The organism is Geobacillus sp. CX412 (assembly GCF_027942335.1).
Classification (GTDB): Bacteria; Bacillota; Bacilli; order Bacillales; family Anoxybacillaceae; genus Parageobacillus_B; species Parageobacillus_B toebii.
In genome coordinates this window covers 1,211,100-1,268,770 of the sequence record NZ_CP103461.1, presented here as the reverse complement: position 1 = coordinate 1,268,770, position 57,671 = coordinate 1,211,100, and the positions used below count along the sequence as shown (strand labels likewise).

Here is a 57,671-nt window from a genome sequence, read left to right as displayed (position 1 = left end):
ATAACGTTATAAATATTTCAATCATAAAATTACTAATTTTCTTATAATAATGCTTTTTCCTTACGGTAATCTACGATACGAATCGCTTTCCCTTCTGAACGTGGAATGGATTTTGGTGGATGGACGTTGACGTCGATAGACACAAGACAGTGGGTTTTCAACAAATACTGTATTCGCTTCACCAAATCGCGGACGCGTTCATCGTGAAGATCACTTCCGATTTCTTGATAGAATCGCTCGCTTACCTCGACTTGCAATTCAACGACATCAAGCGTTCCTTTTCGTAAAATATGAACTTGATAATGTGGCGCAAGCTCTGGGACTGTCAATAAATAATGTTCTATTTCTGATGGGAAAACGTTAACACCGCGTATAATGAGCATATCATCAACACGCCCTTTAATTCTCGACATTCTTGTTGTTGTTCGTCCACAGATACACGGTTCTTTCGTAATTGAAGCGATATCACCTGTGCGATAGCGAATGACTGGAAACGCCTCTTTTGTCAAGCTGGTAAAGACAAGTTCTCCTTCCTCACCTTCTCCCACTGGCTCGAGCGTATCTGGATTAATGACTTCTACAAAAAAATGGTCCTCGGCTACATGCAATCCGTTCTGCGCTTCATGACACTCCATGGCAACCCCAGGTCCGATGACTTCACTCAATCCGTAAATATCACACGCTTTAATTCCAAACTCCTGTTCTAACGTTCTCCGCATTTCCTCCGACCAAGGCTCTGCTCCGAAAATCCCGTATTTTAGCGACGTTTGTCGCGGGTCTTTGCCAAGCTCTTTCATCCGTTCAGCAATGTTCAATACATAGGAAGGTGTACCACAAATAATATCTGGCTTAAAATCTTCAATAATCATAATTTGTCGATCCGTATTCCCTCCTGATACCGGAACAGTCACTGCACCTAACCGCTCGCTTCCATAATGGAGACCTAATCCTCCAGTAAACAATCCATATCCATAGGCATTATGCACAATATTTCCCGGGACTCCACCCGCAATTGCAATAGCGCGTGCTACAATGTCTGCCCAATGGTTGATATCGTTTTTTGTATACGCTACCACTGTTGGTTTTCCGCTCGTTCCGCTTGATGCATGGACTCGGACACAATCTTGTATGCTTACCGCAAGCAGTCCAAATGGATAATTATCCCGCAAATCTTTTTTTGTCGTAAAGGGCAACTTTTTAAGATCATCTAACGTGCGGATATGATCCGGTTTTACACCAATTTCGTCAAACTTTTTGCGATAAAATGGTACATGCTCGTATACCCGCTTAACTGTCTGTTGCAACCGCTCTAATTGCAACACTCCCATTTCCTTTCTCGAAGCCGTTTCAATACGATGTAAAATCATTCTCCCATCTCCTTTTTAAAGCGTTTTTATCAATATTTTAAAAAATAAATATACATAACGTTTATTTAATGTAGTATATATTTATCATCATATATAAGTTGAAAATATTGGAATAGTGGTCGGTTTTTGTGGACATCTAATCCACATAAATGCTCATAGAGTACTTGCATCGAGAAAACCTCCTTGAGATCGATGCGGGGATGAGCGGCTGAAGCAGTAACTTCTCATTGGAACTTTAATCCTGCGCGCTCCCCAAACGAAGTGACATTCGCAAGTGTACCAGGCTGCTTGGGCCTGTCTGTTCATCGTACTCAAGATACCAAATTTGAAACGACCTCTGTTCGCTTCCCTAGAATTTCCTATAATCATTTGGACAACTTTTTCTGCTCTATGCAAAACCTTGGTTGCTTTTTGAACACTCCCACGAAACTGAACTTTATTTTCACTTCTTTGATATTTACGGAACAAGTTTGTCTTTCTTGCGATATACCATTCCTTCGGCTAAAGCAATTAACACTTCTTTGTCATTTAAAACCTCGATTCGATATACCCCAAGACGGTTTGGTTTCGTTTCTTCGCGTGCGATTGCCACTAACCTATCGCCTATTCCGCTAGCTTGCATATAATACATTGTCATCGCGATACCAACCGCTGTTTGATTATGAGAGTTGCTAGCACAGGCAAAAGCCACATCAGCCAAAGAAAAAATAGCTCCTCCATTGGTACTACCATGAAAGTTCAGCAAATTTTCCTTTACTTCCATTGATACTTTTGCATATCCTTCCCCGACATCTTCTATAGTGATGCCTAAATAATTAGCAAAGGGATCTTCCTTCATTTTCCCAATAAAGCCACCCATCTTCCTCACCCCCTTAATTGCTTTTTATCAATAGTTCTATATTTGGTAAAATTAATTTTTATGGATGATGTACTGTGCCACTTCTCCTATTCCTGAAACAATTCGAAGGGATAAGACAACTACTTCGACATCTGCTTTTCTTCTGATAAGTGCTAAAACAATGCCATCACAAAATATTTCATCCTCATTTTAAGTTATATGATATAACGTTTATATAACGTAATGAATATTATTATTATATTTATATTAAAAATATCTAGAATATTATAAATTGTCAATCGTTATTTTATTGCTTTTACGCGAAAAAGAAGAATTTCAAAAATAATGGTCTTTCCTGAGAAGAACATGGAAAGACCTTAAACGAGTAATGGTTATTTTATAAGCCATACCAATTAAATTTCTCTTGACTTAAATCAACCCACACATGTTTTGTTTGTGTATACATGTTCATTGCTTCTATACCAAGCTCACGTCCAAATCCGCTTTGTTTCATTCCGCCAAACGGGGCGGCGCTGTCTAGCATACTAAACGTATTAACATACACTGTTCCAGCTTTCAATCCGCGTGCCATTCGATGGGCGCGGGCCAAATTTGTTGTCCATACACCTGATGCTAATCCGTAAATACTTTCGTTTGCCTTTTTTAATGCATCTTCTTCGTCTTTAAAACGAATAATGGATACGACAGGACCAAAGATTTCTTCCCTTGCTATCGTCATATTGTTGTCAACGTCCGCAAATACGGTCGGAGTATAATAGAATCCATTTCCACACTCTTCATTTCGTTTACCTCCTGTTACAAGTGTGGCACCTTCTTGCTTACCAATTTGAACATACCTTTCAATGATATTTAACTGCTCTTCGGATACTTGCGGACCCATCTGTGTATTCGGGTCAAGCGGATGGCCGACGCGGATTGACTCTGCTTTGCGGGCAAACTCTTCGACGAAACGGTCGTAAATAGTTTCTTGTACAAACAGCCTTGAACCTGCCGCACACACTTGCCCTTGCGCAAAGTAAATGCCAAATAATGACCCACTAATTGCCGCATCAATATCAGCATCGTCAAACACGATATTTGGGGATTTTCCTCCTAATTCCAGAGAAATCGGCTTTAAATGTTTACTTGCTGCCTGCATAATAAGCCTTCCTGTTGCCGTTGAACCGGTAAATGCGATTTTGTCCACATCTGGATGAGAAGCAAGTGCAGCTCCAGCTGTAGAACCATATCCATTCACTACATTGATAACTCCATCTGGAATACCGGCTTCCTGCAACAGTCTTGCAAGTTCCAATACACTAATCGGTGTTTGTTCCGCTGGTTTGATCACAATCGTATTCCCGGCTGCCAGAGCCGGCGCTAATTTCCACATTGTCAGCATGATCGGGAAATTCCATGGAACAATTGCGCCGACTACTCCAACTGGCTCACGAAGCGTATAATTAAAACGATTTGCTGGAGACGCAAGCGTATCCCCTTGAATTTTGTTTGCCATTCCCGCGTAAAATTCAAGTACATCAATGGCCGCTGGAATGGCGATCAGCTTTGTTTCATTAATCGTAAGTCCGTTGTCATTTGATTCAACTTCTGCTAAATAATCAACATTCTCCCATAGTTTTTGGGCAGCTCGATATAATAATCGGCCGCGTTCACTTGGAGACATCGAAGCCCATGGACCCGATTCAAATGCTTTGCGGGCCGCTTTTACCGCCAAATCAATATCAGCTGCATCCCCTTCTGCGATAATTCCGTTAATTTCTTTCGTTGCCGGATTAATCGACGTAAACGTTTTTCCAGAAACAGAATCTACCCATTTTCCGTCAATGAATAGTTGATACTTTTTCATCATCTTCCCCCTTTACCCATAGCTTTAGTAAGCGATTTCAAGGATACGTAAAACATCTTCCTTTGTTGCCTCTCTCGGATTAAATAAAATCGCAATCTCTTTTAAAGTATCTTCTGCAAGTCTGTCAAATTGTTCTTTTCTAACACCTAACTCCCGTAAAGTAGGAATATCGATTCTTTTAGATAGTTTTTTAACTGCATCAATTGCACATTGAGCAGATTCTTTAATAGATAAACCTTGTACATTAAGCCCCATAGCAATAGCAATGTCTTTGTATTTTTTCGCAACATTTTCGCATTCCGCATTAAATTCCATTACATAAGGTAAACAGCAAGCGTTCGCCACACCGTGAGCTAACCCGCAATGAACGCTAAGTGGGTGGGCAATCGCATGAACCAATCCAAGCACTGCAGAATTAAAAGCGTATCCAGCCAACATGCTTCCGAGAAGCATATTTGTTCGAGCTTCTTTATTTGTTCCATTTTTATAAGCTTCTTCAAGATTATTGAAAATGAGTTCAATCGCTTTTAGCGCATTAATATCACTTGGGATGGAGGCAGCTTTTGAAACGTACGCTTCAATAGCATGCGTCAAAGCATCCATTCCAGTGGCCGCTGTAACCGCAGGCGGAAGACCAATAGTTAGTTCAGGATCTAGCAAAGCGATCGTTGCTCCACAATGTTGCCCGCCAATAACCATCTTTTTTAGACCCATCGTATCGGTAATCACAGTAAATGCCGTCACTTCACTGCCCGTGCCTGCTGTAGTTGGAACGGCAATGAGAGGTTTTGTCGGGCTTTTTACAAGGTTTAATCCATCATATTGATGAATAGGCCCTGGATTTGTTAGCAAAATATTGATAGCTTTCGCGCAATCAATTGTGCTTCCGCCACCAACTGCAATGATTGCATCCACCTGTTCATTTTTCGCTAATTCCGCCCCTTCTTCCACGATTGTATCTGGTGGATTTGGAAGTACTTTATCAAAAACAACAACATCCACTTCCACATTACTTAATAGATTATGAACATTATCTATAATACCTGCTGCTTCCACACCGCTATCATACACTAATAGGATCTTTTTCGCATCAAATTGTGCTAAAACTTCTGGAAGTTTTTGAATACTTCCCTCCCCAAATATTGCTTGGCTTGGAATTCCAAATTGAAATTCCATGCAAAACCCTCCTTCAATATTTCTTATCCTGCCATTTGCAAATACTATTTCACCATTAAGATTAAAATTACATAATTTTAAAAAATCCCACCTTCTTTTATAAAAAATTAAGAAAATTAAATATATTTAGATTATATATGATATAATATATTATATCAACATTAACTACAACATTTTGTAATTGATAAACTTAACAAATAGCGTTTAATCTAATCTCTTCAGCTCAGTACCTTCATTTCTTGAAGATACATCAATTTATGTAAAATCATTTTTCTTCTCCTTGTTTCTATATAAATTTTCAAAATACATAAATACATCCCCGCTTTGCCAGTCTTGATGCTCCTGTAAAAGGCGGGCCACTGAGGCAGAAAAATGCGCAGCGGCAAAACTGTGCCCGTGAATGTTATATAATTGCAGGTTAATAGGTAGTTCACGGGGATAGCCACAAGCACGGAAAAACTTTTTCGTTACAAACCGCCATTCATGGCGAGGAACTTCCCCAGCACATACCCCTAAAACCGTTTCGTACTTCGCAGGCCAGTAAAGCTGATTCCCTTCATCATAAGCGGATACCATCACAATTCCTGCCTCGTACGCTGCTTGGCAAGCTTCCCTCACTTTCTTGTCATCCCTCGCAATTCCAAGACTCAAATTAACAATATTCATCTTTTCATTAATACACCAATAGATGGCTTCTGCTAAAACAGAAGGATAGGTCGCCAATTTTTCATCGAAAATTTTCACAGCAAAAATGCGGACGTCCGAGAGTAGATATTTGAGCACCGCTGTAACAGCAGTTCCATGTCCCAGTCGGTCTCGAAGGTCGTCGTGGTATTCGATCCACCCCTCCCTGTTCACACGCAAGGCGATGCCGCCGTCAATCCCGTTTATATGTGAATGATAAGGATTCACACCGCTATCTATGACATCAATTTTCACTTCATTTGCTGAGAATTACAAGCTTGGCTGATAGACGCTTCCACTTCGCTCCTCTCCTTTCTCCCCTGCACGTTCAGCCACCTCGATTTTATTTATCATTTCCTCATAGCTAGTTGTCTCTACAATTTTTCCATTCTCAATTACCAAGCAGCGATCTAACCAATCAAGCGATGCAATTCGGTGCGAAATAATGATTAAAGTACGGTTAGGGCGAGCTTTGCGCCATTCATCGATCCTGGTAAAAATTCCCCTTTCCGCTAGAAAATCCAGTCCGCTTGTCGCCTCATCCAAAACAAGAAGAACTTCGGGATTTCGCAGCAACCCACGGGCAATGGCGAGACGCTGTTTTTGCCCCCCAGAAAATAATTTGCCCTTTTCGCCAATGACCGTTTCATACTGATGAGGAAGACTCTGAATTTCATCGTGTAGGCCTACTTGCCTGCAAACATGGAAAAGCTCGTTTTCTGTTATTTGTTTTCGCTTTTCCTCAGAAAAGCCAAGCAATAAGTGATGATGTATAAAAGTTTGTGTAAAGCATTTTGCTAGAACAAAAGAAAAAGGTAGGGTATTCTCTGATTTGGACCAACACATTCCAGAGAAAGGAGAACCCTACCTATGTCTAAAAGTATACCGAATGTCGACTGGACAAATCAACTGGAAAGCGTCATTCGTCAGTTTGTAAAGGAAAAATTAGAACTGATCATGCGGGAAGAAATCAAGAATTTCCTCGAAATAGAACAAGCCGGAACATCGAATATGAGAAACGGCTACTATCAACGAAATCTAGATACGCAATATGGCCGGATGGAAGGTCTTTTGGTCCCTAGAGACCGAAACGGAGAATTTCAAACGCAGCTGTTTGCCCCTTACCAACGCCACACGGGCTGGCTGGAGGAAGCCATCATCAGGATGTATCAAAGTGGCATGAGCACACGTGAAATTGGCAAGTTTATCGAACGAATTCTAGGAAATGCTTATTCTCCAGCGACGATCAGCCGTATTACCGATGTAGTGAAGGAAGACATCGAGAAATGGCACACTCGTCCACTGCACAAGCGTTATTCTGTCTTATATTTGGATGGTTTATACGTAAAACTTCGTCGCGAAACCGTGGAGAAAGAAGCCATTTATGTGGTGTTAGGGGTGAATGAAGAAGGATATCGCGAAATTCTTGATTTCTTTGTGGGAGGACAGGAAAGCGCCTATGTATGGCAGGAGATTCTTCAACAACTCTACAACAGGGGCGTAAAGGAAGTGCTTCTGGGCGTATTCGATGGACTACCGGGGTTGGAGGAAGCCTTTAAGGCGGTTTGTCGGAAAGCCGATGTGCAGCGTTGTGTCGTGCACAAAGTCCGCAACACGCTCCATCGTGTTCGGAAAAAAGACCAATTCGAAGTGGCCGAGGATCTCAAGCTGATTTATCGCGCGCCGAATAAGGAGATGGTGTTACAAATGTTTCAACAGTTTGAGTCGAAATGGTCCAGCAAATATCCAAGAGAAGTTCAATCTTGGGCCAATGAGTTGGATGTCCTCCTTACATTTATGGATGATCCAAGCAGTATTCGAAGTGTGATTTACACGACCAATGCCATCGAACGAACGATCAAGGAGATTCGGAAACGCCTAAAACCGATGAACAGTTTGAATAGTTTAGAAGCCGCTGAAAAAATCGTGTATTTGACCATTCAAGATTTTAATGAGAAATGGGCAGGGCGAAAGTTGCGAGGATTTGCCGAAGCGCATGAAGCCCTCGAGCGAATGTTTGAAGAACGTTATCATTAACCAAATACTGTAAATAAACAAAATAGGGGGATTCTCCCTTTCCACACAGGAGACTGAATATTCAGTCTCCTGTGTGGAGAAAATCAGTCCCCTATCAATTCAAATCCATTTCAGAGAAACCCTACCCCATTTACATTACACAAAATTCTTGACGGTACCGATCAAACAAATCACCTTACAAAAATTAATAGATTATAAAAAATCGTTTTCCTTTCAGTTTATCAGTTTATTATGTTTCGTTGCTATTATTTTAATTATCAGCTCCATCGCGATTTGGAAACATTTTACTAATCCAATCAAGGAACTTCTCGAGGGAATTAGCTCAATAAGTGCAGGAAATTTTCGTACCAAGATGACAAAGCCGTCGTTACACGAATTTAATGTACTTCACTCTTCGTTTAACAACATGGCAAAAAAGTTGGATGATCTAATCAGCAATTACGAAGCACTGCATTTACAACTAGAAGAAAAAGTAGCAGAACGGACCGCTCAACTGACAAAGGTTAATGAATCTTTAAAACAAACTAATGAAAGACTAAAATAGCTCGAACAAACTCGCCGTGAAATATTTGAAAATATCGCACATGACTTAAAGACCCCAATTATAAACCTGGAAATGGCTTAGGACTAACAATCGTTAAAGAAATTGTTCATGCTCATGGTGGAAAAATCGACGTTGTAAGCAAACTTGGTGAGGGAACAACATTCACCATTTATCTCCCAATTTGTTAAGAATATATTTTCGAGATACAAACATGTTGACAGTTCTATGCCTCCACTTTTTCTCTTACTACATTAAATAAATGCAACTTGCTGTTTCATCTTTATGAATTTTTTATTCTAAACTTATATACATGTATAGCCCGTGTCCTGGCAAGTTAGGCAACACGGGCAATCCAATCACCTTAGTCCAATTACACTTCTCCAAACATTCGCCTTGTTATCTCGCTAATAAACAAAGCGCCTTCTCCAAATCATCCCAAATATCTTCCCACGCCTCTAAACCAACGGACAAACGGATCAATTGGTCGCTGATTCCCATCTTTATTCTTTCCTCTTCCGGCACCACAGAATGGGTCATCGTTGCCGGATGTTGAATTAACGTTTCCGTATCGCCAAGGCTGACAGCGATTTGAATGAGCTGAAGATGATTGAGAAAGCGCTGGGCGTCTCGTTTTGTGCCTTTAATTTCAAACGAAATCAAGCCGCCACCGCGTTTCATTTGTTTTTGATAAATCGGATAATCGCGATTGTCTGGATCAGCAGGATAGCAAACGCGTTCAACGAGGGGATGTGTTTTTAACCGTTCCACAATTTTCTCTGCATTATCGCAATGCCGGTCCATCCGCACCGGAAGTGTTTTTAATCCTCTTAGCAATAGCCAAGCGTCAAACGGGGAAAGAACGCCGCCGATATCTTTTTGCGTTGTTTTCGCGATTTCCTCCATCAATTCTTTTTTCCCGACCGCGATGCCGGCAATGACATCGCCATGGCCGCCGATATATTTCGTGGCACTATGAACGACGACATCGCAGCCAAACTCAAGCGGCCGCTGCAAATATGGCGAACAAAACGTATTGTCCACCACAACCGTAATTCCGTACTCTTTTGCCACGTTCACAACCATTTGCAAATCAATGAGTTTCATCGTTGGATTAATCGGTGTTTCCACATAAATGCAAACCGTTTCCGGGCGGATAAGGCGGCGGATCTCCTCTTCCGTTTCCATCGCGCAAAAATCGTGGGAAACGCGATATTTCTTTTTCAACAGCTGCAGCAAACCAAACGTACATCCGTATACTCCTTGCGAACAAATAATATGGTCGTTTGCTTTCGTTAACGCAAGCAATACCGCCGACACGGCCGCCATCCCGGAGCTAAACGCGAGCGCCGCTTCCCCACCTTCCAAACACGCCATTTTTTCTTCCAGCATCCGCACCGTCGGATTGGCAAGGCGCGAATAAATATAGCCGTCTTCTTGCCCAGCAAACCGCGCTTCTCCTTGTTCCGCCGTGTCAAACGTAAACGTCGATGTTTGAAAAATCGGCGCCGCCAAACTGCCAAGATGCTGTTTCGCGTCATATCCGTGATGAATGATGATCGTTTCCATTCGTTTATTCATATTGTTCATTCCCCCCTATATTTCTATCATATACACCTTTACCTAAACTGTAATCGTTTTCATATAGATTTTTTGCAAAAATAAAACCTGTTCGCTCTGGTCATGGGGCCGGCGAACAGGTTTTTTGATAGGCTGTTAAATTTTCATAATCCCGCCCGTGCTCGCGGAAGTAACGAGCTTCGAGTAGCGTGCGAGATAGCCGGTTTTTACTTTCGGTTCAAACCCTTTCCAGTTCGCTTTCCGTTTTTCCCATTCTTCGTCAGAAAGCTTTGCGTTAATCGTTCTGTTCGTAATATCGATTTCAATAATGTCTCCGTCTTCAATAAAGGCAATCGGACCGCCTTCCGCCGCTTCTGGGGAAACGTGTCCAACCGATAAACCGCGGGATGCCCCTGAGAAACGTCCGTCGGTGATAAGCGCGACTTTTGTTCCAAGCCCCATGCCGACGATTTGCGAAGTTGGCGCGAGCATTTCCGGCATTCCCGGTCCTCCTTTTGGCCCTTCATAGCGGATGACGACAACATGGCCTGGTTTTACTTTCCCGCTCGCAATGCCTTCGAGCGCCTCTTCTTGCGAATCAAATACGATCGCTGGCCCTTCATGGCGCGTAATGCCGGCTTGCACGCCTCCTGTTTTAATGATCGCGCCATCTGGAGCGAGATTTCCAAACAATACGGCAAGTCCGCCTGTTTCGGAATACGGGTTATCAATTGGGCGGATGACATTATAGTCTTTGACTTCACAGCCGGCGATGTTTTCCCCAAGCGTTTTTCCGGTTACGGTCAACGTATCGAGATGCAGCGTTCCTTCTTTTTTCGCTAATTCATTTAATACGGCTGATACGCCGCCCGCTTCGTGCAAGTCTTCAATATGGACATCGGAAGCTGGCGCCAGTTTGGCAAGATGCGGAACGCGCGCGGCGATTTCATTAATTCGTTCGAGTGAGTAATCGATCCCTGCCTCGTTTGCAATTGCAAGCGTATGTAATACGGTATTTGTCGAGCCGCCAAGCGCCATATCAAGCGCAAACGCGTTATCAATCGCTTTTTCTGTGACAATATCGCGCGGTTTAATGTCATGCTCGATCAAATACATTAATTGTTTCGCCGATTGGCGAACCAATTCTTTCCGGGCCGGGTCGACCGCTAAAATCGTGCCGTTTCCTGGCAGCGCAAGCCCTAACGCTTCCGCCAAACAGTTCATCGAGTTGGCTGTAAACATTCCCGAACAGGAGCCGCACGTCGGACAGCCGTATTTTTCTAATTCCTGCAATCCTTGTTCATCAATTTTCCCTGCTTGATAAGCACCGACCCCTTCAAATACGGAAGAAAGCGAAATTTTTCGCCCGTCGCTCGTCACGCCAGCCTTCATCGGTCCGCCGCTGACAAAAATCGTCGGAATGTTTAGCCGCATCGCCGCCATCATCATGCCCGGCGTAATTTTATCACAGTTTGGAATGCATACCATTCCATCAAACCAATGCGCGGAAATCACCGTTTCGATCGAATCCGCGATAATTTCGCGGCTTGGAAGCGAATAGCGCATGCCGATATGCCCCATCGCAATCCCATCGTCGACGCCGATTGTATTCATTTCAAACGGGACTCCGCCCGCTTCGCGAATCGCTTCTTTGACAATTTTTCCGAACTCCTGCAAATGCACGTGTCCCGGAATAATGTCAATATACGAGTTCACCACGGCGATAAACGGCTTGTCAAAATCTTCTTCCTTTACGCCTGCCGCGCGCAGCAAACTGCGGTGCGGCGCCCGGTCAAATCCTTTTTTAATCATATCGCTGCGAAGCTTTCTCAATCTAAATCCCTCCGTTAGTAGTTTTGTAGTCTCGATGTTTTTAGTATTGTACCATTTTTTAAAATAAAATGACAATTATATTTATTTCGATAACGGCGATTATCCCTTTAAATCTATCACTTTGTCAAAATTGGAAACTGCTTGAATTCGTACGTGGTTATATATTACAATTCTAAAAAAAGGAGAGTTTATGATGTTTGATTTTAAGGTGCCATTGATTGGTTTTGTCGTCATTTGGACATTATTTCGCGGTATTGTGTACATACGGAAGCGAACCTTTTCTGTCAAACACGAAACCATCCATGGATTATTCGCTTTTTCCCTTGCATTTATATATAGTGTGACGATTTTCCCATTTCCGTTTTATATATACCCGCACTTACAAGAGGAAATGTATGCCGGCATCAATCTCATTCCACTTGCGAGCATCCGGCAGTCGCTTCACCATTTTTACTGGCTCGTTCCCTTGCGAAACATTGGCGGCAATATCACGTTGTTTATACCATTTGGGTTTTTTGCTTCTTGTTATTCTTCTATCCTTCGTCCGAAAACAATCGTTATCGTCGGATTTCTTCTTTCCTTATGCATCGAAATCGTCCAATTGTTTTTCATTCCGTTTCGGGCTTTTGATGTCGATGACATTCTTTTAAACACATTCGGAACAGCAATCGGAGTATTATTGTTCCGTCTATTAGACCGGCTGATGGTTAAGACATCTCGCGCTAAGCAAAGCAATTACTCTAGTTAATCATCGTTGTCGAAGAAAAACCCCTTGACAATTTTCTGATTTGTATGGATAATTTCTAACAAATCGTTGATACGGAAAACGGTACGGGACTAGTAAATCGATGGAACGTGCAAGAGAGTGGAACCCGTAGGCTGGAAGGTTCCTCACGGGAAGTCGATTGAACCTGCCCTAGAAAGGCCGCTTATGCAAACATAAGCCGTCCGCCCTCGTTACGGGCAAGAGGTGGGCGCATGATGCGCCAAAAAAGGTGGTACCGCGGAACGCTTTTTCCGTCCTTTTGCAAGGAAGGGAAAAAGCGTTTTTTATTGGCAAATAGAAAGGAGGAAAAACGTGAAAAAGCAGCGAGTCGTCGTGAAAATCGGAAGCAGCTCATTAACGGATACAAAAGGCGCTCTTTGCCATGAAAAACTTTTCGATCATGTCGAAGCGATCGCCTATATCAAACAATTAGGCCACGAGGTCATTTTAATCACATCGGGTGCGGTCGCCGCTGGATTCGGACCGCTCGGCTATCCGTCTAGGCCGACTACCACCGCGGGAAAACAAGCAGCGGCAGCCGTCGGGCAAGGGCTGCTCATGCAAGGCTATATTTCCGCATTCAAACAGTTCGGTATTACGACAGGACAAATTTTATTAACAAGAGAAGACTTTTACAGCCGTGAACGGTTTCATAATTTATTTTCCACAATCACTACATTGCTGGCATGCGGAGTTTTGCCGATCATCAACGAAAACGACTCCGTGTCCGTCGAGGAATTGACGTTTGGCGACAACGATATGCTTTCCGCGCTTGTCAGCGGCTTTTTGCACGCGGATGCGCTCATTATTTTAACGGATATTAACGGACTATATGATGATAATCCGAAAACGAATCCGAAGGCGAAAAAATATGCATTTCTTCCTAATATTACCGATGAAATGATTGAAGCGGCGGGCGGCAGCGGCTCCGCGGTTGGAACAGGCGGGATGAAATCAAAGCTTCTCGCCGCGCAAAAAGCGCTCTCATTTGGAGTAAGCGTCTTTGTCGGAACGGGTGCGGGGAAAGAAAAACTTTGCGATATTTTGGAAGGAAAAGGAGACGGGACATATATCGGCGCGCCGTTTCATGGACATATGCAAATGCGCAAACAATGGATTGCATACCATGCACCGGTCGCCGGAAAAATCGAAATTGACGAAGGCGCCGAAACCGCCCTGTTGCAGCGTGGAAAAAGTCTGCTTCCCGCTGGCGTTACCGCGGTATATGGAAATTTTTCCGCCATGGATGTCGTCGAGGTCGTCAACCGAAAAGGAGCCGTCATCGGCCGCGGTCAAGTATATTACTCCGCTAGCGACTTAGAACAAATCAAAGGCCTTTCTAGCAATGAAGCGAGAAAATATTCGATTAACCATCGACCAGAAGTAATCCACCGCGACAACTGGGTATCATTACGAAAGGAGAGTGTCGTAAAATGAACGAATTGCTTATAAAAGCAGAACAGCTTCAACAAGCAGCGAAAACGTTAGCCCTTCTGTCAACAGAAGAAAAAACGAAGCATTAACGCGCATCGCCGAAGCGCTGATCAAACAAAAAGAATGGATTTTGCAAGAAAACGAAAAAGACGTTGCGCTTGGAAAAGAACAAGGTCTTTCTCCTGCTTTAATCGACCGATTGCAGCTAACAAACGAACGAATCGAGCAAATTGTCGACGGCGTCCGTCAAGTTGCGGATCTTCCTGACCCAATCGGCGAAATCGTCGAAGAATGGACGCGGCCGAATGGGCTTCGCATTCAAACAATTCGCGTGCCTCTCGGTGTCATCGGAATGGTGTATGAGGCGCGCCCGAACGTCACCGTCGATGCCGCAAGCCTTTGCCTAAAAACAGGAAACGCCGTCTTATTGCGCGGCAGCTCATCGGCGCTTCATTCAAACAAAGCGCTCGTCCATGTCATGAAGGAGGCGCTTCGCGATTCCGCCATCCCTGCCGATGCCATCCAGCTTCTCGAAGACACGAGCCGGGAAGCGGCCCAGCAAATGTTTCGTTTAAACGGCTACTTAGATGTATTAATTCCACGCGGCGGCGCAGGACTGATTCGCTCCGTCATCGAAAACGCCACCGTTCCCGTGCTGGAGACTGGCGTTGGCAACTGCCATATTTTCATCGATGAATCGGCGCAAAAACAAATGGCCATCGATATCGTCCTAAACGCGAAATTGCAACGCCCATCCGTCTGCAATGCGGTGGAAACGGTATTAATTCATCAAAACTGGCCATATATCAGCGAACTCGTCGAAACATTGCACGCGCGCGGAGTAGAGCTGCGCGGCGATTCGCAGCTTGCTTCATCGTATTCCTTTATCCAGCAGGCTGCCGAAACCGACTGGAGCACCGAATATTTGGCGCCGATTTTAGCGGTTAAACTCGTACAAGACGTCAAAGAAGCGGCCGACCATATTAACCGCTACGGCACGAAACATTCCGAGGCAATTATTTCCGAACAAAACGACAACGTCCGCTTCTTTTTCCAAGCGATTGACGCCGCCGTGCTTTATCATAACGCCTCGACCCGCTTTACCGACGGCGAACAGTTTGGCTACGGGGCGGAAATCGGCATCAGCACGCAAAAACTGCACGCCCGCGGTCCAATGGGATTGCGCGCGATCACCACGACGAAATCGCTCGTATACGGCACGGGGCAAATTCGCTCCTAAAGGAAAAAGCCGAATCCAGCTTGTCGGATTCGGCTTTTACTCTACCATTTTGACGTTCGCATAAGCCGCAAGCGCCACATGGCCAATAACGGCAATCGGAAAAATCACGATCATATCAGGATGGTCAATCATGCTTCCAGCCGCTGCGGCAATGCCAACGATCATATTATATTTCCCTACGATTCTCGCCAATTTTTCTTGATCACGAATGCGCCGCTGATTATATCCGGACAGCAGCCACGTATATTTTTTCGCCCCGATAAAATACGCCAGCAAAAACGAAACGACTGCTAAAAACAGCAGTTCGAAAGAGTAAATCACTTAGTCACCTGCTCCCATCCGTTTATCCTATTTCTTATTATTTATTATTGTATCATTATTTTTATGGAAAATTAAGACTATTGTTCTATATGGTACCGTTTTGCACATCCGATTCGGAATATCAGGCTCTAACCAATCCAAAGTTTGTCGTACACCCATGTTAGGAATGGGACGGTTTTGAGGCAAACACCCAGAAGCGGCTGCCGGCAAAATTGACGGCAATGCCTCCCAACGTCGCGATCAGTTTTCCGGCAAACAACGGCCAGTGCCCAACGTCCCGGCAGAGAAAGAGCAGAAGAAGCGTCACTGCCAGCGACAGCACATTCACCACGATAAAACGCAAAAACTCTCCGATGTTCGCTTTTCGTTTTACCCGAAACGTCCACATCCTGTTCCATACATAGCTGTTGACCACACCGACGGTATAAGAGCATACTTGCGCCAACAGCGCGGAAACGCCAAACGAGGCAAGAAGAAAAAAGACAATAAAATCCACAAATGTATTTCCAGCTCCAACAAGGCAAAAACGCCATAATGTTTGAATATTTTTGCGGCTGTTCCACGCAAAACGATGCATTTTCATGCTTATTTCCGACTCCCCACACGTCTTTCACGATATATAACGAACGTTGCTTCACTTCCTCGTATAAGCAACCGATATATCTCCAACAATCCTAAAGCATAAGCTACAAAACAGTATAACCATCAGATGCGGCGGCTATTTCGCTACCGTGGAATAAGGAAATATCTTTAATTATAATATCACATCACTTGAGGAAGAAAGCATGTCAATACGATAAAAATGGAAGAACATTAATCCAAAAAACAATAGCAAGCCGCCGCCTTTTCTCGGGCATTTTCTCTTCTTTTTCTAGTGTTTCTTTTTCCCACATCATCAATATAAAAGTACGATGAAAATTGAGTATAAACTTTCTCAAATGAAAGTGATGGACTCATTCGACAATCTTTTATTCCCGTAAGCATCGTAGATTTTCCTTTCCTCCTCTTCTTTCTTCTTTTATAATGAGATAAGTAAGGGAGGTGAGAGAAATGGAACAGGAAACAATGCTAAAAGAAATTTTGAAAGCATTGGAGCTTCATTCCAACCATATGCACACAAAAATGCAAGAAATGGAAAACCGTTTGGAAACAAAAATGAAAGAAATGGAAAATCGATTAGAAGCAAAAATGCAAGAAGTGGAAAATCGATTAGAAGCAAAAATGCAGAAAATGGGAAATCAGCTCAGAACAGAAATGAGACAGATGGTAGAAAATCTTGAAGAAAAAATGAACGAGCGATTCAACCGTTTAGAAACAAAAGTAGACAGCCTGCGCATCGAACTGTCGGAAACACAGGAAACGGTCGATTTCCTCTCAAGCAAAACGCTCCAGCATGAACGGAAAATCCGCGAGTTGTATCGGCAACAATGACCGTCTCCTCTCTTCATTTTCCTCCTGCTGCTCCTTAAGTGTTTCCTTCGGCAACGAATCACCTGAAAATAACATTCCTTGATTCAGAGACGTATCATAAATTCCAACAGAAAACACCCTTGTACAAAACAAAGGGTGTTTTTCCTGATTATTCCGTATCCCGCTCGCGAATCAATTCCATTACGCGAGTTGCTACCGTTTCCGGATCAAGCCCATCCGTCGCCACGCGATAATGATGCTGAGAATAAGCTTGTTTCCGCTGTTCAAATAATTGCATGATTTCCTCGAGCGTCTTATTTTTCAACAAAGGACGGTCATGGACAATGGACGGAAGACGTTCTTTCCAGTTTTCCCATGACAAATCGAGGAAAACGACAATGCCGTGGGATAAACAAGCCTTTCTTACTTCCTCCTGCAAATACGCGCCTCCCCCAAGGGAAATAATTTTTAAGCGGGTATTCGTGCAAAGATCAATGATCAGTTCCCTCTCCACTTTTCGAAAATAGTCTTCTCCCATTTGTTCAAAAATGGTCGGAATCGACATTTGATGCCGTTTCTCGATTTCCCGATCTACATCAATAAAGTCCCGATACAACTTTTTCGCCACAAGCTGGCCAATCGTTGTTTTTCCTACTCCCATAAAGCCGATTAACACGATATTTCTTTCCCGAAGCGGAATGTTGCAATATGTACCCATATCTGCCGCCCTTTCTTTACAACAAATCATAAAAATTATTTGCTCCTTCCATATCCATTAGCCGTGAAACATATGCTTTTGCACAATATGAAGGACTTCTTTCAAATCCTCGATTGGGATTTGGCCTGGTGCCGAACTATTTTGACCAACAGCAAAAGTAACTGCCGAACCAAACATCCATCCAGCCAAGCGAGTAATGACCCCTAATCCTCCCATTGACATGGTGATAAGGGGGATGCTTAACTGGCTTCGTGCCTCTTGGGTCGCCTGGAATAAAACAAGCAAGTCTTGCGGAGAAGCAGGCATAACAGCGACTTTGGCAATATCAGCACCATATGATTCCGCCTGCAGCATTTTTTGGACAAGTTCTTCTTTTGGGGGAGTTGAGCTGAAATTATGATAGGACATAATCATGCGAATGCCATATTCCTTTGATACTTGGCGAAGCGATGCCAATTCCTCTTCATAAAGCAGCTCGTAATCAATCATATCCACTAATCGGCTTTTGCACACTTCTGTAAATAGTTCGATTTTTTCTGTTTCTGTTAACGGAACAGGATTCCCGCCTTCCTTTTCCGAACGAATCGTAAAAAGAATGGGAATTTCTCCTGCAATTTTTCGAATGGCTAATGCTGTTTCGAGCACTTTTTGTGGATCGTAAATATCTTTAAAAAAGTCGGCGCGCCACTCAATAATATCAGGCCTCTTTCGACATACTTCTTCCGTCTCCGACAAAATTTGTTCCATACTCGCTCCTACTATAGGAGTACAAATGCATGGCTGTTCTCCGCCAATTTGCGTGCCCCTTACGGATACAATTTTTTGTGATATATTCATGATTATCCCCCTATTCTCGATATCCTGACTTTTCTGAAATGGCCTTAGCCCCTTCTTTGGCTATTTCTCTATTGCTTCAGAAGTGAATCGGTTCGTAGGACCTAAAACAGTCAAACATGCCTTAACTTCACCGTTAATATGAAAATAGGCACAGCCATCGCCAATCCCAGTGCTATAACGAATGACACTTTCAGACATAAACTGCGGCACAACATAGAACATAACAACAGACGTATAAATCAAAAACCGCAACAATTGCCTTTATTCATAATAGTACAACAAAATGAGGCAGTCTGAAAATCCTTCCAACCAATATTCGCGATGGATTCATACAAATACAGCCAGCCCTCTGTTTATAGAGAGCTGGCTGTTCACATGCGTTTGCTGCAAAAAATTCTGCTTGCCGTATTGAAAAACTTTGATTTTTCTTAACAGAGTCCATTGAATACGGAATAAGACGATGGAAAGAGCATGATGCCCACCGTCACTGTTTTCGTTTGTCGATCAGTTCTTCCAACACGATCGCCACGCCGTCTTCCTCGTGTGACGCAGTGACTATGTCGCTGACTTCTTTTAATTCCGGTGCGGCATTTTCCATCGCGACGCGGTATCCGGCGACGGCGAACATCGATAAATCGTTATGGCTGTCACCGAAAACAACCGTATCTTTCAGATCGATGCCATAATGGGCGGCCAGTTTTACAAGCGCCTGTCCTTTCGTCGCCTGTTCATGGTTAATTTCGATGTTGTTTGGGTGCGACGAGGTGACAGTAATGCCGGAAATGCCGTCAAACTGGGCAGCTGCTTCTTGTAAACGTTCTTGATCGAGAGAAAAAATGAGCACTTTATAAAAAACGGTTTGCCGATCTTCCCAGATGGCGCGGATGTCATCAACATACGTCACGCGCGCCTGCTGGAACTGCTTTTCGACGATGCGCTTTAATTCGGGAGCGATATCGCTTGCCTGCTCGGCCATCGCCTCAAGATGGGCGCGGTTATGGAGCCCGACGTAGACGGCATCGCCCGTATAAATTTCGAAATATAAATCCGGCTGCGCGCGCACCCATTCGAGCGCTGGAATCAACTTTTCCTTGTCAAGCGGCACATCGCCAAGCACCGTCCCATCTTCTAATGTCATCACCGCGCCATTTAAACTCATAATCGGGCAAACAAGCCCCGCATCCCGAAGCGGCGCGCGCGCGTCTTTATACGCCCTGCCCGTCACGATCGCCACGATATGGCCTTGCTTTTGCGCTGTCACAATGGCCTCTTTATTTCTTCTACTTACCTGTCCATTCGAATTGAGCAGCGTCCCGTCCATATCCAATGCGATTAACACTATTGCATCCCTCTTTCTCATTATGTACGTTTGTAAATCACTACTCCATCGCGGTCAATTTGCCGTTTTATTTCTTCATTTAATGAATCGGCAAACAGTACATCATAGGAATAAATTCCGACAATGTCATCGATATCTTGAACAATTTTTCCTTTCTGTTCTCCTTCATAATCAATACACAAATCAATATCCGAATTATAACGCGCCGTATCCCTGGCCCTTGAACCAAATAAAATCACTTTCCGAATGCCACGTTCGCGTTGAAAGTAGTCCAATAATTTTCGATATACATCTTCATGAATTCCATACATCGCAATCAATCACTTCTTTTTTTATATTTTCAAGCAGCTTTTCGATTTCCCCCACATATTGTGCTATTATCTTGTTTTTAATTTTTTCATAATCATCCTCATTATAGACATGAACCGTCGCATTACGCGAACTTACAATGTCGTTCCACGTATCAATATTTTCAATCCATCCTTCTTTGAATGTTAGCCTGTAACAAGCACGCGGATTGCTTAATTCGAGTCCCCAAGACTTAAAAACCTTCGATAATAATTTCCACAATTGATCCTCTAAAATTTCGTACTTTTTGACAATCGAATCACGGTACACTTCTTTGGTGATGTCATCTGGATTTTTGATTTGCTGGAAGACATGAATAATATTTTTCAAATGCATCAGTAATCGATACACATATTGATACGACAATATAATAATGGATTCTTTATATTTGTCATCCAAAATATAATAATGGATTCTTTATATTTGCCATCCAAATCTAGACTCCTCCTTGAATCTCATCCTAAAACATTTCAAAAGTTCTGCGGACATGTTCGGACGCAGGAGTCCGCGGCACTTCCATCGTCCGGATCGGCAGTTTGCGCAGCACCGGGGCGAGCATTTGCTTCGTTTCTTTTTTCATGCGGATTTCCCGCGGTATTTTCCCGAGCCGCAGAAGCATGTCCAAAAAGCTTTTTTGCACGCGCATCGCCACATTCTCGATCGGAAGCAAATCGTTATGGATGATAAACCAAGTGTTCACATCCACCGCCAGTACAAATATCGGAAAATACGGGCGCTCCCCGCGCTTCTCTTGAACCGGCCGGTTGATATACCCGCGTCAAATTCGATGCTGCCATGGTATACTTGTCCAATATTTTTCACCATTTCAATCAACTTCGGATCGACAAGCAGTTCATACGTCGGCGCTTTTTCCTCGACTTCCAGCTCGGCAAGCGGAATGAGGTCATCGCGCCAAACGACATTCCCATCCTTCTTTTCACCGATGCGGGCAAACATCTTTTCATCCTGCGGAAACACTGAAAGCGAAAGTTCTCCTTCCCCAGCGCGCCGCGCGACATCCAACGCCTGATCAAGCGCCACTGTCGCCAACTTCGCCTCCTCTTCAGAAATCGTCCACGGATAGTACCCTGGGTCAAAGCTGCGAAACTGCGGCCACTGCTTTTTGCCGCGGAATGTCATGCCTAGGGAGCGGAGGAGCTCATAGTCTTCCTTGCTTAATTCATTTCGGTCGGCAAAGGAAATGAGCACCGCCCGCTGTGTATAAACAGGATCTTGTTCGGTATATGGCTGTTTGAATAAATGCTGCAGGCTTTTGTATCCTTGCTCCCCGATATATACGACCATGCCATGCTCTTGGCCAAGCGCGCCAATGACGGAACAATATAAGCGCTCGTTCGTTTCCGGATCGATGACAAGGAAAATTTCATCATCATCCATCCATTGCCACGGCGCTAACCGGTTAAACGCCACCGCTTTTTCCAACAGTGCCCGCCATACGTTGCCTTGTGTGGCCTGCGCTCCCTTCTCCATCTCTTTTCGCGCTTTCTTTTGGATTTCCTTGCCAACTTTTTTGCTCAGTGGAGCCAGTTTTGCATTGACCATTGCTGTCAATTCCTTTGTCTCGATCGCCTCTGGATTCCACCCTTCGCCCATGCTGTCTTCTTCAGGCGCAACACGCACCGCCTTGAGGCAAACTGGATAGACGAGATCTGGCTGCGGCTTCACTATTTTTTCAAGCACGATCTCATGTTCCCAATCGTCGCCGAAGTCATAAATATACAAGCAGCGGTCTCCCTCCTGCACAAGCCAATCGAAAAGCCGCTCCTTATGATCATTGCCGATTTCGATGCGCAGCTTCGCCGTTCCGCGCATCTTTGTGATGTAAAACGTATGCAAATGCCGGTCTTCCCAGTCAAACGCTTTTTGCAGCACGCGATGAAGCTCGGCAAACGTCATATCGCCTGGCACCAATAACCGCCGCCATACCGGCGGGCGAATACCTTTTAACTGCACCTTTAGTTGATAAATCAATCTATTTACCTCCATATCATCGAGAAATTTTCCTTCTTTTCATTCTATCATTTATTTATCACCATTGCTAAGAAGATGGCAAAATGGTACAAAATACGATTGCAAGAAATGATTAACACAATAGATCTTTTCGTCACACAATTCGCACCCAAATTGCGGAACTAAACGAGTGAACGAACCGTTTAACCGGCTGGAAACAAAATAAAGCCAGCTTGCGCATTGAGCTAACGGAAACTTCACTTCAGCAAAATCGCCCGACACGAGCGAAAAATCCGCAAGTTATACAGACATCTCCTATTTTAAGAATCTCTCCCATCTACGCTACACTTAGGGTGGGAGATTCCTGCTCTGTCATCTCTATTATCTGCCACCTACTCGATTTATTTGTTGAATCGGAAACCTTCTTGTCTATATTTTCGATAAAAATACGGCCCGCACCACTCTTCATGCGTCTGCACGTACGTCCATGTAAACTGCGGATCGACGACATACACATCGTGCTCCCGCCGCAAATCTTCCGCCCGCAAATTTTCAGCGTTTACAAGCATATACGCTTCTTCTCTTTCTTGATAAAACAAATAACAGACGAACCGATTCTCCTCATGAAACGCGCGCATAGCTGCTTTTCCTTCAAAACAGGGCAGTTTTTTATAACTGAATACATGCCATAAAAACTGGTCGAAATAAATCGATTGCTTCTCCTGCAGACTAATGGCATCCGTAAACGCTCGTTCCCAACGCCTGCGAAATTCTTCTCCTTTTCCCTTCCATTCTTCGACTATGATTCCTTGATTTTCCAATCTTTTTCGTATGTTCATTTCCATCCCCCTACTCCCAAGGAAATATATCGCTCGCGCGGCAAAAAATCCGATACGAAACGCCTTGTTTGCGGCTCCGCCCCACTTTGTTTCCCATTCTGGTCGTTTCAATGATATCATCCCAAAACGGAATGCGTGCGCGCAGTCGCTCAAATATCTTTCGAATCGCAGCATCCGTAACGTCTCTGCCGAAAAACGTTTGAAACAACGTTTTTCGGATATCTTCCCCAGTCATTGGCCGTTCGCTATGAAGAATCGTCGCAAGCACATAAAACGACTGGTATTCTAGTTTTACAAACTCGCCTGCGAAACGAACGACAAAGCCGTCTTGTTCGCTGATGCAAAGCATCACCTCATGTGGCGAAAGTAGCTCCTGCTCGGAAAAATAGGTTTCCTCCGTTACAATTTCGTCGCTTTCTGGTGTAATGATACGATAAAGCGCGCGATGAAAATCTTCAATGCGATGGAGAAAAATCGCCTGGCGATAGCGATCGACCGTTTCTTCATCATATGGCCTTGCTTCCATTTTTTCTATCTGCTTTAATGCGTTCGCCGCGAGAAAAATGCCGCAATTGACAAGAAACATATGGCTTAACATCTCCTGCGTGTCATTGAGAGATTCATCCATCGATCCCGAAAGCGCCTGATTAAAGTGATACGCCGCTTCGGCATATCTTCCTTCATTATAGTAAATATGTGCCAACCGATAATTCGCAATTGGATGGTTTGGCTTTCGCTTTAACGCTTTTTGCAAATACATTTTCGCCTGCTTCGGATCGGGGTTGCTCGACATTTTAAAATACTCGCCAAAACGAACATACAGATGAATCAACTCGTTTTCGATTTCTTCCCGCCGTTTTCGATCTTTTTCTTTTTTCCACTCCGCAAGCAAGCGGCGCTCTTCTTGATGCGGAAAAAACTCGTATTCTTCCATCTCCGTACTCTCCCTCCTTTGTGACAGGGTGTCACAGACCGATTTGTATAGTTGTGTTGTAACGAATTTGAAAAGGAGATGGATAATATGGAAAAATGGACAAAATTGATGATTCGTCACGGATTTCATCCGGAGGATATGGAAACAGGAATTACATCACAATGGCTTGCGCAAACATTCGCAGCGCTTATCCAACGGCACCAGCACCTTGACACCATTTCCGAAACGGACTGGATGGAAGCTCTCCAACAAACCGCCAAGCAAATTGTTTTTTACAACGATGACATTCCAGGAAGAGAAACGCTGGTCGACCCGACGAAAAACGAACTTCCTCTCATTCAAATCGATCCGTACGTCCGCGGCATCGTCCGCTGGCTGAACATGATGCATATTTACACCGTTTACAGCTGCGACGGAGAGGGAGTTCGCCCGGCAACGATTTATTTTCTCGAAGACTTATCCGCCCAGCAGCTCGCCATCATCCGGGCTTGCACTCCGCCACACGTTCGAATTAGAGCGGAAAAAAGAAAAGTAACATTATTTTATCAGCGCGGACACATCGATGACCTTCTGACGATGGCTGAACGGTTATACAATGTCTGGCGAAATCCAGAGCTGCTGATGACGTATCGCTTAGAAACATTCAAACATCGCCTATACTCCCTTCTTTCCATAAACGGAAAAAGCGGCGGAGAAGCGATGATTCGGCAAATGCTCTATCGAAAGCTCCAACAAAAAACAGATTGGCGCGAAATCGACGATTACGGAAACTTGCTTGCTGCTGTCTACTGCGGAAACGGTCCAACGATTTTGCTTTCCGCCCATATGGATACAGTTCGCCCGTTTTCGACGAAACGCACGATTATCGAAAACGGAACGGTATTAAACAGCTCGCACGGCATCTTAGGCGCCGATGACCGCGCGGGAATCGCGGTCATCTTAGAAATACTTGATTTCATTCGCCATTCCCGCTTCAAGGGAACGCTTAAAATCGCCTTTACCGTCGAAGAAGAAATCGGCTGCCTCGGCTCGCGCCATATCGACCCAACATTTTTACAAGACGTCGACGCCGCAATTGTCGTTGACCGACGCGGAATGCGCGATATCGTCACTTCTTACGCTGGCATCATGCCATTTTGCGACGATAATTACGGCCGTATTTTTGAAACAGCAGGAGCACTCGCCGGCATGCCAGATTGGAAAATGGCCCCAGGCGGCCTCAGTGACGCCAAAGTCTTCGCCGAATTCGGCATTCCATCTGTCAACTTATCCGTCGGCTACGAGCACGAACATACTGAACTCGAAACGCTCGACTATAAAGCAACGCTTGAAACGGTGATGTTGCTTGAAACGGTATTTGAAAACAACATGATCACAAAAGAACTCTTCGCAACGTGTAAGGGTTAGGAGAAAATAGAAAGTAGAGTGGAGCAAAATAACCACTCTACTTTTATGTATTTTTTGTTTCTGTCGCTACGCATCCGCTTTTTGACACTCTTGGCGAATCATCTCCTAATATTTCGTTAGCTCCAATTTGCCTGAAATTGTTATGCTCTTGTCTTGCCAATGTATAATGAAAAAAGCGACTCCATCCTAAAAGACAGCATGCAAAATATAAAACTATTCTATTTTTTTATTGTCTTTCCTTTCAAAATATACATGCAACCGATACTCGCAAATCTCTTTCGTCCATTGGTATAAAATCTCTTCGTCTTCCGGATCGATGGAAAATGTTAAAGAAAACACATTGTTGTCAAAGGAAAGAAGGCCGTTGGAACTCCCGCTCCATTTCGTCATCGGCATTCTAGCGATAAGTTTGCTTACTTTTTCTTCATCGTAAACCCATAGCCGTTTTGTTTCCTTGTCCGAAAAATCAATGCGCTTCCGGTATTCTTTCTCGGTTAGATAGCGATGGAAAAATGGTGCTGCCTCTTGGGGCGTAATAGGCAAATGCCATCGTGATGAACCCCGTTGAAGCATCGCCTGTAAAACAACCATTTTGTAGCTTTTCGACATCGGAGTGCGTTCTACCTCAACCAGCCATGATTCATATTTTTTGAAAACCTCTTTCTCTCGTTCTGACAGTTCCTCAGCCCAATAAAGAAACCCAAAATACGACTTGAATTCCGATTTATATTCAGCCGCTTCACTTCTTCCATAGAGGTGAAGCTGCAAGTATGTCGGACGATAACCGAGTTCCTGTTTTAGTTGTTGATAGTCAAATAACAGTTTTTCGCGACGCGGCTGGCGTTTTTTCCGCATTTCCTCTAATAGATTAATTGCCCGTACATCAAGATGAATCGAACAATTTGTCGGAACGGTTGGGATCGGTGTCGCTTTTTTCTTTTTACCTTCCCCACGTTCCGCATCAAACAACGATAATTTCACATCTGCATTGCGATAGTTTCCGATTAAATCGATAATGACGCAATAATCCTTTCCTTCATACAACCGAAGTCCGCGACCCACTTGCTGGGTAAACACGGTAAGCGACTCCGTCGGCCGGACAAACAGCAACGTATCCACCGATGGAATATCGACGCCTTCATTAAATAAGTCCACCGTGAAAATGGCGTCTAATTCTCCTTTTTCCAGCATTGCAATTGCCCTGTCGCGGGGAATGTCTGTCTGTTTAGAGTGAAGGCTGACCGTTCGATAGTTTCGTTTCCGAAAATATTCCGATAAAAAGTCGGCTTGCTTGATCGATGAACAAAATACAAGCGTTCTTGTTTTCTTATATTTCTCCCATGCCTTTAAAATCTTGTCTGCCATTTCTTCCCTTAGCTGCACTTGAAGCAGTTCTGCCTCATCATAGCGGTTGCCGAGCCATTTGATCTTGGAATAATCCGTATCATCGTAGACCCCGTAATAACGGAATGGGGCAAGCCATCCGCGTTGAACCGCTTCAATAAAATCAATTTTGTAGGCAACATTTCCGTCACAAATCGCATATACATCTTTGTTGTCATTTCGATCTGGAGTTGCGGTAATGCCAAGCAGAAATTTTGGCTCGAAATAGTCAAGCACCCGCTGGTAAGAGCGCGCCGCGGCGTGATGAAATTCATCGATGATAATTAAATCGAACGCATCTTTGGAAAAGGCTTTTAAATGTTTTTTCATGCTTAGCGTAAAAATGGAGGCAAAAATAATGTCGGCATCCTTATCTTTCTTATTTCTGTCATAAATGCCAAATGTTTTATTCGGGATAACCCTTTGAAACGAGCGTTTTGCCTGCCGAAGAATTTCTTCGCGATGCGCAATAAACAGTACTTTTTGAAAACGGCGGGCAAAAAACGCTGCCAAATACGTTTTCCCAAGCCCTGTCGCCATGACGACCATCGCCTTGTCGTAGCCTTCTTCATAAGTCGCTTCCAGCCGTTCGAGCGCTTCCACTTGGGCAAAGCGCGGTCGAATCGTTTCGTATGTAACCGTTGCTGGATCGTAAATTACGTCATGATCACGTTCATTGATTTCCGTCTCCGCTTTATCCAATGGAAGCATTAATTCGACTTCTTCCGCTTCCGCCCACGTTCGCGCGAGATTCGGATGCCGTTGGTGATAGTCATGATACTGCTTTTCATAGTCCTTTAACGTCTCTTCGTTCACTTGTACTGTTTCATCAGCGTAAAACAGCTTCAAAAACTCTTCCATTGCCTCTACAAATACGTTTTCATCGATGCTTTTGTCCAACCCGATATTCCATTCGATCCCTTCTGTCAACGCCGATTTCGACAAGTTGGAGGAACCGACAATAAAATAGCCGCTTGTTGTATTTTCAAATAAATATGCTTTTGGGTGAAAAGATACTCCCCTGCTTCGCCATAATCGTACCTCGATGTCCGGATGAATAGAGATCAGCTCACGAAGCGCTTCCGGCTGGGTGACAAAGAGATAATCGCCAGCGCAAATTTTAATATCCGCCCCTCGTTCCGCCGCTTTTTTCAATGTTTCTTTCAGCAGGCGGACACCCGATTTCATCACGAACGAGGTTAATATGTATATGGTTGACGATGTTTCGATATGTTCCTGTATCTTTTCGATAAGATTGCGTTGAATTAATTCGACCTTACTCATCGTGTACCTCGACTAAAAAGATTTTTTCTTTAAATCCTCCCCGCTTCTCTGCTTTTTCCGCTCGAATTTGTTCAACGCGTTCGATCGACGATCCATGGCATTCGGCAAGAGCATGAATAATTTCCAGCACATCCGCCAATTCTTCCAGCGCTGTTTCATTATCACTCGCATTCATATATTCTTCTAATTCTTCAAATGCTTTTTTTCGCAGCTCTTTACGATATTCGTCATCTTCCAATATTCTCGTTGTAAATGTCTTTCCCGTTTGTTCAATAATTTGTGGAATCTTATCACGGACAAGTTTGTTGTATACTGGCATGATACCCTCTCCTATTTTTATTTTCTCTTTACATATTCTACAAGATTTTTCCCTTGTTTGAAATGTGCACTTTTCTGCCCTCTATCGAAAAATGAATCATCGTCTTTGGGAAACGATAATCGATTTAAAGGATTTGTCTTTATGATCAATGTTATTAGTTGGCGACTTCTTCTTTATCCAACTCCCAAACAAGATAATCTCACATGGGCTGGGAAATTGGATGACATCACCGCCAATCTAGACAATGCCGCCATTCAAATTCTCCTTTCCCCCTCCAAGACCAAAACACAAGACCCATTATCTTAATCGTGGCATTCGTCCATGCAACTAAATATTCTGCCGAAAAACCGGGATGAATCGTTCATAATTGTTTTTATGGCCCATCAGCGTGTTTGGTTGAGCACTTTTATCAATGCGGTATCCATGAATGAGAAAATTCGTATCCAAACCAAAACATCATATACATACTGAACTCGCTCATAAGGAAATATAAGTAACAAACGATGATGATTTCCATTGCCAGAAAATGAAAGGGGATACGATGAGAAACATTGCTGCTTTATTTTCAATTCTGATGCCTGGATTTGGGCAAATATATAATGGTCAATTCATAAAGGGTGTCTTCTTTATCATTGTAGAACACTTTGATAATGCATTCGGACATATAAACGAAGCCATTCACCTTGATTTTAACGGATTACATCAACAGGCTGTCGAGGTGACCCATTTTGACTACATGTTATTTTACCCTGGATTTTATGTTTATTGCGTATGGGACGCATGGTATCACGCAAAACCAAATGCGGACAAGACAAAAACCGCCATTCCTTTTATTATAGGCGGTTTTCTGGGAGTGATGGGTGCAATATTCGCAAACCGGCTGCCGATACCTACTCTAACCGTCGCAATGTTAATGATCATTCCGATGATTTGCGGCATGATCGTATTTAGAGATCAATAAGCGCATCTTTTGTCTATTTGAGCCACGAGTTAGTGAAACAACCAAATCAGTGCTTAAGCGGCATTTTCATGTATTCAGAAATATTCCATTTTTCTCTTGGCCATACTAAACGATATGCAAATCAATCATAGGAGATGGATGAATCCATGGACAGAATCCTTTTGTGGGCATTGCTGGTTATTGGCATTATCTTATTTTGTTTTAGTCTGAGAAAACCGCTAATCAAAGACACGCTTTTAGTGTTCTTATTAAAAGCCTATTTTTCCTCATTTTTTGGCGTTATTGTTGCAGAAGCACGCTTAATTGAATACCCTGTAAGGTTTTTAGGCCAATATTTCGACACGAGCATTCTTTTTGAATACTTTCTGTATCCGATCATGTGTGTGTATTTTTACCAAACCTCTTATCATTCCCACCTTCTGGGCATTATCGTGCAATGCACATTATATACCGCTGCTTTAACGATCATTGAGGTTCTTTGTGAAAAATATACAGATTTAATTAACTATCATACATGGACATGGATGTATTCGTTTATAACCATCTTTATCCTATCGTTTTTCGTGCGCATGATTATGGAGCTAATCAACAAAAGGGAGCAATCAACAGGATAATGTGCATGAGATCATGTCTGATAGGAACTGCATACATGCCGCTACTTTCTAAAAAAGAAGTCTAATTTTCTGCCGCTGCTTCTATATATGTAGTAATAGATGATAAAAGGAGGCAGCAGATCATGATACTGTACGATGTGAAAAACAAGCTATTCTACAAAGTCATCAATTCAGGCCGACCAAAAATGACAAATTTCCCTCAAAAAAGGGCATGGGGCTACGTCTGGAAAACAGTGAACGGAGAACGGGTTAAGTTTTGGTTTGACTTTGCAAAAGGGCGGTATATGTATTTTCAATACGGACAAAAGTGGTATCGCGTACGATATTTGCAGTCGAATGATAAAAAGACAAATGAAGATATTTTCAATGGGTGCTGATTGATTTAAGCATCGATGGGCAGGAGTTGAAACTATTGAAAGGCAATGTCGAAAAATATGGGAAGCAAGCGATATGACGTCAGTTGCAATAATAAGGTGGCAAAGAGGGACGGAGACCTCCTCGCCACCTTCCTTTTTCACCCTATGCCCACCACATGTTTGGCAATTCCTCTTTGAAAAACAGCTTTTTTAGGAAATCAATCGCCTCCGATAAAAACTTTTGCCAACGAAGCGCTAAATAATTGGATCATCGACAGGCTTAAGCTGCGGCTAGGGAAAGACAGTGTCGAAAAGTGCAAAAAGCGGGCAATATAAATCCTGGATCGCACGTGATCCAGGATCGTTTCGTTACACTTCGATGGAATTTCCTTCTTCCACAATATGATAAAGAAGATGTGCCAAATGGTGAATTGGACCGTATTGTTCTTCTTCGTCGACTTCTTCCTCATCTCCAAATTCTAGATCATTTAAGTAAAGTGCAACGAATTCGTAAAAATCTTTCAGCTCAAATCCGTAGCACGCGCTTGGATCTTCATTGTCTTCTTCATATTGCAAAACGAGATACGAAACGTTTCCCTCTGCGTCCTCGGCATCAAAAAAGACGAAATAGCCGATGTTCGTATCTAGTTCAAATAAATGTCTTGTCCCGCCTTCTGTCGCTTTTTCAAAGTCTTGTTCATTTAACTTTTGAACAGTCATGTTTTCCATTTGATCTTCGCGATGAAATTGCACAGTAAATGATTTCATTCTTTGTTTCCTCCTCGTTTTAAAAAATGCTTAAGGAATATGTCTTGGATAGCAGTTCTAACAGTTTCATGCCGGTGATGCTGTTGCCTTTCTCGTCCAACGCCGGACCGAAAATGCCGATGCCAAACCGGCCTGGGACGGCGGCGAGGATGCCGCCCGAAACACCGCTTTTTGCGGGAATGCCGATTTTGATGGCAAATTCACCTGATGCGTTGTACATGCCGCACGTGACCATAAACGTTTTGCAAATGCGAGCGACATCAAGCGGCATAATCTGTTCATCAGTGAACGGGTCGCGTCCGTCCATCGCAAAGACAAGACCAATTCGCGCCAAGTCGATGCACGTCATTTCAATCGCGCATTGTTTTGTGTAAAGGTCCATTAGCTCTTCGACATCTTCATTGATGATACCATGCTGCTTGAGAAAATAGCAGAGCGAGCGGTTTAAAAACGCCGTTTCAAATTCGGACTGGGCCACTTCTTCCGAATACGAGATGGTCGGGTTTCCCGACAGTTTCCGTACAAACTGCAAAAGCCACTCGAACCGCTCCTCAACCGAAGCGCCGGCAATCATGTGCGTAACGGCTAACGCCCCCGCGTTGATCATCGGATTAAGCGGTTTGGCTGGCTGTATTTCTTCGAGCTTCGCAATCGAGTTAAATGGATCTCCCGTCGGCTCCATTCCTACTTTTTTGAACACTTCTTGTTCCCCACGGTCCATTAGGACAAGGGAGAGGGCAATAATTTTCGAAATGCTTTGGAGCGTCACTTTATGAGTCGTATCCCCCGCATCGATGACATTGCCGTCGGGCAAGTAAATAGCGATAGACAAATCGTTTGGATCCGCTTTGCCAAGAGCGGGAATGTAATCGGCGACTTTTCCATAACGCGCATACTGTTTTGCTTGTTCAACAAACTGTTCCAACTCCGATTTTGTGTACATTTGCCATCACCTGTTGTTAGTATGGCCAGCTGGATGGCCGATATGTAAAAAAACCGCTGGACTTTCAGCGGCTTTTTTGATTGTATTTTAGTACATCTGAGCTCTTTTCCAAATCATAAATCATTTTATGAATGACATCATGAATAAGCAGCATCATCTCACGCTCCTCTGCCTTATTTATTGTTGATTATAGAAACTCAAACAACATGCGGCATCGGAGCGCGGATGGAACTTTTATAGACGATTCGTATGACCATCATATCAGTCAAAAGTTGGAGGAACAATCATCTTAAGTTATCACCCCAATTTCTCTTCCCACTTTTGCAATCCGTTCCAGTGCCCAATCTAATTCTTCCTTCGTCAAAGAGGAAGAAAGAGAGAAGCGGATGCGGGATGTGCCTTCGGGAACGGTTGGCGGCCGGATCGCTACCGCGGCGATTCCGTGTTCCTGAAGCCGCTCGCTCATTTGAACCGTTTGCTCATTTGATCCGATGATGATCGGAACAATGTGCGTCGTGCTTTTTCCAATGTCAAATCCTAACTTTTGGAGTTCAGTGCGGAAATAATGACTGTCAACTACCCAACGGCTAAAGCCGTGGGCTTGCAGCTAGCCTAATTGGCTGCCGCGTTCGGCTGGTTGACAGCAGCCCTGCGGATGTTTTCCGCAGCCACGTTGTCGGCAGGGGCAGCGTACCCACAAGCTCGACAACAAAACTGATCCCTTGACGGTCTGTTTTCTTTGGCCACATGTCCGCAAACCGGACAGGTGCGGGAAGTATTTTTTGGATGAACCAATACCACCGGCACGCCAGCGATCGCCGCTTTATACTCAATAAACTTTCTCAACTGATAAAAAGACCAAGAAGAGTGTTGACGACGCTGTTGCTTTTTAACCGTTTTCTCGGTGCGTTGGCGGATGCCCTTTAAATCTTCAAGGGCAATGCCGCATCCGAGTGCCTTTGCCTTTTCAACAATCTTCTTGCTAATGCAGTGGTTCACATCACGGGCAAATAGTTTTTCCTTCTTGGAACGCTTTTTAAGCAGGCGTTTCGCTGACTTGGTGCCTTTCTTTGGAGTTTGGCGCGAAGTTTCGCATGGCGGCGGCGCAGCCCGTTGACCTTCGAGCCGGAAAATACCTCACCGGTGCTATCGACGGCGATATTAATGATGCCAAGGTCCACACCGATAAATCCGTTTTCGGAATTGGGCTGGCCTTCGGGAACGTCCACCACGAGCAGTAAATAAAAAATACCGTTTTGAAGGACTAAATCGGCTTGACCCCGAACACGGTTGCCGCACAGCAAACCTTGATGGTAGCGGCTAATGACCATAGGGATTTCCATTCTTCCTTGCAAGGTAAGGATGGAAGCATACTCTAACCCTTTAAAGGACAGGATTCTTTCATCATACACGATGGCACCGGTTTCTTTAAAGTTATGCAAGGTTTTTTTATCCAAACGATAGCTTTCCGACACTTTGCCGATGGCACGAACGGTCATTTGGGCAGAGAGGCCAAATTTTTCCCTGACGTCATAGTAGCAAAGCCGCTGGATTTTCGTTTTGGAAAAGGTTCTGGAGCGAAAAGCAATCTCGCTAATATAGTTGCATGCTTGGTTAAACCGTTTCATTGTTTCCAGCAGCGCATGAAACTGTTCAAGAGTTGGCATTAATTTAATCTTGAGAGTGCAGAGCATTCTTGATTCACCTACCTTTCTAAATCCAGTGTACTTATATTGAACGAAAAATTCAATATATATTGAAAATATAAACCCCGCCTTCCTCCACAGCTAAAGCAGTGGGCTTCCGGCGGATGTTCTCGTGAAATTGCAACGTTTGCCTTCTTATATGTTCCTTTTGAACAATCTCAATCGATTTTTCAATTGCACCAAGAACAGCTGGAGGCAAAGCGGTCGTAAAAATAAAGCTACGCGACGTATTAATGAAATAATCAATCAGCCATTGCTCTCCCACAACATAAGCGCCAAAGCTGCCTAACGCTTTGCTGAAGGTGCCCATTTGGATGTCAACCTGATCTTGCAAATGAAGATGGTGAACAAGACCTTCACCTCTTTCTCCATAAATGCCGCTGCTATGCGCTTCATCAACCATCAGTATGGCATTGTAACGTTTTTTCAACGTCACTAATCCTTCTAAAAGTGCCATGTCTCCATCCATGCTGAAAATCGAATCGGTGACAATCAATTTTCGTTTATGCGGAGATGCTTGTTTCAATAATGACTCTAAATGATTGAGATCGTTATGATAATAACGATATCGTTCCGCGCCGCTTAATCTGATTCCATCAATAATGCTCGCATGATTGAGCCAATCGCTAAACACAATATCATCGCGGCCAATCAGAGCCGCAATGATTCCGAGATTGGCCGTATATCCGCTATTGAAAATGAGCGCTGCTTCTGCCTTTTTCCAGTTTTTTAACGCTTCTTCGGCTCTCGTATATAGTTCATAATTGCCGGAAATAAGTCGCGAAGCAGTAGCTCCCGCACCGTATGTACGCATTGCTTGATATCCCGCTTCAATCAATCGTTCGTCGCTCGCTAGTCCTAAATAATTATTCGACGCTAAATTTAACATCTTCTTTCCGTTCATGACGATCCATGTGCCATCCGAAGAAGATACATTCTTCAACATGCGTCTTTGCGTCTTTTCTTCTAATCGTTGAAGCTCTGACTGAATGTGCTTTTTCATCCTCATCCCCCAATTGTTAACCAAAATAATTTTTGTGTTTACATTATAACTATATGCCTTGAATCTACACAATACTTCGAAATATTTTTGCCATGGAAAATCAACGTATCTTAGTGAATCATTTTCTTTTTTAATCTGTTTATTTAGAACAATGTTTTATTAATAAAAAATTCGTCATATAAGCTATTACAAATCCTTTTAAAAGAGAGTAAAAATAGGCGACGTCTTTGTTATCATCGCCTATTTTTGTAATATGGGAAAATATGGAATTTTATAACATGTCAATCATCTAATTCTAACCATAATGTATGCATATTGCTGTCACACCAGTATCTTCGTTTTCTGCGAGGGCGGAAGCAACTCGTACGGCGGGAACCACTCGTACGATGCGAACCACTCGTACGACGGGAGCCGCTTGTGCGACGCCATCCACTCGTGCGGCGCCAACCGCTTGTGCGGCGGGAACGGTGTTTACGACCTGTCGGCTCTTGATATAAAAAGTCTCCTAGACCATCCTTCTCAAGTTCTTCAACGGCATTTTGAATGTCATCATGCGTATAAACGCTCATTTTTTAACCTCCCAATATATGTTCGTTTTTGGAAAGATAGAATATGGATAATTGGCGGTCATCTATCTTTGCCTATAAACAATGTACGTTGTGCGGCTATATATGACTTAGACACTTGTCTTGCTTTTTACAAAAATAGATAAATGCCCTAGAGTAACAAGCGCCTTACCATTCACATAGGATTTATTGAACATGATCAGAAAGGAGCATTCCCGTTAGGAGCTTTTCCGGGGACTTGATCAAAAAAAGCCCTCTTGGTATGATGCAGGGGTGTCAAACACATCACTCACCATACCAAGGAGGACTTCAGATGAATTGTACACAAAACTATAAAATTGATCAAGTCACCGAACAAACGCTTGTCGTGGGCATCGATATCGCGAAACGAACCCACTACGCCTGCTTCGTGGATGACCGGGGGCGTGTGCTTCGCAAATCGTTCCCGATCTTCCAGTCGAAAGAGGGCTTTCGCCAGCTGTATGAAGCGATTCAGGAGGCGATGCAAGCGTTCGGAAAGCCGCAGGTGATCGTCGCCGTGGAGCCGACCGGGCACTACTGGTTGAACCTGGCCTACTTCCTCGAGGAGCACGGGATCCCGTTGGTCATGGTCAACCCGGCGCATGTGTGCCGGTCGAAAGAACTCGATGACAACCTGCCGACGAAACATGACGCCAAAGACGCCCTAGTCATCGCCAGACTGGCGAAAGACGGACGATTCCTCGTCCCCCGGCTGTTGCACGAGATCGAAGCCGATTTGCGCGTCGGGAGCACGCTCAAAGAGAAGCTCCGCAAGGAACAGACGGCGGTGAAAAACGCGATCGTCCGCTGGACCGACCGATATTTTCCGGAGTTTTGGACGGTGTTTCGCGACCTGGGGAAAACGGCGCTTTCGGTGCTGGAGTGGACGCCGCTTCCAGCCGATATGGCCGGCCGGGCGGTGGAGGAGCTTCTTGAGGTGTACCGGCAAAGCGAAGGGCTGAAATGCCCGCAGAAGGCCAAAATTCAGGCGTTGATCGACGCCGCGAAGGACTCGATTGGGGTGACGGAAGGGACGACGATGGCCCGGTTTGAGATCGCCGCGCTCGTCCGCCGATACCGCCAATTGGAGGCTGAGGTCGCCGCGTTGGACGCCGAGTTGAAGGCGTTGGTTCAAACGACGATGGAGTATCAATGGCTGAAAACGGTCGACGGGTTGGGAGACGCCACGATCATCGATCTTCTGGCGGAGATCGGCAGCTTCGCCCATTGACGATGGCCCGGTTTGAGATCGCCGCGCTCGTCCCACGTCAATTGGTGAAGTTGGCGGGCCTGAGCTCAAGGAGAATTCCTCCGGCCAGCGCAAAGGGCAAAAGCACATCTCCAAACGGGGACGGAAACGGCTGCGATCGGTGCTGTTTCGGGCGATGATTCCGCTGATTCGGCATAACGAGGCGTTTCGCGAGCTGCATGAGTATTATACGACCCGATCCGTCAATCCGCTGACCGGAAAGCAGTCCATCGTCGCCTTGTGCCGGAAGCTGTTGAATGTGCTGTTTGCGATTTGTACGAAGAAACAAGCGTTTGACGCGGAGCGAATGAAACAGGACGTCTTGTCCCAGGTGCAACGGGCGGCCTAAGGCCTCCCCCTGCGAACGGAAGAATCGTTGGACAACAGGATGACACCGGAGAAGCTGGCGTGATTTTATCCATTCGACCTTGAGTCCCCAAAGGAGCTTGGCCGGCCTCCGCCTGATGACGAGACCGAACGAGGGAATGTTGGCGCGAAGACGCCCGGAGACATGGGAGGGTTCGTCCTCATCAGCGACGCGGAGATCCAAAGGGTGCATCGAATACGCTTCTCCCCACGGAAGGAAAATATCCCCAGCCGTGGACGCGAAGCGCACCCTAGGTCTGTAAGATATCCACAAAACTGAAAAAGGATGTAAGGGATTTTGTCGAAAAATATTTTTTGGACACCCCTGAGGGGCCGAAAAGCCTTGATAAATCAACATTTCTAGAGGGAGGAAATGATAGATGTCAACTAGTCAGCTGCCTCTGTATGCGATTTATATCCATCCTAATGATTTACAGGAGCTGCGCCGCGACATCTGGAACGATGACCCTGTTCCTGCCACATTTACGTTTCAAAAAAAAAATTTCATATCGATATAAGCTATCGAGGCTCACACATTCGCAAATTTAAGAAAAAATCCTATTTTATCTCGTTTTATAAACCTTACTTCTTTCATGGAGCCCATGAACTTCACTTGAACGCGGAATATAAAGACCCTTCTCTCATAAGAAATAAACTTTCCCTCGATTTTTTCTCGGCACTTGGCGTCCTTTCTCCTTCCTCCCGACACGTTCTTTTATCGATCAATGGAAAGCATGAGGGAATTTATCTTCAATTAGAATCGGTGGATGAATTTTTCTTAAAAAAACGTCAATTGCCGGTAGGACCTATTTTTTACGCGATTGATGATGACGCTAATTTTTCGCTGATTGGTTCGTTTGATAAGGCCCCTAAAACGTCTTTGGATGCGGGCTATGAAAGGAAACTGGGGACTCGAGAGGATCACCGATATCTGGAGGAATTCATTTTCAAATTAAACACAACGCCAAAATATGAGTACGAATCTGTCATGTCAAAGCTTTTGGATGTCAATAAATATTTGCGCTGGCTTGCAGGAGTTGTTTGCACGCAAAATTTCGATGGCTTCGTTCACAATTACGCGCTATATCGCAATCCAGATTCCGGTTTATTCGAAATCATTCCGTGGGATTTTGATGCTACTTGGGGACGGGATATTAACGGCAAACAAATGGATTATGATTACGTACGTATCGAAGGATTTAATACGTTAACCGCTCGATTATTAGATATAGAGAGCTTCCGAAAAATGTATCATGACATCATGAAACATACATTAGATCATGAATTCACGGTGGAGTTTATGAAGCCAAAAGTGGAGGAACTTTATCAGCAATTGCGTCCCCATGTCGTCAATGATCCGTATATAAAAGACCGTATTGAACAGTTTGATGGTGAACCGGAGTGGATTTGCGATTTTCTCGAAAAACGAAACACTTATTTAAAAAATCAGCTATCTACCCTGCTATAAAATGGGCTGGAGTGGAATTTTTTCATGTTGGGCAATTGTTGGATAACTTTTAAATTATAGGATACGTATATATGCATTACGAATAACCATTATGGATAAATAACAAGGAGGAACAAATGAATGATAAGACAACAAAAAGATAGTCAATCAATGGAGTCAAATGCTTATCTAAAATCGTTAGTGGGTAAAAGAGTAAAAGTATACAGAGGGGGACCAGAATCTTGCGAAGGTAGGCTTTTAGATGTTCAATCCGATTATGTTGCACTAATGCCAGAGCAATCAAACGACAATAAACAAAATAACAACGCAAACAATAACAACAACGCAAAAAAGGACAACGCAATTATTTACTATAACTTAAGACATGTCCAAAGCATTAGTGAAAATTTAAAAGCTAACTCTGTTGAATCTAACTTAAAACATGTCCAAAACATCGTCCAAAGCATCAGTGAAAATATTTATAGCAACTTAAGACAGGTCCAAAGCATTAGTGAAAATTTAATCGCTAACTTAAAACATGTTCAAAGCATCGATAAAAATTCAACAGCTAACTCAGTTGAATCTAACTTAAAACTTGCCCAAAACAGTGAAAATTCAAAAGCGAACTCTATTGAATGGTCGATCGATTTTGATAATCATCCAGAATTGGTGTCAGCGAATAATTTCACAGAATTATTAAAAAATTTAACTGGCAGCATGGTCAAGGTGAATAAAGGCGGTCCTGAATCTAAAAAAGGAATAGTGCTCCTCGTTGCCGGTGATTATATGGGCCTCTTAACGGAAGACGATGGGATTGTATTTTACAATACAACTCACATCAAAAGTATAAGCGTGCAAAATAGAAGCCAAAATATCGATCAAAATATCGATCAAAGCACCCCTCTCAGCAATTCCCCTATCCATTATGATAATTATTTTGATGACATCCATGCACAAAACTTCCTTGAATTATTTGATTATTTTGCTTATAAATGGGTCTCGATTAACCGCGGCGGTCCTGAAGCAGCAGAAGGAATTCTTGTGCAAGAAGAAGGAGAACATTATACGTTAGTGAACAATGATGAAGTCATTCGGATTTACCCTTATCACATTAAAAGCATCAGTATTGGTACAAAAGGCTTTCTCAAACAACAACAGCAGCAACAAAATCAGCAACAACAAAATAATGAAACTACTGAGAATGAGAACAACAAAGATTGGGTTATGACAAACAAAATAGAAGATAACAAAACATCGGACAGAGAACAGCATACAAGTCAAAAAAGCTCTTCGCAGGAAACAATCGTTGGAGAAGATGACAGAACAGCGGGCAGAGAACAGCGTTCAAGTCGAAGAAGCTCTCCACAGGAAACAATCGTTAAGGAAACAATCGTTAAAACGATTGATTATATTTGGGATCCGAAACGATAAATCGTTTCATGTTCCCTGCTTTAAAACCGTCTGTCCCTTGCAGCATGCATAAATATTGCTGTTGTAATGCCGATTTCCTGTCATTTTCCGCTTCTGACACGAAAATCACTTTTCTCGTAGATGCACAAGTGTAAACGAATTTGTGCATCTACTACTTTCCTTTATTCTATTGAAAGGAGGGAGAAAATGAATAACCTACATTCTTTAATCGGAAAGCAAGTAGAACTAGAAGTCTCTGGAAAAGTACAGTTGGCAGGAATACTTGTCGATGTAGGGTTAGATATCATTGTAATTTATAACGGAAAAGAATATTTATATATTCCTCATTTGCACATTCACAACATCCGATTATCAGCAAACCCAGATACGGAATTATCGGATTCGACCCCTGAATTACCTTTTGATGAAGATGATATGATTTCCTATCGGAAAACATTAAACAACGCAAAAGGGCGCTTTGTCGAAATTTATGTGACAGGAAATAAATCGATCCATGGCTATGTCACAGCTGTTTTAAATGATTACTTCGTTTTCTACTCACCATTGTATAAGACAATGTTTATTTCTCTAAACCATCTGAAATGGCTAACCCCGTATCAGACAAACATTACTCCATACACACTAGGCAATGAAGTGCTGCCAGTGAAACCAACCAACATTCCACTACAAAGGTCGTTAGAAGAACAATTAAAAAAATTTGAAGGAAAGTTGATCGTATTTGATTTAGGCGATCATCCAATGAAAATCGGATTGCTTAAGCAAGTAAAAAACAACATCATTGAACTTGTAACAGCTAGCGGGGAATCTGTATTTTGGAAAATAATACACGTAAAAACGGTTCATCTTCCTTAATGATGCACTTCCCTCCCTGTAACGCCAAAAGCTTCATGTACAGGAGGGAAGTTTTATTTTGGTGCAAGTACGAATGACATACATGCAAAGGCCGATTTCGTCATTCACTAGACAAAAGTAGATTTGATTTCAACAAAATCGCTTCGTCAAATGTTTTATTAAACAATATTATTATAACCGAACGAAAAGTCCCCCACTTCAACTAGAGGCAAGAGAGGGAAAAAGCCAATGCTTCAACATCTTCGTGATGAACCTTATTTTTCAGTAGCAGCGCTTCTTTCCATGGCAAACTACCTTGAACTTATCTTCTCGACAAAAACTCAATCCGATTGTGGAATGGATCGCGGAACGAAAAACGCTTCACCCCTGGAATCGGTTTCTCGTCTTTGGTCGGAACGCCATTTTCCTCCAAGTAGCGGCGCACTTCATCAATGTTTTCGACTTCAAATGCGGGATGGCTTTTGCTGTTGTAGCCGCCACGGTCTTCAACGCCGATATGAAGCTCGATATCGCCGACTTGGTACCAAAGGCCGCCGTTCGCTTTTAGGGAGTCCGGCTTTTCAATTTCCGTAAAGCCGAGCAAATCGGTGTAAAAGGCGCGAGCCTCATCCTCGGCGCCGAAAGGAATGCAAATTTGTACATGGTCTAATCGTTTGACGTGAATCTTCATCCTTCTCCCCCGCTCTCAAATGTTTCTTTCATGCGACGCGTAAATAAAAACGCCGCAACAGCGAATAAAAAGACCACCGCTTCGATCAGCCAAACATTCGCGACAACGCCCGCTTGGTATAACGCAGGCGCAGTATCCACTAGCGCGTGCAGCAAAATCGCATAGATGACATAGCGAAATTTCCGTTCGCGCACGCCAAGCAATACAACAAGTGACATCGCAATATGGAACGCAATCGCAAACAATCGCTCAAGACCACCTAACACATACATAGAAAACGGGGTGTGCAGCACCATATCTTTTAAGAACGCCGCTTGTTCTTTCGGAAGCGTCGGTGCAATCATCTTGTCGAACGCGCCGGATTGAATCAAGCTTGCGAGAACGATCGCGTTAACGGCGCCAAGCACGCCGATCAAAATCGCTTCGATGCCGCCGTGCCCTAATCCAAACGACAGCCCGTCTTTATAATCGCGGTGCTTTTTTAACATCCATCGAAAACCAATATAACGGCCGACTTCTTCAAAAATTCCCGCTGCCAATGTCGCATACAGGACAAACAACGCTACGCTATCCGTCCATTTTAATGAGGTGCCGCTCGGGTCAATCATCACAACATGCAGCGCTTTTTCCAGCACTTGCGAAAATAGAACAAAAATAAGGACGCCGATGCCAAACGGCTTCCACGAAAGCCATTTCTTTTTTCGAAAATATAAAAGCAAGCCAATCGGCACAAAAAGTGAAATGACTAGCTGGGTAACCATACCCGCAATTATCGCTGTGTTTATCATTGCATTTACCCTCTCGTATTTATTTCCATACCTTCATTCGCTCCGCCAATGTGGATGTATGCAATTCTAATTGAGTGCCATCCGGATCAGGAAAGTTGACCGAAAAGCCGCGGCCGCGCTGAGTCGGTTCCCGGACAATCGGCACATGATTTGCTTTTAAATGCTGTACCGCTTCCCAAAAATGCTGCTCATCGATGAAAAATGCAACATGATCCACGCCAATCTGCGGACACTGATCTTCCATGTTCGGACGCTCCTGCAAACAAATCCATGCGCTTCCCCATTCTAAATATGCATCCTTTCGTCCGCGATGAACAAGCTTCATGTTTAATATGTCTACATAAAAACGAAGCGAACGAGCCAAATTCTTCACATTAATGGTCACATGGCTAAATCCTTGTACATTCATTCGTTTCGTTCCCCTAGCTTTTTAGATTCCTCATCCTAAACTGTCGATATCTACTTTTTCATCCTTATAATACCACCAAAGGAAAAAAAGAGCGAGTATTTCGCACTCTTAAACTAGCAAAAAGACGATGTTAAAAACAAATTGATAATAATATAAAAGTACGGAAAATATCGTTGCATGTATTTGTTCTGCCAACACACGAAACATCCAATTTCACCTTTATATATATTTCAGGGAGATTTCGCTTATACGCAGGAATAAAAAATAGGCCGAGCACTTTCTAAAACCGTAAGTGCACGGCCGTTGATCATCCATCTATCTATGAAACGCGACTGGGCGATGTGGACGAGGCGTTTTGTTCATAAATTTACGAATGTAAGAAATCGCCCAACGATCGAGACCATATCTTCCTGCGTTCGCACCTGCAACAAGGATGAACATAGTTAGTAAAATCATTTGTGGATTGGTGCTAGTTGTTCCAGAGAACATGAATGCGAAGTTCATGACTGCTCCCATCAGCGCAGCAAACGTTGTAAAAAGACCAAGAATAAGTGCAATACCTACTAATAATTCACCCCAAGGCACTAACACATTGAACACCCTGACGTTTGGCAAGGCAAAATGTTCGATAAAAGCAGCCCACCAACTTTGTACGGCTGGATGCTCACCAGATGCTTTTGCGAGCGCGCCTTTTAAAAATCCTGTTGCGTCAAATCCATCCACTATTTTATGCCATCCTGCCGTGATCCAAGCATATCCGAGATATAAGCGAAACAATGTTAGTATTGCAGCAGAGCTTGCATGTTCGCGCAGCCATTTTACAAACATGTTTCATCCCCTCCCATTTTTTTGTTCCTTACACTTATATCGTACTATTTTTTATAGGAATGAAAATGATTTTGTTCACTATTTCACAATTTCTTAATAAAGTTTTGACAACTTCGCAACGAAACGGGAAGGATGAAATCGTGCGCAAGCGGTTACATCCATATAGCATTTTCCGTCTTTTCCTTTTTTTCAATATATCGTAAAATAGAACTATAATAACGGTGAACGTATTCAATATATTCTTAAAGGTGGGAAATATGAGGAAAAAAACGATACAAACGTCCTGTTCCCCATCGAATTTATGCCCTAAATTCGAAGCCGCAATGAAATTATTAAGCAAACGATGGGTCGGCCTTATTATTAGTCAATTGTTAGAAGGAAAAACGCGCTTTTCCGAAATCGAAGCGTCGATTCCAATCAGCGGGCGCCTGCTTTCAGAACGATTAAAAGAGTTAGAGGAAGAAGGAATTGTAAACCGCAACGTATATCCGGAAGTGCCAGTGCGTATTGAATATACGTTGACCGAAAAAGGGCGTGCTTTGCAAACGGTAATTGAAGCGATTGAAGAGTGGGCCCAAACATGGGTTGATGCTGAATGATAGCGATTACAGAATCTAGCCGAGAAAGCCCATCGACTTTAGCTATGGGACGAATCGGCTTCGTGCAAGGACTGCCTATGGGCAGTTCAATTGCTCGACATAGAATCGCTTTGGTATAATGAAAACAGGTGGATGTTTCTAACCGCATCGGTATGGGGTTGCTTGAACGAAAAGGTAGACTTTTCAAGCGTAAAACCGATGGAGTCCGTCAAGAAAAAGACGTAAAAACATGTAAGAGAGCCACCTGTGGCAGATGGTGTAGCGTAAGCGATAGTCTGCCAGCCTACGGAGCTATAGGCTCTGCCGTAGGACGGGCTGATGGCACAGCCCTGAACTTGAGCGTTGTCCAAACCAGAAATGGATGCGGACGCTAACGACCCAAGAATCCCACGACTTGAGTCGTGTGGAGTGTCAAGTATATGTCAACAAACGGTCCACCCCTTTGAATTCTAAAGCGAGGAAAGCCTGCTCCACTTTTTCTTTGTCTACGTCCCACTTCGCCTCCTCGATTCGCAGCGCTATCGGAAGATCACAATAAATTTTCGCTAGTTTTCTAGAAAGATGCAGCATCTCTTCATGCTCTTGCAACTTTTGCCGCTGCGACTTTGTCAAAAGAGGAAGATGTTCGAGGATTCCTTCTATCGAACCATACTGGCGCACTAATTTTAGCGCCGTTTTTTCGCCGATGCCGCGTACCCCCGGATAATTGTCGCTTGCATCGCCCATTAATGCTTTGACATCGACCCATTGCGATGGCAGTATTTCCATCTCCTTTCGAAACCGCTCGAGCGTATAGATATGATAATTTCCAATTCCTTTGTCCAGCAGATATACCGTTACCGTTTCGGAAAGAAGCTGCAACAAATCTCGATCCCCTGTCAAAATGGCAATATCCATTTCGTCTTTCCACTGCTTTGTGAGCGTGCCAATACAATCATCTGCCTCCGCTCCCAGTACGCCAATGTTCGGAATATCAAACGCGGAAACAACGTGCTTTGCTAGTTCAAACTGCGGGATAAGCTCTAATGGCGGCTCACCTCGGTTTGCCTTATACATCGGAAACATTTCCGTTCGAAACGTCGCGCTTCCCATATCCCAGCAGCAAACAACATGCGTTGGCTTTATATGATGAACGGCAGCGATCAAGTGCTTGACAAATCCATAAACCGCGTTTGTCGGAATCCCATCGCTTGTAAACATAAAATTCCCATAAAGCGCGGTCGCATAAAACGATCGAAATAAGAGCGCCATCCCGTCAATAAGCAGCAACTTTTGGCTCTTTTGCGTCATGGTTGTTTTCTCCTTCCGGGTATTGTTAACATAACATTTTTATTGTATAAATAGTGGTAATTTTATTGTAATCTCTTTTCTACATTGGTTTCCAGCATTAATTTCGTTATAACATAAATCGCTTGTCTGTGTTGAATGTTTGCGTAAAGGAAACACCTCCTCAACGATGAATGGAGATGTTTCCTTTTAACAATTATGAAATATTATATGGTTGTTTCAGTCGGAATTTCTTTCATTTCTTCTTTATCTGGGAAAAGGAGACTAAATAGAACCCCAGCGAGCATGGCAATAAAGAAAGTCGTAAAACGTGAGCTGATGATTGCTTCAAGAGGTGAGGAAATCCAAATAATCGTGCTGGCAAACCCGGCAATGATCGTCGCAATCACACCAATACCGGAATATCGTTTCCAAATGAACGTCAAAATGATCGCCGGCGACAGCGTACATCCGACTCCCGCCCACGCCCAGCTGACAACAAGATAGACTAACGATTCAGAGGTTAACGCAATGATTAGCCCTGCTATTCCCGCGATAATGACAACGATTCTTGAAATTTTCACCAATTGTTTTTCCGTTAATTTCATTCCTAACGCGTTTCGAATAATATCTTCACTAATGGAACTGGTGACAACGAGGAGTTGGGAGTCTGCCGTGGAAATAATGGCAGCGAGAATGCCAGAAAGCAATATTCCCGCAATCCATGGCGGCAAAAGGTCTAACGTCATATACGGTAAAACCGTTTCTACATCAGCAAAATGATGTCCTTGATACAACGTAATGGCGGTAATGCCGATTAAAAACGCGCCACTATAAGCTAAAAGCGTCCATACAATCGCCATGATGCTGGCGGTTTTTGCCTCTTTGTCATTTTTCAGCGCCATAAAACGCACGCTTAATTGCGGCTGGCCGCCAAGAAAGCCAAAAAACCAAGCAAAGTTGTTAAACAGCAGTAATCCTAAGGCAAATCCAGTCACTCCGCCAGTCCACGAATCAATCCCTGGCTCAGCGGCTTGCAGCGCCTGGCTGATGGATAAATCTCCGCTAAAAATATGAAACAAAGCGACAATCGGAAGCACTACCAGCGTCGCAAGCATGATTAAGCTTTGAATCATATCCGTCCATACAACACTTATAAATCCTCCTACATACGATAAAACAACCACGATGATTGTGCTTACAATCATTCCAATCACAGGATCAATACGAAAAACAGTGAAAAGGGTTTTTCCCGCTCCTGCAATTTGTGCGCCAAAATAAAACATCATAAAGCTAAGAATAAGAATTGTAGAAATCCATAAAATTATTTTTCCGTGCGCTCCAAACCGCTTAGCTAAATAACCCGGCAATGTCAGCACTTTATATTCATTTGTTTCTTTCATAAACTTCTTCGCTAAAAACAGCCATGAAAAGATAATTCCTAGCGAAATTCCGATTGCTACCCAAATTCCCGATAAACCAGTCGCAAACACAAATCCCGTATATCCTAGCAGCAGCCAAGCAGACTCGCCGGTAGCTCTTTCCGAAAATGCTAAAGCCCATCCTGGGATCTTTTTCCCGCCTAAAAGAAAATCGGAATGGTTAATATCTTTTTTACTATACAAGTAACCAATGACTAACATAAATAAACAATATAGAATAAATTCGACCATAATGATCGTTTGCAATGGAGCTCACTCCTTTTGGCTGGTTTACAAATGGACGTACACGCCCGTCTGCTTTGCAATTGCTCTTTCATACATCATTTCCGCAACAACAAGATCAAACAGCGCCATGCCAGTAGACTTGAAGATAGTCGGACAATCTGCTTGAAAAGTATGATTCACCTTGTTTGTGACGACTTTAGAAAAAGCAACCATTTGAACAACGCTTTTGCGCTTCCGGTTTGACGGTCTATTAATATAACCATTCCTTGCGTTACAGGATGCTGTCGATTATTAGGGAAAACGCTTACAATTTTCAAACTAAACGATTGATGAGCAATCGAAGGCATTAGCAAAAACGTATTTTCATTGTCTTGGAGCTGAGTTCTTAGCGGCATTTCGTACTGTTCATTTTCATAGAGACAGTATGCCCGCTCCATCGCTTCCATGACATCTTTCATCGAAGCGGTTTCGAGCATTGCTTTTTCATCAAGCACTAACATTGCGTATCCTCCTTTCCTTTTTATAGAAATTTACCTTTCTCTTGTCTTACAGCATTTACACAACAGCATCTTCCAACACTAAATCGTTTTCCGCAAACCGCTCAAAACGCAAAGGAGTGAGATCAATCGTTTTATATTTTCCGTAATAAATTAATTCAGCCAGTCCTATACCGACTCCCGGAGCCTGCTGCATGCCATGCCCGCTAAATCCGAGCGCCATATAATACCCATGCAGTGACGGATGTTTTCCGATAATGGCGTTATGGTCTGCCGTATTAAAGCTATACAGTCCTGCCCACGCCGCTGTTACCTTCACCGCTTCAAAGTTTGGAATGCGATGCGCCAAAATCGGCCACATTTGTTCATAAAATAAGGAACGTGTCACGGTGAAATCAATTCCCGGCTTTGTATCTTCGGAAAAGCCCGATAAAATTTTACTTCCTTCATGGCGGAAATACACGCCGGTTGGATCAATGGTCAGCGGCAATTCCTTTTTTAACGGTGTTGCTACATCAAATTGGAAAATTTGCCGTTTTAACGGATGAACCGGCAACGGAATACCGATTTTTTCGCTAAGATATACCCCCCACGCCCCAGCGCAGTTGATCACGATCGAAGCGTGATACACGGTACCATCTACAAGCCGAACTCCGCTCACTTTGTTTTCATTGGTTGTAATTGTCTCTACTTCTTTATAAATATATTCCACTCCTAATCGCTGGGCATTTTTCTTATATCCTTGCATAACCGAATAAGGATCTAAATAGCCATCTTCATGGCAATAAAGCCCGCCCGCTAAATCATCGATATTTAGTTCGGGAATGATGTTCAGCAACTCTTGGGCTGATAATACTTGCGACGGAACGCCGTATTGGTTTTGCAGCGAGCAATGTTTTTTCAACGATGGAAGCATTTCTTTCGTAGCCAAAAAGAGATATCCGTTTTGACGAAAATGAATCTCCGCCGGTTCTCCATCAATAGCCATCGTTTGAGGAAATTGTTTATATATTTGCAGGCTATATCGACTTAATTGAATGTTGATCGGCGTCGTGTATAACTGTCGAATTCCTCCCGCGCTTCTTGGCGTAGACGAGAACTCGTACAAAGGGTCTTTTTCAAAAACAACGATTCTGCCATCAAAGCCAATTTTCCGAAGATGGAAAGCTACACTCGATCCCATTACTCCTCCGCCGACAATGATAATATCCGCTGTTTTCATCCAAATTCTCCTCCCTCCATAGACATACAGCCCTGTCTGCCTATCATTGCTTCCACTCATTCGTTGCACGCCCTTCAACAATAAAAATAACTCGCGACGATGCTCCTCCTTTCGTAAACGAAACTCATCACGGCAAAACAAAAAGCCAGTATAAACCATCACACACAATGACGATACTGGCTGATGTCTACTGAACGCATCATCGGTAAAGACGATGCAAATAGACTACACAGTATTTCGATTTCCTTTTCTCCAACGAGACATGGTTATTATTCAAATTATTCCGCATCTACAATCATTATGCGTCTTTCATAAACAAAATAAGAGCTTGGCATATTAGAAACGACTATAAGGATGCTAATTGATTCGTTATTTCGGCCAACCGTAACCGTTTTAGAGGATGATGGATAGAAAGCAAAATAATATTCGCGTTGAAATCCATTGAATGAACCTCTTCGACCTACATTCCATCTTGAGGTGATAAACTTCTTGAGAAAAACGTTAACTTCGTCTTATACTTTCTGACCAATTGTTTCCCGCCTTTTTAACAATACCAATTCATCCAAATATTTGAATGTTCCGAGTTCCTCGTATATAATAGAATCCTACATAATACGAAAATCAAGGGGTGAAAAAAGTGAGCGACTGGGAACAAAATTTAGAAAAATATGCCGCGCTCGCCGTACAAGTCGGCGTCAACGTCCAAAAAGGGCAAACGCTCTTTGTAAACGCGCCGCTTGTGGCTGCTCCGCTTGTACGGAAAATCGCGAAAAAAGCATACGAAGTTGGCGCCAAACATGTCTATGTCGAATGGAATGACGAAGATCTTACATACATTAAATTCAAGTATGCTCCAGATGAAGCGTTTTTGGAATATCCAATGTGGCGTGCGAAAGGAATGGAACAGCTTGCGGAAGAAGGTGCGGCGTTTTTATCCATCTATTCGCCAAACCCGGATTTATTGAAAGACATTGATCCGAAACGGATCGCAACGGCAAATAAAACCGCATCTCAAGCATTGCGCAATTATCGCAGTGCCTTAATGGCGGATAAAAACTGTTGGTCATTGATCTCCGTTCCTACGCCGGCGTGGGCGAAAAAAATATTTCCAGACCTCAGTGAAGAAGAAGCGATCGACAAGCTATGGGAAGCGATATTCCGCATTACCCGCGTCGACCAGGACGACCCTATCCAAGCGTGGCAGCAACATAACGACCAACTCGCCAAAATCGTTGATTACTTAAACAATAAACAATATCAACAACTCATCTATGAAGCGCCTGGAACAAACTTAACGATCGAACTTGTAGAAAACCATGTATGGCATGGCGGTGCAGCCGTCAGCGAGAAAGGCGTTCGTTTCAACCCGAACATCCCGACAGAAGAAGTGTTTACGATGCCGCATAAAGACGGAGTAAACGGAATCGTGCGCAATACAAAGCCGCTTAATTATAACGGCAACCTGATAGATGGATTTACCCTTACGTTTAAAGATGGAAAAGTCGTTGACTTCACTGCAGAAAAAGGATATGAAATATTAAAGCATTTATTGGACACGGACGAAGGAGCGCGCCGGTTAGGAGAAGTGGCACTCGTTCCACATCAATCACCGATTTCCACATCGAATTTAATTTTCTATAACACGTTGTTCGATGAAAACGCGGCATGTCACCTAGCGCTCGGAAAAGCATACCCAACGAACATTCAAAACGGCACCGCTATGTCCAAAGAAGAGCTCGACAAACATGGGGTCAACGATAGCCTCATCCATGAAGATTTTATGATCGGCTCTGCCGAACTAAACATCGATGGCGTTACGAAAGACGGCAAGCGCGAACCAATTTTCCGCAACGGAAATTGGGCGTTTGAATGGAAATAATGGAAGTGATGTGTTTACCACACGTTGATCATAAAACTGAAAATTTGCGCTTCAAATAAGTTATATAACTTACTAGCCACGTCTTTCTGCATACTTGGGAGGACGTGGCTATATTGATTTAACATGCTGTGTATAGAAGAATGTCCTAATCGTTCTTAGTTGAATAAAGGATTATTCTTTTTAAACTCATCCCATTCCTCACGAAGAATACCCATCCGAATGGAATCATCGTATTCGCCATTATAGTAGCGGCATTTTCTCATTCTACCTTCTAATCGCATTCCCAATTTTTCCGCGCATCTGATCATGCGTGGATTTCCAGACCAAGTCGTCAGCCCCACTCTCTCGATGGTTAAATTTTCAAAGAGATAGTCAATCCATAAAGATAATGCTTCCGTTCCAAATCCACCATTCCAATGTTCGGGAGAATATATGACGATTCCCATTTCAAGCCATCGTGTACGTTCATCCTCCCAGTAATAGCTAACCATACCTATAATTTGACCTTGATGTTCAATAATCATTTAACTTGGTACATCCGTAACATTCATTTTTTCTTCCATTCTCTTAGAAAACTCTTCAAAGGTACAAAATTCAAGTGGATAATAAGGAGCATCGTACTTTTTCCATTCTGGATTCTCCACACCGTATATCAGGTTATACAGAATTGGCAGATCATCGTGTGTTGGTGTCCGCAGAGATACTCTTTTTCCTGTCAGCAACAACTTTTGCAACATATATCCATCCCCTATCTTACAGAATTCAACAATCCATGCTATTATCCCTTTTCTAAAAAGAACAAAAACACCCCGTACACCTAAGTAATCAGAAAGACATGGCAAAGGTGACGAATAACTTCCGTCACCCTAGACTGCCTTGTTTAACTATCGCATCCGTCAACTTAACAATTATAAATATTCTGGCAAATGATTTTTATACATTTCTAATGCATCTGTATGTTCTTCTAAAACAGCAATTGTTTTTGGATGTGGCTTCGCATAAATTATTGGGTAATCTCTTTCATCAAATTCTTCTTGGGGAGTAAAAGCTAACTTTTCCTCGTCAATTGAAAATTGGGAATCAATTCCCTTTTTGTTTCCACGTGCATCTAAACGAATCCACCGATTTAATGATTTAAGAAAAACGCCATTAAGTGCATGAAGGGAATAACCTTGGTCAGGTGTATCGAATAGCATTAGCCGTTGATAACAAAAACCTGTCGGGATTCCTTGAGACCTTAATAAAGCCGCTAATAGGTTGGCTTTGGCATAACAAATTCCTTCTTTATAGTAAAGAACCTCAGAAGCTTTACATGTAACTCTTGTGCTTTGTATATCCCACGAGTGAGAAATCTCATCTCTTACAAATTCAAATGCTATTTTAGCCTTTTCCATTTCTGACTGCCCTTCATGAAACAATTCATTAATTTTTTTCTGAATTAAAGGATGAGAAAAATTGACAACATCCAATTCCTTCAGATAATCCATCAAATCAGTGGACTCAGGAATTAGTTCCATTTTAGTTCCCCCTTATCAAATACATTTTTCATGATTATAAGAATATTTAAATAAAAATACAATAATGGTTTACTTAGGTAACTTCAGCTATACCGCTCGTTAGTTCAACAAGAAAAGCGATACTCCTTTTGAAGCATCGCACCCACAGCCACCCATGAAGCGAGCTTCACCACAGATGATGGAAGAAATTTTATTTTTCCATGGATCAACGGATCAACAACATTCTTTAACAGTCACCTGTGTCAATGGATAAAATAACAGTAAAAGCTATCCACAGTTATTTCAAGGTAGAGGTGTGAGAGTGGAAGTGATAAAAACAAAAAATTCTGCGGATAGCAGGGCATTTCATTACGAGTCCTCTCTTACGATGTATAATCTTTGTTATCTAAGTCTAATATAGCAAACACAAAATTAATTGAGACTCTGTCCAGCAGACATTATGGAAAAAGTAAAGTACGAACTAAAATGGGATGTTATAGTGACTTTAACCAATAGGAATCCAATTATTGTATAAAAGAGACTGATTACTACCAAACGAACACTTTTCGAAGAGTTTATGCTTTTTTAATATCCATCAATGACTACTCCTTCATTTATTTCACTAACTCAAAATTTTCCCACAAGTTAAACTATTATAACAATATACAAATATTGTAAAATGATCGCCGCCTGTTACAAAAACAAAAACCCTGCTTCCACATGGAAAGCAGGTACTAACCAAACATTTTAGACCTAATATTGCCCCTAGTAGTAGATTTACAATTCCAAATAACTGTCAAGGCCATTTTATCATCGGCTTTAACATTTATTCCTATACATAGAGAAAGCCAGCATTATTTTCTGACTTAAAATTTAATTCCATTCCTTTGGTACTACGATAGTTTAACGTTGGAAGCTGTCATGCCCAGGATAATACCCGCCGTGACCATGATGATAGCCATGACCAGGATAATACCCACCATGACCGTGGTGATAGCCATGCCCAGGATAATACCCACCATGGCCATGGTGATAGCCATGACCAGGATAATATCCGCCATGACCATGATGATAGCCATGACCAGGATAATACCCACCGTGGCCATGATGATAGCCATGGCCAGGATAATACCCACCGTGGCCATGATGATAACCGTGACCAGGATAACTATCGTAACTTCCAATGAATTGTCTTTCCATTTTATATCTCCCCTTAACTGTTTTTAAAATAGTGTATGCGTCCATATTCAAAGAGGTATAGATTCTTGCCCATTATGACGCTTGCAAATTGTTGTTTTGATTATGGTTAATATCCTAATGTGTCACAGGAAAATAGCCCCTTTTTCACCTGACTTGCCCTGTTAGTTGAACAACTTTACTCCTTTTTGAATTAAAGCACCGTTATCCAACCATGAAGCAAGCTTCACACAAAGGATGTATGGAACAGTTTAATTCGTTTCTTCGTTTTTCACTGGATCGATAGTATGAGCGAAGTATGGTTGATTTTATTCAGCATAACATCCGGACTTCTGATCTTCAAATTCCATATAAATTTTGGTATGTTTGTATTTCCCAATTCGCAAAAATCGGCCACACTATGGACTTGAGTTTTTTCGTTAAATATTCTTACTGATTTCTTATACTATTTGAAGAACTCCTTTTGTGTCCGTGAACCAGTAAATCGGCTAAATTACACTTTGTATTGGTCAGAGGAGTTTCACTTCGTCAAACTTAATGTAGGCGGATCCAGTCGGGTATAGGCGTTTCCCGGATTCGATCTCATTTTTCCCCTCCAGCTCTCTTCTTTTTCATTGAATCTTCTTTTTTCTTCTAAGTTTCATCTCTACCTCAGTTTTGTTTCAATAACGTTTTTCTAATGTACTGGTTTTCGTGGATAGTATAGTATTCGAATTAATTATTCATCGTTTTTCAGCTTCTTTATGTTCTTTCTTTCTCTAATACAATACGTCAAACGGTTTCGGAGAAGATCAATATCTCGTTCATGCTTCTCAAACAATCGAATTTCAGAAGCTGTCAATATCGGTAACGTCTAAATAATCCTGATTTTCAACAAACTGCTTGTATTTGTTATATAACATCGCATTGTTTTGCTGGAATGCTCCAAACAGCTTGCCGGCACCTTTCAATAAAATTTGATACGGTGTGCGGCGGAGAAAAATATTCACCTTCTCAATTTGCGCGCTGCTCGTCATCCGGTCTGCATCCCGGCGCCAGTCATCAAGCACTTTAAAGTCGCAATTCAGCTTAAGCCGCTCTTCCCCATACATCGCATTAAACCCATCGCATATTTCATCCAGGAAAGATTGACAGTGATGAAGTTCATCATTTGCCGTTAAAATCCATTCCTGAAGAGAATGATAAAGCTTAGGCAAGACCTTATCATTTACATAAGCATGTACTCTCCGGTTCATCTCATCATTTAGTTCAAGATGAATTTTACGGAAATCACTGTCTTCTCGAATCAGATCAGAACTTTCTCGTAAAATTTTCGGAATATTTTCCGATAGATCCGATCTGATTTCCTCAAGACTTTATGGAACGTTCTCTTGATAATTCGCGCTTTTTCTTCTTTCAAATCCGTTAATTGATGGATTGCACCACCTAGCTTTGCGACCATCTCTTCATTCCATTTAATCGAATCAGCCAGGCTGTTTTCCATTTCTGCCCGTTTATCCAATAAATGATTGATTAATTGACGAATAAAGATTAATATTTTTTCAATTCGATCGTCTTCCGCAATTGGTCGGCTCAAATTTCTCAAGAACTCGGCTAGATCATTTTGTTGTTTTCTGCTTCTTAAACGTGATGAATAGGCAAACACCCGAGCCTGCGGAACATATGCCCGAACTCTCGAACGAGTGTCTTCAATAATTTCGGCGGCTTCTTGTTCATCATAAATTTCATCGATTTTATTGAGCAGAAAATGAATTGAAAGATTAGGGGCATATTCCCGAATCAGCATTAGGATCTCTTGTTCTTGTTCGGTAAAAGGATCGTTCGCATCAAGCACAAATAATAAACTGTCGGCAAAATGCAGATATTTTAGCGCTTCTTCCATATCATTACGGTCGCTAAATCCTGGCGTATCCATAAGAACTAGCCTGTTTTCCTGCAAAATTGGCGATGGAAGAGAAAACTCCACAATCGTATTGTCAAAATCCTTATTCAGCCGTCTATCTACTGCCTCCTGGAATTCATGGAAACTTGAAAATGTGGTTAATTCTTCATCGGATATTTTTCTAATCTCCGTCTCATCATCCCCCTTAAATACAATAGCGGAAGATGTCGGAGCAGTTTGGATATTTTCTCCGAGGACCGAATTGATAAAAGCAGACTTCCCATTTCCGGAAGTTCCAGCAACAACTAAATGATGTGCTTCAAAATCAACCAGTTCTCGGATGATCCATCTGAAACGGTGACCTGGATCAACATGCTGCGCTTCCGCCCATTTTACGATGGAATCGAATAATGTAAGGCTGTATTCCAAACCATCTGTCTCATTGCGGGAATGGAAAATAAGATTTTCGGCAGCATTGACCACCTCTGAACTAATGCTGGATGGAAATTTCTCGCTCCATGCCAGTACCGCTGCAGAAGCAAATAAAGCATGAGAATCATCGGCTATTTTGAGCCAGTTCGTTAAGATGTTCGGAATAATCTCATCCAGTTCTTTAATTAAATACTTTCCATCGATCAATTCAAAATAAGTTTCCTGATAAAGTTCTGACAGTTCTTTCCAAGACTGCTCCCGGCTTGCATCCAGATTGAAGAAAAGGTGGTTAAATTCCTTCAGCCATGAAAAATAGGAACGCTCGTTTTTATAGCTATTCCATAATGCCTGAACGATCTGCTCAAATCTTGTCTGATCCACCCTGTATAGCACGGCTAAGCATTTGGAAAAATAATGCGGTTCAAAGATTTTTGTTAGTCCTTGCTCTGCGTATGTTTTTAAAATATCAAACCAATGATCTGATTCTGTTCGGACCGCTTCATTTACTGCCAGTTCAATTGCGCTCTTCCAATCCTTATGTTTTTCGAAAAAGGCGCGAGCAATGTCAGTCACATTCGGGTAGTCCGGATTAAAGGATACCGCTTTTTTAATCACTTGGTCAGCTTTTTCAAGCTTGCCTTGGTCTATATAAAGCGAAAATAATTGCAGTGCAACTTCCGATTGCAAGACACTGCTTTCCGTATTAATGGATTTATAAATCTCTTCAGCTGTTGATAATTGCCCGATTTCATGGTAACAATCCGCTATATTTTTCTTCGCCCACGGTTCTAAATCATTATGAACGTTTTCCCATTTGAAAATAGCTGCTTCATAATCTTTGTGATGAAAATATACTTCTCCCTGGGCAAAACGGATGGTGGAGATGTCAGCTGTCTGATCTTTATGCCCGGCAAGAAAAGCTTCTCCGAGCACACGGACAGGATTTTTCTCATTCGCTTCCATCAATGTTTCATAAAATGTTTTTTTGATCAGTTGATTCTCTAACGTCATGTTTACCCCCCGACCTATATATTTTACATACCGTATTATATAGTTATTAAAACTTTCCTGTTTCTATCCTTAGATATTCTAGCAAACTTACTTTTGCAATAAAGTTTCAAATTGTTTTCATTTACAATACAGATTTTTATCATGGTGTAAAATTTCAGCTAAATTATGTTATTAATTGGATTGAAATGTAAAAAGCTGCATAATCCTCCTGAGAATACTGACACCTGTTTTTCCATCATCAATACTATTTTAGTAGTATCAGTATGTCCTGATTTTATAGATTTCTTGCACTAGAACTAAAAGAAGCAGGATATATGCTGCTCCATTTTTGCATAACTGCACTTTCCTGCTGAATAAGATGACAGTAAGCCATCTTTTTGTCAGCTCACAAAAGAATTGGATAAATATTCGATGGACGCTTATTTGAGATACAACCCGTTTGGAGTTAGGTTATCTGCAGGCGCCATCGACATGATCAAAGTACTTCTTTCACTGGAAGGATTAGTGGATCTTTCTTTCCTAGAACTGTTACGTGAACTAATTGTTTATCCCTAATATTCGCTTCTATGAAAAATTTAATGCCTTTATCAATCATGCGTTTAATTTCTTTATCCGCAGCATATCCAAGTTTAATCCATTCTAACTTGCCGGCCCCGCCGTTTTCTGCGCTTGTTTGCATAAATTTCGCCGCATATAAGGTGTCGGCTGACAAATCACGCGGTTTATCAGCCACATACATAAACAGCGCTGTATATTCACCATCGTCTCCAAAGTAAGCGGTGCGCTCATCCGGCATTACATCATCATTTCATTGCCTATGCTTCGCTTAGAAGTGGGGGCTTCTTGGTAAAAAAGATAAAAAAAGAAGCGGCTATTGACCGCTTTTTCATTGCCCCCACTATCCGGGTTGTCTTCTTATCACTTTATCGCTTGCAATTACAACAAAAAGCCAGCCTTAACGGCTGGCTTTTTGCATAGCGTCCCAGGAGAGATTCGAACTCCCGACCGACGGCTTAGAAGGCCGCTGCTCTATCCAGCTGAGCTACTGGGACATAGTATTATTTACACTCCTATTTTTCAACAGCTGCCTCT

General features: G+C 42.9%; 50 protein-coding genes, 1 tRNA gene and 11 pseudogenes. 20 read left to right on the top strand and 42 right to left on the bottom strand.

Features of this window, described 5'->3' with window-relative positions; all coding sequences use genetic code 11:
* Window positions 1-41 precede the first annotated feature (41 nt).
* From paaK to NXM86_RS06655, 6 genes are all read right to left on the bottom strand, one after another.
* A complete protein-coding gene (paaK, locus tag NXM86_RS06680; RefSeq protein WP_062755109.1) occupies window positions 42-1,367 on the bottom strand; it encodes a phenylacetate--CoA ligase PaaK in 1,326 nt (441 codons plus the stop codon).
* Between the two features lie 457 nt (window positions 1,368-1,824).
* Window positions 1,825-2,226 carry a hydroxyphenylacetyl-CoA thioesterase PaaI gene (paaI, locus tag NXM86_RS06675; protein ID WP_062755107.1) on the bottom strand — a complete coding sequence of 134 codons (402 nt, stop codon included), beginning with the start codon at window positions 2,224-2,226 and terminating at the stop codon, window positions 1,825-1,827.
* A 376-nt stretch (window positions 2,227-2,602) separates the two neighbouring features.
* On the bottom strand, window positions 2,603-4,072 hold the full coding sequence (locus tag NXM86_RS06670; protein ID WP_498959003.1) for an aldehyde dehydrogenase family protein: 1,470 nt from the start codon (window positions 4,070-4,072) through the stop codon (window positions 2,603-2,605).
* Between the two features lie 24 nt (window positions 4,073-4,096).
* On the bottom strand, window positions 4,097-5,248 hold the full coding sequence (locus NXM86_RS06665; protein WP_097354645.1) for an iron-containing alcohol dehydrogenase: 1,152 nt from the start codon (window positions 5,246-5,248) through the stop codon (window positions 4,097-4,099).
* A gap of 255 nt (window positions 5,249-5,503) precedes the next feature.
* On the bottom strand, window positions 5,504-6,187 hold the full coding sequence (locus tag NXM86_RS06660) for a S8 family serine peptidase (protein WP_498958791.1): 684 nt from the start codon (window positions 6,185-6,187) through the stop codon (window positions 5,504-5,506).
* Between the two features lie 15 nt (window positions 6,188-6,202).
* The gene (locus tag NXM86_RS06655; RefSeq protein ID WP_498958790.1) at window positions 6,203-6,691 is read right to left on the bottom strand and encodes an ATP-binding cassette domain-containing protein; all 489 of its coding nucleotides are present in this window, start codon (window positions 6,689-6,691) and stop codon (window positions 6,203-6,205) included.
* A gap of 111 nt (window positions 6,692-6,802) precedes the next feature.
* Here NXM86_RS06655 and NXM86_RS06650 point away from each other — a divergent pair, with 111 nt between their 5' ends.
* The 3 genes and pseudogenes from NXM86_RS06650 to NXM86_RS06640 all read left to right on the top strand — a co-directional run.
* Entirely contained in the window at window positions 6,803-7,969 is a 1,167-nt protein-coding gene (locus tag NXM86_RS06650) for an IS256 family transposase (protein WP_498958788.1), read from the top strand.
* Window positions 7,970-8,042: 73 nt separating this feature from the next.
* Window positions 8,043-8,513 (top strand): HAMP domain-containing protein, encoded by a 471-nt coding sequence (locus NXM86_RS06645; RefSeq protein ID WP_498958787.1) that lies wholly within the window; start codon window positions 8,043-8,045, stop codon window positions 8,511-8,513.
* A gap of 62 nt (window positions 8,514-8,575) precedes the next feature.
* Window positions 8,576-8,701, top strand: a pseudogene (locus NXM86_RS06640) (ATP-binding protein); the annotation flags it as partial.
* Window positions 8,702-8,909: 208 nt separating this feature from the next.
* Here NXM86_RS06640 and megL read toward each other — a convergent pair.
* The gene (gene megL, locus NXM86_RS06635; protein ID WP_498958786.1) at window positions 8,910-10,100 is read right to left on the bottom strand and encodes a methionine gamma-lyase; all 1,191 of its coding nucleotides are present in this window, start codon (window positions 10,098-10,100) and stop codon (window positions 8,910-8,912) included.
* 126 nt (window positions 10,101-10,226) lie between these two features.
* Window positions 10,227-11,903 carry a dihydroxy-acid dehydratase gene (gene ilvD / locus NXM86_RS06630; protein ID WP_062756255.1) on the bottom strand — a complete coding sequence of 559 codons (1,677 nt, stop codon included), beginning with the start codon at window positions 11,901-11,903 and terminating at the stop codon, window positions 10,227-10,229.
* A gap of 190 nt (window positions 11,904-12,093) precedes the next feature.
* Between ilvD and NXM86_RS06625 the strand changes: the two genes are divergently transcribed.
* From NXM86_RS06625 to NXM86_RS06615, 3 genes are all read left to right on the top strand, one after another.
* Entirely contained in the window at window positions 12,094-12,651 is a 558-nt protein-coding gene (locus NXM86_RS06625; RefSeq protein WP_223812194.1) for a VanZ family protein, read from the top strand.
* 330 nt (window positions 12,652-12,981) lie between these two features.
* Complete coding sequence (gene proB / locus NXM86_RS06620) at window positions 12,982-14,106, top strand: glutamate 5-kinase (protein ID WP_062756253.1); 1,125 nt, start codon at window positions 12,982-12,984, stop codon at window positions 14,104-14,106.
* A gap of 4 nt (window positions 14,107-14,110) precedes the next feature.
* Window positions 14,111-15,343 (top strand): glutamate-5-semialdehyde dehydrogenase, encoded by a 1,233-nt coding sequence (locus NXM86_RS06615; RefSeq protein WP_498959002.1) that lies wholly within the window; start codon window positions 14,111-14,113, stop codon window positions 15,341-15,343.
* Window positions 15,344-15,379: 36 nt separating this feature from the next.
* Here NXM86_RS06615 and NXM86_RS06610 read toward each other — a convergent pair whose 3' ends face one another.
* Together NXM86_RS06610 and NXM86_RS06605 are read right to left on the bottom strand one after the other, a co-directional pair.
* On the bottom strand, window positions 15,380-15,664 hold the full coding sequence (locus NXM86_RS06610) for a DUF3784 domain-containing protein (RefSeq protein WP_062678017.1): 285 nt from the start codon (window positions 15,662-15,664) through the stop codon (window positions 15,380-15,382).
* 160 nt (window positions 15,665-15,824) lie between these two features.
* Window positions 15,825-16,247, bottom strand: coding sequence for a GtrA family protein (locus NXM86_RS06605; protein ID WP_498958785.1), 423 nt, complete (start codon window positions 16,245-16,247; stop codon window positions 15,825-15,827).
* 467 nt (window positions 16,248-16,714) lie between these two features.
* On the opposite strand from NXM86_RS06605, the gene NXM86_RS06600 reads away from it, so the two are divergent.
* Window positions 16,715-17,095, top strand: a complete 381-nt coding sequence (locus NXM86_RS06600) for a hypothetical protein (protein ID WP_171698932.1) — start codon at window positions 16,715-16,717, stop codon at window positions 17,093-17,095.
* 148 nt (window positions 17,096-17,243) lie between these two features.
* Here the strand turns inward: NXM86_RS06600 and NXM86_RS06595 are convergent, their stop codons facing one another.
* The 9 genes from NXM86_RS06595 to NXM86_RS06555 all read right to left on the bottom strand — a co-directional run bounded on the left by NXM86_RS06595 (window position 17,244) and on the right by NXM86_RS06555 (window position 24,060).
* Window positions 17,244-17,792 carry a shikimate kinase gene (locus NXM86_RS06595; RefSeq protein ID WP_498958784.1) on the bottom strand — a complete coding sequence of 183 codons (549 nt, stop codon included), beginning with the start codon at window positions 17,790-17,792 and terminating at the stop codon, window positions 17,244-17,246.
* A 57-nt stretch (window positions 17,793-17,849) separates the two neighbouring features.
* Window positions 17,850-18,629, bottom strand: coding sequence for a type I 3-dehydroquinate dehydratase (gene aroD, locus NXM86_RS06590; RefSeq protein WP_062756240.1), 780 nt, complete (start codon window positions 18,627-18,629; stop codon window positions 17,850-17,852).
* Between the two features lie 484 nt (window positions 18,630-19,113).
* A complete protein-coding gene (locus NXM86_RS06585; protein WP_498958782.1) occupies window positions 19,114-19,968 on the bottom strand; it encodes an HAD family hydrolase in 855 nt (284 codons plus the stop codon).
* 20 nt (window positions 19,969-19,988) lie between these two features.
* Complete coding sequence (locus tag NXM86_RS06580) at window positions 19,989-20,279, bottom strand: nucleotidyltransferase family protein (RefSeq protein WP_498958781.1); 291 nt, start codon at window positions 20,277-20,279, stop codon at window positions 19,989-19,991.
* Window positions 20,263-20,715 (bottom strand): nucleotidyltransferase substrate binding protein, encoded by a 453-nt coding sequence (locus tag NXM86_RS06575; protein ID WP_498958780.1) that lies wholly within the window; start codon window positions 20,713-20,715, stop codon window positions 20,263-20,265. The genes NXM86_RS06580 and NXM86_RS06575 overlap by 17 nt, the downstream gene beginning before the upstream one ends.
* Window positions 20,716-20,776: 61 nt before the next feature.
* Window positions 20,777-21,028 carry a DUF6930 domain-containing protein gene (locus NXM86_RS06570; RefSeq protein ID WP_498959001.1) on the bottom strand — a complete coding sequence of 84 codons (252 nt, stop codon included), beginning with the start codon at window positions 21,026-21,028 and terminating at the stop codon, window positions 20,777-20,779.
* Window positions 21,013-22,308 carry a plasmid pRiA4b ORF-3 family protein gene (locus NXM86_RS06565; RefSeq protein ID WP_498958779.1) on the bottom strand — a complete coding sequence of 432 codons (1,296 nt, stop codon included), beginning with the start codon at window positions 22,306-22,308 and terminating at the stop codon, window positions 21,013-21,015. The genes NXM86_RS06570 and NXM86_RS06565 overlap by 16 nt, the downstream gene beginning before the upstream one ends.
* 380 nt (window positions 22,309-22,688) lie before the next feature.
* Entirely contained in the window at window positions 22,689-23,126 is a 438-nt protein-coding gene (locus tag NXM86_RS06560) for a DUF4275 family protein (protein ID WP_498958778.1), read from the bottom strand.
* A 10-nt stretch (window positions 23,127-23,136) separates the two neighbouring features.
* Window positions 23,137-24,060, bottom strand: a complete 924-nt coding sequence (locus NXM86_RS06555) for a tetratricopeptide repeat protein (RefSeq protein ID WP_498958777.1) — start codon at window positions 24,058-24,060, stop codon at window positions 23,137-23,139.
* An 87-nt stretch (window positions 24,061-24,147) separates the two neighbouring features.
* Here NXM86_RS06555 and NXM86_RS06550 point away from each other — a divergent pair, with 87 nt between their 5' ends.
* On the top strand, window positions 24,148-25,467 hold the full coding sequence (locus tag NXM86_RS06550; protein ID WP_089097805.1) for a M20/M25/M40 family metallo-hydrolase: 1,320 nt from the start codon (window positions 24,148-24,150) through the stop codon (window positions 25,465-25,467).
* A 213-nt stretch (window positions 25,468-25,680) separates the two neighbouring features.
* Here the strand turns inward: NXM86_RS06550 and NXM86_RS06545 are convergent, their stop codons facing one another.
* Both NXM86_RS06545 and NXM86_RS06540 read right to left on the bottom strand, forming a co-directional pair.
* Complete coding sequence (locus NXM86_RS06545; protein WP_498958776.1) at window positions 25,681-28,134, bottom strand: DEAD/DEAH box helicase family protein; 2,454 nt, start codon at window positions 28,132-28,134, stop codon at window positions 25,681-25,683.
* On the bottom strand, window positions 28,127-28,453 hold the full coding sequence (locus NXM86_RS06540) for a nucleoside triphosphate pyrophosphohydrolase (RefSeq protein ID WP_015864194.1): 327 nt from the start codon (window positions 28,451-28,453) through the stop codon (window positions 28,127-28,129). Before NXM86_RS06540 ends, NXM86_RS06545 begins: the two co-directional genes overlap by 8 nt.
* A gap of 141 nt (window positions 28,454-28,594) precedes the next feature.
* Between NXM86_RS06540 and NXM86_RS06535 the strand changes: the two genes are divergently transcribed.
* The 4 genes and pseudogenes from NXM86_RS06535 (at window position 28,595) to NXM86_RS06520 (ending at window position 30,482) form a co-directional block, all read left to right on the top strand.
* A complete protein-coding gene (locus tag NXM86_RS06535; RefSeq protein ID WP_158082868.1) occupies window positions 28,595-28,759 on the top strand; it encodes a YoqH family protein in 165 nt (54 codons plus the stop codon).
* A 235-nt stretch (window positions 28,760-28,994) separates the two neighbouring features.
* Complete coding sequence (locus tag NXM86_RS06530) at window positions 28,995-29,414, top strand: hypothetical protein (protein WP_081189394.1); 420 nt, start codon at window positions 28,995-28,997, stop codon at window positions 29,412-29,414.
* Window positions 29,415-29,560: 146 nt separating this feature from the next.
* Complete coding sequence (locus NXM86_RS06525) at window positions 29,561-30,028, top strand: CBO0543 family protein (RefSeq protein ID WP_498958775.1); 468 nt, start codon at window positions 29,561-29,563, stop codon at window positions 30,026-30,028.
* Between the two features lie 122 nt (window positions 30,029-30,150).
* A pseudogene (locus tag NXM86_RS06520) lies at window positions 30,151-30,482 on the top strand (hypothetical protein).
* 271 nt (window positions 30,483-30,753) lie between these two features.
* Here the strand turns inward: NXM86_RS06520 and NXM86_RS06515 are convergent.
* The 6 genes and pseudogenes from NXM86_RS06515 to NXM86_RS06490 form a co-directional block, all read right to left on the bottom strand.
* On the bottom strand, window positions 30,754-31,152 hold the full coding sequence (locus tag NXM86_RS06515) for a hypothetical protein (protein ID WP_062756213.1): 399 nt from the start codon (window positions 31,150-31,152) through the stop codon (window positions 30,754-30,756).
* A gap of 19 nt (window positions 31,153-31,171) precedes the next feature.
* Window positions 31,172-32,095 carry a glutaminase A gene (gene glsA / locus NXM86_RS06510; RefSeq protein ID WP_498958774.1) on the bottom strand — a complete coding sequence of 308 codons (924 nt, stop codon included), beginning with the start codon at window positions 32,093-32,095 and terminating at the stop codon, window positions 31,172-31,174.
* Between the two features lie 289 nt (window positions 32,096-32,384).
* Window positions 32,385-32,666: pseudogene (locus NXM86_RS06505) on the bottom strand (aminotransferase class I/II-fold pyridoxal phosphate-dependent enzyme); the annotation flags it as partial.
* Between the two features lie 41 nt (window positions 32,667-32,707).
* Window positions 32,708-33,789 (bottom strand): annotated as a pseudogene (locus NXM86_RS06500) (RNA-guided endonuclease InsQ/TnpB family protein).
* 109 nt (window positions 33,790-33,898) lie between these two features.
* A pseudogene (locus NXM86_RS06495) lies at window positions 33,899-34,804 on the bottom strand (aminotransferase class I/II-fold pyridoxal phosphate-dependent enzyme); the annotation flags it as partial.
* Between the two features lie 281 nt (window positions 34,805-35,085).
* Window positions 35,086-35,373 (bottom strand): CotG/ExsB N-terminal domain-containing protein, encoded by a 288-nt coding sequence (locus NXM86_RS06490; protein ID WP_089097810.1) that lies wholly within the window; start codon window positions 35,371-35,373, stop codon window positions 35,086-35,088.
* A 310-nt stretch (window positions 35,374-35,683) separates the two neighbouring features.
* Here NXM86_RS06490 and NXM86_RS06485 point away from each other — a divergent pair.
* The 4 genes and pseudogenes from NXM86_RS06485 to NXM86_RS06470 all read left to right on the top strand — a co-directional run bounded on the left by NXM86_RS06485 (window position 35,684) and on the right by NXM86_RS06470 (window position 40,736).
* Window positions 35,684-36,989 (top strand): annotated as a pseudogene (locus NXM86_RS06485) (IS110 family RNA-guided transposase).
* Window positions 36,990-37,386: 397 nt separating this feature from the next.
* Window positions 37,387-38,474 (top strand): annotated as a pseudogene (locus tag NXM86_RS06480) (CotH kinase family protein).
* A gap of 120 nt (window positions 38,475-38,594) precedes the next feature.
* Entirely contained in the window at window positions 38,595-39,884 is a 1,290-nt protein-coding gene (locus NXM86_RS06475) for a hypothetical protein (protein ID WP_498958773.1), read from the top strand.
* A 186-nt stretch (window positions 39,885-40,070) separates the two neighbouring features.
* Window positions 40,071-40,736, top strand: a complete 666-nt coding sequence (locus NXM86_RS06470) for a YwrJ family protein (protein ID WP_498958772.1) — start codon at window positions 40,071-40,073, stop codon at window positions 40,734-40,736.
* Window positions 40,737-41,037: 301 nt separating this feature from the next.
* Here NXM86_RS06470 and NXM86_RS06465 read toward each other — a convergent pair whose 3' ends face one another.
* From NXM86_RS06465 to NXM86_RS06450, 4 genes are all read right to left on the bottom strand, one after another.
* A complete protein-coding gene (locus NXM86_RS06465) occupies window positions 41,038-41,406 on the bottom strand; it encodes a VOC family protein (protein WP_328268520.1) in 369 nt (122 codons plus the stop codon).
* On the bottom strand, window positions 41,403-42,194 hold the full coding sequence (locus tag NXM86_RS06460) for a YhfC family intramembrane metalloprotease (RefSeq protein WP_328268521.1): 792 nt from the start codon (window positions 42,192-42,194) through the stop codon (window positions 41,403-41,405). Before NXM86_RS06460 ends, NXM86_RS06465 begins: the two co-directional genes overlap by 4 nt.
* A gap of 19 nt (window positions 42,195-42,213) precedes the next feature.
* A complete protein-coding gene (locus NXM86_RS06455; protein ID WP_498958771.1) occupies window positions 42,214-42,603 on the bottom strand; it encodes a VOC family protein in 390 nt (129 codons plus the stop codon).
* 315 nt (window positions 42,604-42,918) lie between these two features.
* On the bottom strand, window positions 42,919-43,431 hold the full coding sequence (locus NXM86_RS06450; protein WP_498958770.1) for a DoxX family protein: 513 nt from the start codon (window positions 43,429-43,431) through the stop codon (window positions 42,919-42,921).
* Between the two features lie 257 nt (window positions 43,432-43,688).
* On the opposite strand from NXM86_RS06450, the gene NXM86_RS06445 reads away from it, so the two are divergent.
* Entirely contained in the window at window positions 43,689-44,030 is a 342-nt protein-coding gene (locus tag NXM86_RS06445) for a winged helix-turn-helix transcriptional regulator (protein WP_089097817.1), read from the top strand.
* A 411-nt stretch (window positions 44,031-44,441) separates the two neighbouring features.
* Here NXM86_RS06445 and NXM86_RS06440 read toward each other — a convergent pair whose 3' ends face one another.
* The 5 genes from NXM86_RS06440 to NXM86_RS06420 all read right to left on the bottom strand — a co-directional run bounded on the left by NXM86_RS06440 (window position 44,442) and on the right by NXM86_RS06420 (window position 48,682).
* Window positions 44,442-45,320, bottom strand: a complete 879-nt coding sequence (locus NXM86_RS06440; protein WP_498958769.1) for a 5'-3' exonuclease — start codon at window positions 45,318-45,320, stop codon at window positions 44,442-44,444.
* Window positions 45,321-45,523: 203 nt separating this feature from the next.
* Entirely contained in the window at window positions 45,524-46,969 is a 1,446-nt protein-coding gene (locus tag NXM86_RS06435; protein WP_498959000.1) for a sodium/proline symporter, read from the bottom strand.
* A 39-nt stretch (window positions 46,970-47,008) separates the two neighbouring features.
* The gene (locus tag NXM86_RS06430) at window positions 47,009-47,143 is read right to left on the bottom strand and encodes a hypothetical protein (protein ID WP_281255493.1); all 135 of its coding nucleotides are present in this window, start codon (window positions 47,141-47,143) and stop codon (window positions 47,009-47,011) included.
* Window positions 47,140-47,463: a hypothetical protein gene (locus tag NXM86_RS06425; RefSeq protein WP_089097820.1), complete on the bottom strand. Its 324-nt coding sequence runs from the start codon at window positions 47,461-47,463 to the stop codon at window positions 47,140-47,142. Before NXM86_RS06425 ends, NXM86_RS06430 begins: the two co-directional genes overlap by 4 nt.
* A 55-nt stretch (window positions 47,464-47,518) precedes the next feature.
* Window positions 47,519-48,682: an NAD(P)/FAD-dependent oxidoreductase gene (locus NXM86_RS06420; protein ID WP_498958768.1), complete on the bottom strand. Its 1,164-nt coding sequence runs from the start codon at window positions 48,680-48,682 to the stop codon at window positions 47,519-47,521.
* Window positions 48,683-49,319: 637 nt separating this feature from the next.
* Between NXM86_RS06420 and NXM86_RS06415 the strand changes: the two genes are divergently transcribed.
* Window positions 49,320-50,561 carry an aminopeptidase gene (locus NXM86_RS06415; protein WP_498958767.1) on the top strand — a complete coding sequence of 414 codons (1,242 nt, stop codon included), beginning with the start codon at window positions 49,320-49,322 and terminating at the stop codon, window positions 50,559-50,561.
* A gap of 155 nt (window positions 50,562-50,716) precedes the next feature.
* Here NXM86_RS06415 and NXM86_RS06410 read toward each other — a convergent pair.
* From NXM86_RS06410 to NXM86_RS06395, 4 genes and pseudogenes are all read right to left on the bottom strand, one after another.
* Window positions 50,717-51,298, bottom strand: a pseudogene (locus tag NXM86_RS06410) (GNAT family N-acetyltransferase).
* Between the two features lie 171 nt (window positions 51,299-51,469).
* Window positions 51,470-52,078, bottom strand: a complete 609-nt coding sequence (locus tag NXM86_RS06405; RefSeq protein ID WP_062756188.1) for a transglutaminase-like domain-containing protein — start codon at window positions 52,076-52,078, stop codon at window positions 51,470-51,472.
* 872 nt (window positions 52,079-52,950) lie between these two features.
* Window positions 52,951-53,241 (bottom strand): hypothetical protein, encoded by a 291-nt coding sequence (locus NXM86_RS06400; RefSeq protein ID WP_169712569.1) that lies wholly within the window; start codon window positions 53,239-53,241, stop codon window positions 52,951-52,953.
* Window positions 53,242-54,096: 855 nt separating this feature from the next.
* Window positions 54,097-56,579: pseudogene (locus NXM86_RS06395) on the bottom strand (dynamin family protein); the annotation flags it as partial.
* 390 nt (window positions 56,580-56,969) lie between these two features.
* Between NXM86_RS06395 and NXM86_RS06390 the strand changes: the two are divergent.
* A pseudogene (locus tag NXM86_RS06390) lies at window positions 56,970-57,150 on the top strand (amine oxidase); the annotation flags it as partial.
* Here NXM86_RS06390 and NXM86_RS06385 read toward each other — a convergent pair.
* Window positions 57,151-57,378: pseudogene (locus tag NXM86_RS06385) on the bottom strand (alkaline phosphatase); the annotation flags it as partial.
* A 44-nt stretch (window positions 57,379-57,422) separates the two neighbouring features.
* Between NXM86_RS06385 and NXM86_RS06380 the strand changes: the two are divergent.
* Window positions 57,423-57,557 (top strand): hypothetical protein, encoded by a 135-nt coding sequence (locus NXM86_RS06380; protein ID WP_281255494.1) that lies wholly within the window; start codon window positions 57,423-57,425, stop codon window positions 57,555-57,557.
* Here NXM86_RS06380 and NXM86_RS06375 read toward each other — a convergent pair.
* A tRNA-Arg gene (locus NXM86_RS06375) sits at window positions 57,558-57,631 on the bottom strand. It abuts the gene before it with no gap.
* Window positions 57,632-57,671: the final 40 nt, after the last annotated feature.

Excerpts from the sequence above, each read along its gene's own strand:
- paaK (WP_062755109.1), bottom strand. The coding sequence starts at position 1,367 with ATGATTTTACATCGTATTGAAACGGCTTCGAGAAAGGAAATGGGAGTG.
- paaI (WP_062755107.1), bottom strand. The coding sequence starts at position 2,226 with ATGGGTGGCTTTATTGGGAAAATGAAGGAAGATCCCTTTGCTAATTAT.
- NXM86_RS06670 (WP_498959003.1), bottom strand. The coding sequence starts at position 4,072 with ATGAAAAAGTATCAACTATTCATTGACGGAAAATGGGTAGATTCTGTT.
- NXM86_RS06665 (WP_097354645.1), bottom strand. The coding sequence starts at position 5,248 with ATGGAATTTCAATTTGGAATTCCAAGCCAAGCAATATTTGGGGAGGGA.
- NXM86_RS06650 (WP_498958788.1), top strand. The coding sequence starts at position 6,803 with ATGTCTAAAAGTATACCGAATGTCGACTGGACAAATCAACTGGAAAGC.
- megL (WP_498958786.1), bottom strand. The coding sequence starts at position 10,100 with ATGAACAATATGAATAAACGAATGGAAACGATCATCATTCATCACGGA.
- NXM86_RS06625 (WP_223812194.1), top strand. The coding sequence starts at position 12,094 with ATGATGTTTGATTTTAAGGTGCCATTGATTGGTTTTGTCGTCATTTGG.
- NXM86_RS06605 (WP_498958785.1), bottom strand. The coding sequence starts at position 16,247 with ATGAAAATGCATCGTTTTGCGTGGAACAGCCGCAAAAATATTCAAACA.
- NXM86_RS06600 (WP_171698932.1), top strand. The coding sequence starts at position 16,715 with ATGGAACAGGAAACAATGCTAAAAGAAATTTTGAAAGCATTGGAGCTT.
- NXM86_RS06595 (WP_498958784.1), bottom strand. The coding sequence starts at position 17,792 with ATGGGTACATATTGCAACATTCCGCTTCGGGAAAGAAATATCGTGTTA.
- aroD (WP_062756240.1), bottom strand. The coding sequence starts at position 18,629 with ATGAATATATCACAAAAAATTGTATCCGTAAGGGGCACGCAAATTGGC.
- NXM86_RS06580 (WP_498958781.1), bottom strand. The coding sequence starts at position 20,279 with ATGTATGGAATTCATGAAGATGTATATCGAAAATTATTGGACTACTTT.
- NXM86_RS06560 (WP_498958778.1), bottom strand. The coding sequence starts at position 23,126 with ATGAACATACGAAAAAGATTGGAAAATCAAGGAATCATAGTCGAAGAA.
- NXM86_RS06555 (WP_498958777.1), bottom strand. The coding sequence starts at position 24,060 with ATGGAAGAATACGAGTTTTTTCCGCATCAAGAAGAGCGCCGCTTGCTT.
- NXM86_RS06550 (WP_089097805.1), top strand. The coding sequence starts at position 24,148 with ATGGAAAAATGGACAAAATTGATGATTCGTCACGGATTTCATCCGGAG.
- NXM86_RS06545 (WP_498958776.1), bottom strand. The coding sequence starts at position 28,134 with ATGAGTAAGGTCGAATTAATTCAACGCAATCTTATCGAAAAGATACAG.
- NXM86_RS06540 (WP_015864194.1), bottom strand. The coding sequence starts at position 28,453 with ATGCCAGTATACAACAAACTTGTCCGTGATAAGATTCCACAAATTATT.
- NXM86_RS06535 (WP_158082868.1), top strand. The coding sequence starts at position 28,595 with ATGATCAATGTTATTAGTTGGCGACTTCTTCTTTATCCAACTCCCAAA.
- NXM86_RS06530 (WP_081189394.1), top strand. The coding sequence starts at position 28,995 with ATGAGAAACATTGCTGCTTTATTTTCAATTCTGATGCCTGGATTTGGG.
- NXM86_RS06525 (WP_498958775.1), top strand. The coding sequence starts at position 29,561 with ATGGACAGAATCCTTTTGTGGGCATTGCTGGTTATTGGCATTATCTTA.
- NXM86_RS06515 (WP_062756213.1), bottom strand. The coding sequence starts at position 31,152 with ATGAAATCATTTACTGTGCAATTTCATCGCGAAGATCAAATGGAAAAC.
- glsA (WP_498958774.1), bottom strand. The coding sequence starts at position 32,095 with ATGTACACAAAATCGGAGTTGGAACAGTTTGTTGAACAAGCAAAACAG.
- NXM86_RS06490 (WP_089097810.1), bottom strand. The coding sequence starts at position 35,373 with ATGAGCGTTTATACGCATGATGACATTCAAAATGCCGTTGAAGAACTT.
- NXM86_RS06475 (WP_498958773.1), top strand. The coding sequence starts at position 38,595 with ATGATAAGACAACAAAAAGATAGTCAATCAATGGAGTCAAATGCTTAT.
- NXM86_RS06470 (WP_498958772.1), top strand. The coding sequence starts at position 40,071 with ATGAATAACCTACATTCTTTAATCGGAAAGCAAGTAGAACTAGAAGTC.
- NXM86_RS06465 (WP_328268520.1), bottom strand. The coding sequence starts at position 41,406 with ATGAAGATTCACGTCAAACGATTAGACCATGTACAAATTTGCATTCCT.
- NXM86_RS06460 (WP_328268521.1), bottom strand. The coding sequence starts at position 42,194 with ATGATAAACACAGCGATAATTGCGGGTATGGTTACCCAGCTAGTCATT.
- NXM86_RS06455 (WP_498958771.1), bottom strand. The coding sequence starts at position 42,603 with ATGAATGTACAAGGATTTAGCCATGTGACCATTAATGTGAAGAATTTG.
- NXM86_RS06450 (WP_498958770.1), bottom strand. The coding sequence starts at position 43,431 with ATGTTTGTAAAATGGCTGCGCGAACATGCAAGCTCTGCTGCAATACTA.
- NXM86_RS06445 (WP_089097817.1), top strand. The coding sequence starts at position 43,689 with ATGAGGAAAAAAACGATACAAACGTCCTGTTCCCCATCGAATTTATGC.
- NXM86_RS06440 (WP_498958769.1), bottom strand. The coding sequence starts at position 45,320 with ATGACGCAAAAGAGCCAAAAGTTGCTGCTTATTGACGGGATGGCGCTC.
- NXM86_RS06435 (WP_498959000.1), bottom strand. The coding sequence starts at position 46,969 with ATGGTCGAATTTATTCTATATTGTTTATTTATGTTAGTCATTGGTTAC.
- NXM86_RS06425 (WP_089097820.1), bottom strand. The coding sequence starts at position 47,463 with ATGTTAGTGCTTGATGAAAAAGCAATGCTCGAAACCGCTTCGATGAAA.
- NXM86_RS06420 (WP_498958768.1), bottom strand. The coding sequence starts at position 48,682 with ATGAAAACAGCGGATATTATCATTGTCGGCGGAGGAGTAATGGGATCG.
- NXM86_RS06405 (WP_062756188.1), bottom strand. The coding sequence starts at position 52,078 with ATGGAACTAATTCCTGAGTCCACTGATTTGATGGATTATCTGAAGGAA.